Raw genomic sequence first — 56,421 nt, 5'->3', positions numbered from 1 at the left:
GCATCAGGTTGCGCATATTTTTCAGGGCCGCTTTGCTGTCAAGAACGAAACGCGTGGTGGCTTCCAGTGAACCCCAGCCGCCCGCAGCCGCGCGATAGGGTTTGATTTGGCGTTTAAATTTCATAGTGAGTGCAGGCTTTTTTATAGTAGGAAGTATTGTAGATAGTTTGTTATCAGGTTATGGCCTGATGGTGAAGTGGAGTGTGCAATTATCATCAAACCTTGTCTAATTGATTGACTTAATGGTGCGATAGCTGCCGTTTATCATGCATCGGCCAGAATTGTGATGCTGCTCAAATTTTACCCGCCTGTAACCTGCCGATAACGGGAGTTCTCACCACAACGGGCTAATACTTGCTGTTCATACCAGAAGAGGGCGCGACTCGATGAAACAGCTGACCAGCCAGATCCATGCGTTCGGCAAAGCGTTAATGATGCCAATCTCGGTGATCGCCGCGGCGGGGATCTTTCTCGGGCTGGCGGCAGCCATGCAAAACCCGGCAGTGACTGGCGATGCTTTTGCCCAGATGCAGGTGCCGCAGTTGATTATTGGTTTTATTCGCAAGGTTGCTGGCGCGCTGTTTGCTAACCTGCCGGTGTTCTTTGCGGTTGCCAGCGCCATCGGGCTGGCAAAAGCGGAAAAACCCACCGCTGCCTTTGCCGCCGTGATCGGTTATATCGCCATGAACGTCGGCATCAACGCCACGCTGGCGGCGAAAGGGATTACCGCGGCAACCACAACACCGGAGGCGTTACAGCAGGCCGGGCTGGACCAGACCACCGCGATGATGCGGTCGGCGGAATATATCGAGATGCTGGGCGTCTTCACCTACAACATGAGCGTGCTGGGCGGGGTCATCGCCGGGCTGGTAACGGTGGCGCTGCATAATCGCTTCTATACCCAACAGCTCCCGACGGCGATCAGTTTTTTCGGTGGCCGCCGCTTTGTGCCGATCGTGACCGTGGTCTGCCTGCCGCTGATTGGCGTGCTGCTGGCGATGATCTGGCCGACCATCGGCAACGGCATCGCCTGGATTGGCCAGATGATCGGCAAAAGCGGGCAGTATGGCGCTTTTCTGCTTGGGGCGTTTGAACGCATCCTGATCCCAACCGGCCTGCACCATATTCTTAATGAAACCGTCCGCTTCACCCCGATTGGCGGGATGGCGATAGTGGACGGGCAGACGATTGTCGGCGCGCTGAACATCTTTAATACCTCGCTGACCCATCCGGGCATGATCCCGGACGACACGCTGCGCACCGCCACTCAGTTTCTGGCACAGGGTAAAATTCCGGTGATGATGTTTGGTCTGCCTGCCGCCGCGCTGGCGATCTATCATACCGCCCGGCCGGAGCACAAGCAGCGGGTGAAAGCGCTGGTACTGGCGGGCGCGCTGACCTCATTTACCACCGGCATCACCGAACCGCTGGAGTTCTGCTTTATCTTCGTTTCACCGGTACTCTATCTGCTGCACGCGTTTCTCACCGGTCTCTCGTTTATGCTGATGTCGATGCTGCATCTGATGATCGGTAACGTGCAGGGCGGGATTATCGATCTGGTGGTATTTGGCATCTTAGGCGGTGCAAAAACCCACTGGTGGTGGACGCTGGCGCTGGGCGTGGTTTACGCCCCAATCTACTACTACGCTTTCCGCCTGGTCATCACCCGCATGAACGTTGAAACGCCGGGCAGAGAGTCGGATGAAGAGAAACCCCAGCAGGTGAGCGGGGATGAGCGCACTCAGGTGATCATCAGCGGGCTGGGCGGTCAGGCCAATATTGAGGATGTCGATTGCTGCTTTACCCGACTGCGGGTGCGGGTCAAAGACATGAAAGAGGTGGTCGATCAGACTCTGATGAGCACCGGGGCCAACGGGGTGAACCGGGTCAGTGATAACGATGTGCAGGTCATTTACGGACCGCAGGTGGAAAAGATCGCCAATCAGGTGAAAATGGCGCTCGGCGTGGCGTAACCGCAGCCGTGTTCGGAACCCGCTGACAGCCCAAGGCCATCGGGCTGTCAGGCGCAGATTTTTTATCTCTTTATCCGGCTGCCGTCTGGCTTAAAGTAACTAAAAAAAGCCGTACCCTAATGGGGGACAATTTCTGGCCGATATAACAGCATTCGTTCATTTTCCGGAAGTTGTTATGTCACTCAAAAAATCCTCTCTGCTGATTTTCTCTTTCCTGCTGGCGCTGTTTCTGACCAGCGTAGCCATCAGCACCTGGCTGCTGGTGCAGAGTAATCAGTCGTTAAACGCCGTCAATAAAGAGATCCGCGTGGTGCTGTCGGTCATCGACCCGATTAACCACAGTCGAACGCTGCGCGTGCGCCTGATGGAGTACATGAAAGCCATCGAAGAGAGCAACGGTCAAAACGCGGCCTCTCTGGAGGGCGTCAGAACGGTAGCGGCGAAGGCCGATGCTGCGTTTGAAGCCTACATGGCAGCCCCGCGTCTGCCGGGTGAAGAGGCGGAAGCCGATGCCTATCGTCAGGCCTATCTGGCTTACCGTCAGCAGGGGCTTCAGCCGTTGATTGATGCAGCCGAAGCGCATGATCAGGTGCGGTTTAAAAATCAGATCGCCAGCGTGGTGCGCCTTGATCGGCAGTACGAAATCATCCTTGATCGGGTGCTGGCCCAGCATGAAGCCTACGCCAAAAAGCTCAACACCGACGCGCAGAGCCATTTCACCTCTGGTATCACGCTGCTGGCTGTTTTTGGCATCCTGTTCTTTGCCATCATTATTGCCATCTACCTGTTTATGCAACGCTATGTCCTTTCACCACTCAATCAGGCCCAGGCGCACTGTAAACTGATTGCCGCCGGCGTACTGGATAGCAGCGTGCCGGTCAAAGCCGGTTCACGCAGCGAGATCCAGCAGCTGATGGCGTCGCTGGAGCAGATGCGCAGCGCCCTGACGGACATTATCCTGCAGGTGCGTGATTCGACCCGTTCGGTCTCGACTGCGTCACAGGAGATTGCGGCGGGTAATATCGACCTTGCCTCGCGCACCGAACAGCAGGCCGCGGCGCTGACCCAGACTGCCGCCAGCATGGAGCAGCTGGGCGCTACCGTTAAACAGAATACCGGCAATGTGTTTGAGGCCTGTCGCCTGACCAGTGAAGCGGTGCAGAATGCCGAAAGCGGTGCCAAAGTGTCGCAGGAGGTGGTGGTTTCGATGGCGATGATTAATGCCAGCTCGAAAAAAATTGAAGAGATCACCACCGTGATCGACAGCATCGCTTTCCAGACCAATATTCTGGCGCTGAATGCCGCCGTGGAAGCGGCGAGAGCCGGTGAGCAGGGCCGTGGCTTTGCGGTGGTGGCGGGTGAGGTGCGTAATCTGGCGCAGCGCAGCGCCGTCGCGGCAAAAGAAATTGAGAGCCTGATTGCTGAATCGGTGGCGATTATTCACGCCGGTTCTGACCAGGTCAGCCGCACCGGTGATGCCATGAGCGCCATCATCTCTTCGGTCAGCCAGGTTAATCAGCTGATGGAGCAGATCTCCACCGCTTCGGACGAACAGAGTCGCGGAATTGGACAGATTGAGCAGGCGGTGACCGAGATGGACAGCGTGACGCAGCAGAACGCCGCGCTGGTGCAGGAGTCCGCCGCTGCCTCGGCTTCGCTGGAAGAGCAGGTGCACTATCTGACGAAATCGGTCTCCACCTTCCGGCTGTCAGCCCGCTAACCGGCACTCCCGCGCTCTCTCGCCGCGCGGGAACTGCATGGCGAGAGAGCTTTCTGAACCGGGTCTGACCGTGCGCAAGGAGAGGGAGTTTAGCCGGCGTCGCCCGCTTGTTTGCGACGAAAAATCAGCGGATTATATCGGCCATGTTTGCCAGGATGCGTAGGTTCCATGCTGATCACCACTGAAGATGCGCGCAGTATCGGCGCGGATAGTCGTCTGGCCTGTACGCTGGCCGCGGCTGCAGGCGCGCTGAACACTGCGGCGTTTGAGATTGTCGGCTTTTTCTCCGCCAATATGACCGGAAACGTCTCTTCGCTCTCCGATCATCTGGCAAAAGCCAATTTAGGGGCAGGCCTGTTTTTTCTGTCGATCGTCTGCCTGTTTATTGCCGGTTCGATGATCTCAACGCTGATCATTAATTCAGGACGTCGCCGTAATATCCGCACGATTTATGCCGTGGTGATCCTGGCCGAAGGCGCGGCGCTGCTGGCACTGGGCGTGGCTGAAACCCTTTTTTCACCGGATGCGCCTGGCGTGCTGCTGATCATGAGCCTGAGTTTCCTGATGGGCTTACAAAATGCAGTGGTTACCCGGATCTCAAATGCGCGGGTTCGCACTACGCACGTCTCCGGCACCGCGACTGATATCGGCATTGAGCTGGCGATGCTGTATGAGGTGTTACGGCGCAAAGTCTCTCCCAAAGAGGCGCCGCTCTATCTGGATCGCCTGCGGCTGCACGGCCTGACGCTGTTATCCTTTCTCACAGGCGGCGTGGCAGGAATCTGGCTCTACAGCGTGCTGGGATATGGTTTTTTGCTGCCGGTCGGCTTCGCACTCATTGCGCTGGCGCTGAAAACCATCATCAGGCGTGCAAGGACAGGCTGAATGATCCTTGCTGTTAAGACGTATGCGCGCGTAACCGCTAAAATTGAAATGAATCATCGGGTAAACGCCCGAAATAAAATAAGACATCGTGGATTCACCTAACCTGCTGACGGGTCATTAACATCGACATAAAACAATTAATTTACCTGTGTAATCTCGAACGCGAACGCCATTTTGGCCGGGCCGCCGAAGCCAGTTTTGTCACCCAGCCGACGCTTTCGATGCGCCTGAAAAATCTGGAGCGCGAGCTGGGCCTGTCGCTGATTAATCGCAGTAACAACTTTGCCGGTTTCACCCCGGAAGGCGATCGCGTGCTGGCGTGGGCGCGCGAGATCGTGTCGGTTTATCAGGGGCTGAAGCTGGAAGTGGAGTCGCTGAAGCATGGGGTCAACGGCACATTGCGGCTCGGCGTGGTGCCACAATGCAGCGTGGCATTGCCGCTGCTGTTAAAGGCGGTGCAGGCGCGTTATCCGCAGCTCGATTACCGGATTGCGGTGCTGAGTGCCGATCAACTGCTGGAGGCGCTCAACAGCCACACCGTGGATGTCGGCATTGGCTTCTTTGAAATGGCCACGCTGCGTGAACTCCATTTTCAGACGGCGATGCTGGCCGATCGGGGCGTTGAGGCGATCTTCCATCCCGACCATTTTCCTCAGCTGGTGGCGAGCGCTCCGCTCACGCTGAAAGAACTGGCGCAGCAACCGCTCTGCCTGGCGGAGCCGACCCGTTATTTCCGGCGTTATCTGGATATGGCATTTCGCGAGGCGGCGCTGGTGCCGCGGGTGGTGGTCGAAAGCGCCTCAGTGATGCAACTGATGCAGTGCGCCCAGGTCGGGCTGGGATTGCTGGTCTCCCCGGTGGGTCACCTGTTGCCCGGTTCGCTGCAGGGATTGCATCAGCGGCCCATCCAGCTGCAACCGATGGCGCGCGAAGCGGCGCTGGTGATAGCTGAACCCGGACGCGCCACGCCGCTGGCTCAGCACTTTTTTGATGAAGCGCGCGGGCAGCTACCGGTCTGACGGTTTTACCTGACTTCCCCCAGCGCATAAAACAGCCGGCTATTCCAGTTACCGATCGCCACTGACTGAATCACACCAAAGAGGGCGTCTGCGGTCCAGCCTGCCTCCGCCAGCGGTTGCAGATGTGCCGCGCTGAAGCGTTCCGGCGCACGGGTGAGCTGGGCGGCCAGCGCGACAATCTGCCGCTGCGGCTCACTGATGCCAGCCTCATCGACGCCCTCAATCAAATCCTCGATGCCGGACAGGTGCTGAAAGGCCCGGCGGCTGCCGAGTATCCGTGCCGCGGTCGCTTCAGCCAGCGGCTGACCGGCCGCTAATTGCTGACGCAACTGCACCCAGCCATACAGCGCTGACGCATCATGCGCCAGTAGCCACACCGCATCCTGCATTCCCGGCAGCGCCTGGCTGCGGGTGATCGCCGCCAGCTGTTCGGCACTGGCGTAGCGTAACTCCAGCGGTTTCAGCGCCGGGCGCCACTCAGCCGGCTGACCGAAGCCGCTGCGGTCAGCATCCGGCGGGGGAGTGGAGCCAGGCAGCCAGCGCACCGGCTGGGCCTGCAGCGCCTGTAGTCCGGCGACCACGCGCGCCTGATAGCTGACAAAACCGATCAGCTGGTTGAGCGTAACGATATCCGGCTCGGTCAGGCCTACGGCATCCAGCGCGGAAATGGCGCTGGCGGTGATCAGCTCGGGCTGCATCGCCAGCTGACGGGCGTACTGGGTGATTTGGGTCAGACGATTGTTGCTCTCACGGGATGAATCGGGTCCGGGCAGCGGGTTAAGACGTGCCGAGTAGTGATTGCACAAGCGCTGGACGCCAGCCACCTGGGCGACGGTCAGGGCGGTGCTGAGGCGATCGTACAGCGTCAGGGTATGGGTCAGCGAGGTCGTGACGCGGTCGGGGAACAGCAGCTGCGCCAGATCGCGCGCCGCCAGCAAAGCGGGCTGGTTCGCGCGCAGCACTGCCGCGATCTGCGCATCATCGGTCAGGCAGCCCAGCAGGAAACGGTCATCAATGTGAGCGGCTTCAGGCACCAGCGGAGCGGCCTGCGTGATGCGTGGACTGGTCTGGCTCTCGTAAAACCAGTGGTTATGGCCCGGATAGCGGCGTTGTTCCATGATCAATCCTTTTGCAAAATTCTGGTTCGGCAGGCAGGCGGCAGAATCTGAAAAATTGCCTGACCGAAGGGCAGAGGTATCCTCGCCGAAGGCCAGGCCAGGGCAAAAGAATGATCGGTGATAATTAATAGCGTTACGGTATAACGACAGGAAAATCAGGTCTGAAGGGGATGGGGCGAGAAGAAGAAAGAGAAGGGCGAGCCAGGCTCGCCCTCAGAAACTTATTTCAGTTCCAGTTCGTTCATTGCAGCGATGCTGAAGCCGCCGTCAACGTGAACGATTTCACCGGTGATGCCGCCTGCCAGATCAGAGCAGAGGAATGCCGCTGAGTTGCCGACATCTTCGATGGTCACGGTACGACGAATCGGGGTGACCGCTTCGCAGTGAGCCAGCATCTTACGGAAATCTTTAATGCCTGAAGCGGCCAGCGTACGGATTGGACCGGCAGAAACGGCGTTAACACGAACGCCTTCCGGACCCATTGCATTCGCCATATAGCGGACGTTGGCTTCCAGTGACGCTTTCGCCAGACCCATCACGTTGTAGTTCGGGATGGCGCGCTCAGCACCCAGGTAAGAAAGGGTCAGCAGCGCAGACTGTGGGTTCAGCATCGCGCGGCACTCTTTGGCCATCGCAACGAAGCTGTATGCACTGATGTCATGCGCGATTTTGAAGCCTTCGCGGGTTACGGCATTCACATAGTCACCATCCAGCTGGTCGCCTGGGGCGAAACCGATGGAGTGAACGAAACCGTCAAATTTCGGCCAGGTTTTTGCCAGTTCAGTGAACAGGGATTTGATGCTCTCATCTTCGGCAACGTCACACGGCAGAACGATGTCTGAGCCCAAATCTTTAGCAAACTCTTCCACACGACCTTTTAATTTGTCGTTCTGGTAGGTGAAAGCCAGTTCTGCGCCCTGTTTGTGCATCGCCTGTGCAATACCGTAGGCGATGGAAAGTTTACTGGCAACGCCAGTAATCAGAATGCGCTTACCGGAAAGAAAACCCATAGCTGTAATCCTTATGGTCATTGTAGTTGGCGGCCGCATTGTTTAAAAAGTAGGCGACCGACGTTAATCGACGTGCGGATTCTAGCACGTCTGTCTGAAATCAGGTAAATCAGCCCGCAAATTGCGGGAGAGGCAGCAATTATCAGTGTTCTCGCCGCCAGGCTTCGGCGGTCAGCGCTTCGCCAAAATGGCTGCTGATCAGCCGACGGGTCAAATCGTGCAACGGGGAGGCCAGCACATCGGCGGTTCCGCCACGCTCCACCACTTCGCCCTGATGCATCACCAGCACCTGATCGCTGATGTGCTTCATCATGCCGAGATGCTGGGTAACATAAATGTAGGCGATGCCGTGTTTCTCCTGCAGTTCCAGCATCAGATTGACCAGCTGCGAACGCATGGTCATATCCAGCGAGGCCAGCGCTTCATCCGCCACGATCACTTTCGGTTGCAGGATCAGCGCGCGCGCCAGGCCCAGACGCTGTTTCTGGCCGGGCGCCAGCATATGCGGATAGTAACCGGCGTGATCGCGCAGCAATCCCACCTGGCGCAGCGTAGCGATAATGCGTTTCTCCCGCTGTTCGGCGGTCAGCTCGGTATTGAGCCGCAGCGGAAAATCGAGGATCTGGCTGACCCGCTGACGCGGATTCAGTGAGGTTGACGGGTCCTGAAAAATCATCCTGATACGCTGGCTGCGGTAGCCGTAATCGCCAAAGCTGAGCGGATGATCGTCAATCAGGATTTCGCCCTCGGTCGGTGCGACCATCCCGCTGAGCATTTTTGCCAGCGTCGATTTGCCGGAGCCGTTTTCGCCGATAATCGCCAGCGTTTGCTTTTCGCGCAGGGTAAAGCTGACCGATTTCACCGCTTCGACATGCTGCCGACGAAACAACCCGGTGCGATAGCGAAAGGTTTTGCTCAGGTTGCGCACTTCCAGCAGGGTTTCCATGTTACTGGCTCTCCATGTTCAGCGGGAAATGACAGGCGTAAAGATGCGATTTACTGCCCGCCAGGCGCGGCGTTTCAACGCATTTTCGCTGCGCATAGGGGCAGCGCGGTCCCAGCCGGCAGCCTATCGGCAGGCTCTCCAGCGATGGAATAGCCCCCGACAGCGTATTCAGCCGGCTTTTATGCGGCAGAGCGCGACCAAAGTCAGGCATGGCGCGAATCAGCGCCTGGGTGTAAGGATGGTGCGGCGTGGTCATCAGATCGTCGCTCTGGGCGGTTTCCACCGTCTGACCACAATACATCACGTTTATCCGATCGGCCCATTGACTCATGGTGCGCAGATCATGACTGATCAGCAAAATCGTGGTGTTGTTATTCTGGTTGAGGCGACTCAGCAGGCGGAAAATCTGTGCCTGGGTAGTCGGCTCCATGGCGTTGGTCGGCTCATCGGCGATCAGCAGGCGCGGCTGGTTCGCCAGCGCGATGGCGATCATCACTTTCTGACACTCACCTTCAGTCAGCTCGTAAGGAAAGCTGCGCATGATATCTTTGTGATCCTTGATGCCGACGCGATGCAGCAGTTCGATGGCACGGGTTTTGCGCCAGAACCAGAAGCGCTTCAGCCACGGACCTTTATAGGTCCAGCGCGGAATCGCCTGCATCAGCTGGCGGCCAATGCTTTCGGAGGGATCGAGACAGGATTGCGGCTCCTGAAAAATCATGGAAACGTTATGGCCGACAATACGACGGCGATCGCGGGGTGACAGCCGCAGCAGATCCACATCATCAAACACCATGCGATCGGCGGTGACGCGCCAGTTATCTTTGGTCACGCCGCATATCGCTTTGGCAACCAGGCTCTTGCCCGATCCTGACTCACCCACCAGTCCGCGAATTTCACCTTCGCTCAGGGTCAGGTTGACGCGATCGACCGCCTTGACCGGCCCGTCGGCAGTCATAAATTCAATGGTGAGATTTCGAATATCGAGTAACGGCATTTATTCCACTCCCGCTTCGACGGCGCGACGAATGCCGTCACCGAGCAGGTTAACAATTAATACGCTGACCATTAGCGCCACGCCAGGCAGCATGACAGTCCAGGGCGCGACATAGATCAGTTCAAGCGAATCCCCCAGCATGGCACCCCATTCGGGTGAAGGCAGCTGTGCGCCCAGATCAAGAAAGCCCAGTGCCGCAATATCCAGAATCGCCATCGACAGGGCGCGGGTAATCTCACTGATCAATAATGGCAGAATGTTAGGCAGGATGGCGTAGCGCAGAATATTACGACTGCTGGCGCCATCGAGGCGGGCTGCTACCACATACTCTTTTTCCAGTTCATCATGAACCGCGCTATAAATCTCCCGCACCAGACGAGGCATCAGGGCCAGCCAGACCGCCAGCATGGCGTGCTCCAGGCGGGGACCGAGAAAGGCCACCACAATAATCGCCAGCAGCAGCGAAGGAATCGACAGCAGCGTATCCAGTACGTGATTCATCACGGCAGACCGCACGCCGTGCGTCATGCCCGCCAGTATGCCTAACACCAGCGCCCAGAAGGTTGCAAACAGAGTGACCAGCATGGCCGACCCGACCGTGGGGCCGGCGCCGCTCAGCAGGCGGCTCAACAGATCGCGGCCTAAATCGTCAGTGCCGAGGAAAAACGACACATCGCCATAGCGTGACCAGGAAGGCGGCAACAGCTGATAACCCAGGAACTGTTGATCAATACCGTAGGGCGCGATCAGTGCGCCAGTTAAACAGAGCAGCAGCAACGCGCCAAAGCCATACAGGCCCACCATCGCCGCGGTATCGCGATAAAAATGGTGCCAGCTCTGACGAAACGCGCTGGGCAGGCGTTTTTCGGCATAGATATTATCGGAGGGCATAGATTATCGCCTGATAATGATGAGACAAGGTTGGAACTGAATTGAAATTTTGATTCATAACAAGGGTTTGCTCTGTTTTGTGCTCAAACGTAGTGTAGCGTGCTTTAGCCCGAATAACTTCTTTTACCGCATGCTTAGGGTTCACAAACGGCCCGGTGAAGGATAACCCGCATGACAACAAGCCTCTCATCAGCAGAAACGGCCACTTCCTGTGGCAGTCAGGCATTATTAATGCGCGGGGCTACTCTCCGGTTGTTCAGGCTGGACAGCATCAGCGACCTACGCTCACTGTGACGATTATCCGTCTAACTCCCATTCGCTGGCAAGGGAACCGCGACACCCATCAGGCCAGAACAGCCGATCAATACTTCAGGCCGGGCATTGTGGGCTGGCAGATGGCGGGGTATCGGGTAGGGCAGAAGCAAATTTTGCTGCACAAAATCAGTCACAGCAGGCTGAGCGACTTATATTCAGGCGGTAGCGGCGTAAATGAAAAAATAGCCATGAAATAATCCGGGGAAATACCCATCAGCTTAAAGCTACTCAGTTTAACCGACGGATCGTCAGCTTAATTTTATCCGCTCACGGCTGTTCAGTGTCGGCACTCGTAATTGACCAGGTGGAGGGTTTATTTTTATCGGGATTTATCTTAGTTTTCGACAGGGCAGCATTCAGGCTATTTTATCTGATATTTCCCTGTGTTAACGGGATAAAAGTAAATATTAAAAATGCCGGGAAATAACAATCATTGTAATGAAATGTGGAGTGAAAGTTAATGTTTTTGTTAAGTTACCCAGCTATAGCATTTTAAGTTTAAGATGGTTCCGAGTATGGATATTTTGCTATTGTGCCCGTTCTGCTAATACAGATAATGAAGCTCCTTTTAGGAAAACAAGGAAAGTAAAAAGATGAGAGAATTATCTATTAATGAATGTCAGTCAATTTCCGGTGCAGGCCTGGCTGAAGGTTTAATGAGCGCAACACTGCTTGGCGTTGCGGGTACCTGGGGCGGCTTAATGCTGGGCACGCGTGTTGGCAGCAACGGCGGCGGCATCTTAGGCATTGGTTCTCTCGGTGCGCTGGTTGGCGGTATTGTCGGCGGTATCGCCGGTGGCGTTGGTGCAGCACTCACTGGTCTGATTACCGGCTGGGACAGCACCGCTGGTGCAGTACAACTGCTGGCTGATTTTGAAGCGAGCCTGTTAAACGGCACCTTCGGCATGATCCCAGACGCAGTATAATCAGCGTCATAAAATTTAAAATCACGCCCTCATGATATTAATTTATATTCCTGCCACGCACGGCAGGAATATTTTTTTTGGTAAATCAATCGCCGCATTGAAGACGTTATTTTTTCATCCCGTGCCGGCTTATTAATATCTGTTTCCCCATGCTGTTAACTTCTGAATTATTGTCCAGATAAAAACCGTCTAAACCTCTGCGCTTTCAATTTAGCAAGGTGGCTATTTTAGCGCCATTAATGTCGATCAGAGTAAAAAGATTACATTGCCCGATTCTGCTTTATTTCTGCGAAAAGCGGCTAACCATGCTGACTCATCATGATGCGTGAATTGAAAAATCCATCAGACACTCAGGAAAGGATCTATTCTGGCTGCAGGCAATCAGATAATCCCAATAACCGACGGCCAGAGAGAGAAAGCTGTTGTTTAAGAAATATCGCATCCGACCTGAACAGCCGAATGCGAATGGGGTTCTAAAATAGTATCCGACAGGCAGCGCAGAACCGCGCTATCGCAGGGCGTACCATTCTTTGTGTTTCAGCGGGTTCATGGCGGCGCCAATCACGTCGGAGATGACGTTAACCAGTATCACCAGCCCACCAATCACCATCACGCCAGCGGAGATCGCCGCGTAATCCTGCTGACGAATCGCATTAATTAACCAGCGGCCCAGGCCCGGCCAGTTGAAAACCATCTCAGTGATCATGGCCAGCGTCAGCATGGTCGAAAATTGCAGGCCAAGACGCGGAATGACCGGCGGTAAGGCGTTGTGCAGCACATGGCGGCGGATCACCGTCAGGCGCGACAGGCCTCGGGTCGCAGCGGCTTTGACATAGTTTTTGTCCATCACTTCGCTGGTGCTGTTACGCAGCAGGCGGATCACTTCGGTAGTCGGGGCCATTGCCAGTACCGTCACCGGCAAAATCAGATGGGTCAGGGCGCTGATAATCATTTCATGGCGCCAGGGTGAGCGGCTGAGCCAGGCATCAATCAGCGCAAAGCCGGACACATTCTGCACCGGATAGAGCAGATCGTGCCGGCCTGATACCGGCAGCCAGCCAAGCGTCAGAGAGAAGAAGAGGGTGAACAGCAGCGCCAGCCAGAAAATAGGCGCTGAAAAGCCGATCAGCGCCAGCGCACTGATGGTTTTATCCGGCCATTTGTTGCGCATCACGCCTGCGCAGATGCCGAGCGGAATGCCGATCAGCAGAGCAAACAGAAAGGCCAGAATGCAAAGCTCCATGGTAGCCGGAAAGACTTCCCGCAGCTGCAGACCAATCTCCTGGCCATTGGTGCTGGAAACGCCAAAGTCAAACTGCAGCATGCCTTTGAACCAGAACCACCAGGCGTCAAACAGCGCAGCGCCTTCCAGCGGTGCATTCGGGGTAAAATAGCTCAGGCTAAAGCTGACCAGCGACAGCAAAAACAGCGTAATCAGCAGCAGCAGCAGGCGGCGCAGAATATAGATGATCACTTACTTTTCCTCACCTTCTTCACGATAAACCCCGGCAAACGAGGCGTTGCCAAACGGACTCAGCACCAGGCCTTTAATGTCATGGCGAAACGCCTGCAGTCGCAGCGACGACGCCAGCGGCAGAACCGGCAGCTCCTGCGCCAGAATCTGCTGCGCTTTGTCATAACTGTCGATGCGTCCCGACAGCTGCTGTGTTAACAGTGCATTCTGCAGAGTTTCATCAAATGCGGGCGAGCACCAGTGCGCATAGTTGGTCTGGGAGCGAATCGCCGCGCAGCTGAGCAGCGGACGGAAGAAACTGTCCGGATCGTTGCTGTCGGTTGCCCAGCCTGAAAGGGTGAGATCGTGATTCATCGACATCAGTTGGGCTTCCTGGAAACGGCCCTCAACCGGCACGATGGTCAGCCGGACGCCGACCTGCGCCAGATCGGCCTGCAATAACTCCGCGGTTTTAAGCGGGCTGGGATTCCATGATTGCGAGGATGACGGCACCACCAGTCGAAGATGCAGGTCAGTCAGGCCCAGCGCTTCCAGCTCCTGACGGGACTTCTGCGGATCGTATTCCGTGATACGGGCGTCACTGTCATAGGCCCATGAGGCACGCGGTAAAATAGAGGCTGCCGTCTCGGCGGTACCGTAGTAAATCGACTCCATCAGCCGTTCATTATTGATCGCCAGTGCCAGCGCGTGGCGCACTTCAGGGCGGTCCAGCGGTGGCTTGCGGGTGTTAAAGGCCAGATAGGCAATATTCATACCGGGCCGCAGCGTCATACGCAGGCGCGGATCGTCGCGTAAAATGCTGAGCTGACTGGCCGCCGGATAGGCCAGCACGTCACATTCACCGGTCAGCAGCTTAGATAAACGACCGGTACCACCGGCGCCCAGATCGATCACCGCCTGCTGCAGACGCGGCACGCCTTTCCAGTAGTGCGGATTACGCGCCAGACGAATGTATTGTCCGGTGCGGTATTCGCTGAGTTGATAAGGACCGGTGCCTACCGGCTGGCGGTCCATCTCTTCCTGACGACCTTGCGCCGTCAGCTGGTCAGCATACTCTTTTGACAGCACCGGTGCGTAGTGGGTCGCCATATGCCAGAGGAAGGAGGCATCAGGACTGTTCAGCCGGAACTCTACCGTATTGTTATCCAGTTTCTTCACGCTCTGCACTGAATCAGCAAACTGCAGGCTATCGAAGTAGGGGTAGTTACCGCCGTTGACGTTGTGCCACGGATGATGACGATCGAACATGCGGGCAAAACTGAATACCACATCGTCGGCGTTCATCGGCCGGGTCGGTTTAAACTGGTTGGTCTGCTGGAACTGAACGCCGCTGCGCAGATGAAAACGATAGGTCGCACCATTGTCCCGGACTTCCCAACTGGCCGCCAGATCGGGCTTCAGACGATAAGTGTAGGGATCAACATCCAGCAGGCGATCGTAAAGCTGGGCCGCCAGGGTATCGACGGTTAATCCGCTGCTGACCATTTGAGGATTGAAGGTATTAAGCGTGCCGCTGACGCAATAGACAAAGCCGCTCTGGCGGATATCGCCGGCGGGGGCCGACCATGCAGGCGCACTCAACACGCCGAGGCTAAACAACAGCGAACATATTAGTTTTGACATAGAACTCAACGATTTTGAGGCATTGAACAGAGTGTATCGCAAAGCCGGCAATGTCCCAAAATCTCAAAGGGTGCGCAGGCGGGTTTTCATTAATACAGCGGCAGAAAAAACGCACAGAGAGTGTGGTAATGAGAAATATTCTCAATTAGCGCTTTACAGATGATAATAGGAATGATTATTATTCCCTTGCACTTCGACGGTGGCTCTACCGGAGAAGAGCACGACATTGCTCACATTGCTTCCAGTATTGTTGCCCGCCTTCTGGCGGGCTTTTTTTTGTCATCCGCTTTTTTTTGCGCAGAGTGCGGCATCACACCGCAGCGGCTCCCCTTTCATCCGGAAAGAAGGGGACAGGTCAATGCGATATCGATCGGAAAGGGCTGAGGTCAGTGGGCATCTGCACCGGGTAAAAGGCTTACCGATGTCAGGGGAAAATAGCGGGTAAATGGCACGACAAAGGAGCGTGGATCTGAAGTAAGCAGAGCAGGCCTCTGTGGGTACCTTGATAACGGGATCTTTTGCCAGCGCTGGCGCGCGCTTCACCAACCAAAGAAGGGTTGGGCCGGGCGTTGATGACAAGCCGGCATCATGTGATCCTGTCAGGCGCAGAACCCTGGGTTAATCGACGGGAAGAGGAGAAGGCGGAGAATCAGCAAGCGATTCATGCGAGCGTAATTATTCTGTGAGCGCAAATTTAGCGGCTAATTTATGCAGGGCAACGACAGACATGAAATCCTGACTGCTTTCGAAAAACGCACTCCAGTTTTTTGACAGAAAAAAGGCCAGTGCTTCTTTTTCTTCTTCGGTCAGTTCCATCCTGAATACCCTTTTTTCTCTGTCGCTCTTTAGTTGATTTTGCTAAATCAACGCTCTGTTAGCGTTAATCACGCATCACAGAACAGACGGCGCATAAATTATCGGAATTAACATTTTCTCATCTGATGGCAAAAAAAAAGCGCCCTGATTGCAGGGCGACACCGAATGCCGATGAAAGCCTTTAATTGGTGTTAGCTTACACATTTAATTGATGAGGTCGTACTCACGGAAAACATTATTAACGCCTCAGCGACAACCGCAGTTAAACAGCGAGGTTTTGAACCGGCTATTTTTTGATGCCGATCAATTCTGCCAGCCTTTGGAATCTCATTGTCGATATTAACGTCAGTTATCCGGTGCTGAAAAAGGGTCGTCGCCTCTGTCTCTGGATAAACGGATAATGCGAACTCTTCTGCTGACCAGCCTGAGCCATAGCCATCAGAAGTGGCAGGCATTACGGCAGCAGATGATCTTTAAGATAGAGACGCCAGTGTTCGATCTGCGTTCCGTCAGGTAAAAGACAGTATTCGGTTTTACCGAAAAGGCTTTTTTCAGCCTTCAGTTCTCCGCCTTTCTGATGACAATAGTGTTCTGCTGAATTTTCACGCTGTGATGCGCCAGAACTGCAGGCTGAAACAATAAATAAAGCAATAAAAAGGGATATCGGTTTCATCATTCTTCTCTTAAAACAGAGGACGTTCATCACTGATGTTATTCAGGCGTGGTACTCAGGGCTTTGCAAAAAAAGCCTGAGCAGGTGTGTAATGCGGAAGCCGATAAGCTGTGGCCGATTAACAATTCTGCCATCGCAAACGGCTGCAAGTTATTGCCTGAAACCGGCTTACTCTGGTGGTTAATTAATAACGGGCTGGCGGCGGGACCACAACGGGCTATGTTAATCCTTGCCGGGGAAACAAACCCTCAACGCTGTGTTGAGTTAGCAATGAAAATAACCTGAGCCAGCGAATGTGCCGCAGCGGCTGTAGCGCATTCCGATCGGGAAGCGCTACAGCCGCCTGACCGATCGGAATACGGGCTTCCAGCGATGCAGCAATTAACCTGGTATTCACCACATCGTTTTGCCGGTTGCAGAAAAGAGCGCCACGGTGCCACAAACTTTGATCTCGACTTCTCTGAAGTGAGTCTCCAGAATTTGGTGTAACGCGTCCGCCGAATCCTGCCTGTTTGAAAATATTCCTTTTTTGTTATAAAGGTTCATCAACGCGGTGCCGAACTGATTGTGGCTGACGCCGGAGCCCAGAATTGTCGCGCCATAGAGTGTACCGTCAGCTTTCAACGCCTTCGCGGCATTGGCTATCACCGCCGCTTTCGACGTCATATTTCCGGGTAAGCAGTGAAGCAGATAGAACATTGAGACCGAGTCATAAGCGTTATGCATCGGATCAGGAAGCGGCAACAATATATCGTGCTGTAAACACTGGGTTTCGAATTGAGACGCAATGCGCGCACGAGCAGCATTCAGGCTGTTAAGATTGAGATCGACAAGGGTGATACTGCGCGGTTTTACCCGACTCCTGGCGAGGTAATAGCCGGTGCCGACGCCGATATCCATATGCTTTTCGCCGGAAAAGCGTTGAAAGTGTTTAAGCAGCACCGACTCCGTATCGCACCGCCAGGCATAGCTGTTTGAGATATTAAGCACCCACCAGTCGTAGGCTTTTAATGAGAGCGGTGTATAAACCTGCGAACCTTTTTGGCTTTCACTCTTCATTTTATCAACGTCCTTTTATCACTTTATCTTCCGGGAATGGGCTCAGGGGGTTATGAGTGAAGAGCGCTCTGATCGCATCCTGAATACAGAGCACTCTTCAGCAGGGTGAGGATTATTTTCAGGCAGCGATCACCGGCTGCTGTCTGAACTCTCAGCTCTCTGTGTGACGCTGCTGCATCTCGCGCTGATATTTATGATAATCCACGCCACACTCTGCTGAGCAGAATGCGGTGCTGGCGACCACAGGCTGGTCCTCGCACCAGATACAGAGCCCGTCGGGGCTGGTCAATGACGGCTGGCGGTTAACCAGAGCCGCCGTAATAATTGCCTGTTCAAGTTGTTGCGCTAAATCCGCGTCATCCATAACTCTTCTCTCATGGTCTGTTAAAGGAAACGTGTCGTACCACTTCGCATCCGCAGGCTGAGATCATAACCCAGCCGTTAGGCCTGCTGTTAGTGTGGATTTATACAGAATAAACCGGTCATTCTGTCTGATAAGTAAACAAGCATTAAGTGAAAGAAAGAGCGCCTTTCGGTTTCACTGTGATTAAGGAATAAAGGTGCAGAGCGGCCTGGCGGTGATTAACGGCCAGGCCGATGATGACCGACAGGCTTTATGGCGAAGAGGAGTGACGCTGGACGATGGCTGACGGAAAACAGGGCGTGCTGCTTACCGTCTTAACCTCATAATTTATCGTTGGAAATGCCGTGTTTTTTCATCATGGCGCGCAATTGATGGTAGGTGACGCCTAACAGACCGGCGGCGCGGCGCTGGTTATATCGCGCCTGTTGCAGGCTGGTTTCTACCAGATCGCGCTCCTGCTGATTCTGCCACTGACGCAGATCCAGCGGCAGCGAAGGCAGTTCGCCATCGTGATCCGGGCGGCTTACCGGCAGGGCATCAACCGGTTCAGGACGTGAAGCGAACGGATTAATAATCACATTATCCAGCGGCTGCTCGCTGCTGTTATGGCGATACACCGAACGCTCAACCACATTCTTCAGTTCACGCACGTTGCCGGGCCAGTGATAACTCAGCAGCGTCTGCTGTGCCTGAGGCGTAAATCCGGGGAACAGCAACAGGCCGAGTTCGCGGCACATCTGAATAGCAAAATGTTCAGCCATCACCAGGATATCGCTGCGCCGCTCACGCAGCGGCGGCAGTTGCACGACGTCAAAGGCCAGACGATCCAGCAGGTCGGCGCGGAATTTTCCGGCCGCCGCCAGCGCGGGCAGGTCTTCATTAGTGGCGCAAACCAGGCGCACATTCACCTGCAAAGAGTGGTTACCCCCGACGCGCTCCAGCTGACCATATTCGATCACCCGCAGCAGTTTTTCCTGTACCAGCATCGGTGCCGTCGCCAGCTCATCCAGAAACAACGTCCCGCCGTCCGCCCGTTCAAAACGGCCCAGATGGCGCTTCTGAGCACCGGTAAACGCGCCAGCCTCATGACCGAACAGTTCAGAGTCGAGCAGGTTTTCATTCAGCGCCGCGCAGTTAAGCGAGATAAACGGTCCCTGCCAGCGATCGGAAAGATAGTGTAAACGACTGGCGATCAGCTCTTTGCCGGTACCGCGCTCACCAATCACCAGCACCGGTTTTTCCAGTGGTGCCAGCTTCGACACCTGTTCCAGGACCTCAAGAAAATTATTGGACTCACCGAGAAGGTTATCGTTAGTTCCTGCCATGATGAATTTCGCCACCCCTTAATCATTTTGACTATATTAGAACAAGCTTAAAGGGCTGTAAAATTTAAAAATTGCTATAAATCAAATAATTATAAAATTGGCACGCATCTTGTATTAGCTATGTAGCGCAACACGCCATGACACATTAAAAGAGGAACATCATTATGGGTATTTTTTCTCGTTTCGCCGACATCGTTAATGCCAACATCAATTCGCTGCTGGAGCGTGCGGAAGATCCGCAGAAACTGGTCCGCCTGATGATTCAGGAAATGGAAGACACCTTAGTCGAAGTCCGCTCAACCTCAGCGCGTGCGCTGGCTGAAAAGAAACAGCTGTCACGCCGGATTGAACAGGCGGAGATCCAGCAGGCGGAATGGCAGGAAAAAGCTGAGCTGGCACTGCGTAAAGATAAAGATGATTTAGCCCGTTCAGCGCTGATCGAAAAACAGAAACTCACTGACCTGATCGCCACACTGAAACAGGAAGTCAGCCAGGTTGAAGAGACGCTGGAGCGGATGAAAGGTGAAATCAGCGAGCTGGAGAAGAAACTGAGCGAAACGCGGGCGCGTCAGCAGGCGTTAACGCTGCGTCATCAGGCGGCATCCTCTTCTCGTGACGTTCGTCGTCAGCTGGACAGCGGTAAAATTGATGAAGCGATGGCGCGGTTTGAGTCGTTTGAACGTCGCATCGATCACATGGAAGCCGAAGCGGAAAGCCACGGTTTCGGTAAACCGAAAACCCTGGATCAGCAGTTTACTGACCTGAAAGCGGATGATGAAATCAGCCAGCAGCTGAACGCGCTGAAAGCCAAAATGAACCGCACTGAATAATTATCGACGTTGCGATGAGTGATTAAGGAGAGTCAATGAGCGCACTTTTTCTCGCCATACCGCTAACGATCTTCGTGTTGTTCGTGGCACCGATCTGGTTATGGCTGCATTACAGCAACAAACGCAACGGCGGTTCGGAACTGTCGCAAAGCGAAATCCAGCGCCTGCAGCGCGTTGCTCAGGACGCGCAGCGGATGCGCGAACGCATCGATGCGCTGGAGGCGATTCTGGACGCAGAGCATCCTAACTGGAGGCAACCATGATGAAAGGCCGCAAGTTATGGCGTAAGCCTGACGAAGGTAAACTGATGGGCGTCTGTGCGGGCCTGGCGGAGTATCTCGACATTCCGGTGCGCTTACTGCGCGTTATCATGGTGCTATCTCTGTTTTTCGGCCTGTTTATGTTTACCGTGGTCGCTTATTTCGTGCTGGGCTTTGTGCTGGATGTTAAACCGGCCAATGCCGCTGATAACCCACGTCAGCCCAGCGCCAGCGAACTGCTCGACCAGTTAGAAAGCGCACTGCAGCGCGACGAACGCAGCGTGCGCGATGTGGAACGCTACGTGACGTCTGAAACCTTCAGCGTGCGTAGCCGCTTCCGCCAGCTTTGATTCTTCTTACTCCGGGCCTGTCGCAGGCCCTTTCGCTGACCCTCTGGAGGTGTCGATGACTTTTTCGCGATCCACTGCTTTTCGCCACCGCGCGGCACCCGCGTTGAAGTCGGCGGCTAAATTCATCATTATCAATGCTGTCACCTACGGGCCTGCGGGTGTGACGGGCTGGGCAGTGAAATCGGTCGCCCGTCGACCGTTACGCCTGTTACTGGCGCTGGCGCTTGAGCCACTACTGAAACGCGTCATGAACCGCGCGGCGTCGCGCTTCATCAGGGAGAAAGATGAAAAGACTGCAAACTGAATTTATCGCATTAATGAACCGCGGCGTGGACCGTCATCTGCGCCTGGCGGTCACCGGCCTGAGCCGAAGTGGCAAAACGGCCTTTATCACCTCGCTGGTTAATCAGCTTCTGACGGTCCACAGCGGCGCACGTTTGCCGCTGTTTTCCGTGGTGCGGGATGAGCGCCTGCTCGGGGTAAAGCGGGTACCCCAGCGCGATATGGGCACGGCGCGCTTTACCTACGATGAAGGACTGGCGCAGCTCTATAGCACGCCGCCCGCCTGGCCAACCCCTACGCGCGGCGTCAGCGAAATGCGACTGGCACTGCGCTACCGGCCTAATGATTCGCTGCTGCGCCATCTGAAAGAAACCGCCACGCTCTATCTTGAAATCGTGGACTATCCTGGTGAATGGCTGCTCGACCTGCCGATGCTGGCCCAGGATTATCTCGCCTGGTCGCGGCAGATGAACGGTCTGCTGACTGGCGATCGTGCTGAATGGGCGAAGCCGTGGCGCACGCTCTGCCAGCAACTCGATCCGTTCGCCCCCGCGGATGAAAACCGGCTGGCGGAGATCGCCGCCGCCTGGACCGATTATCTGCACCGCTGTAAAACAGAAGGATTGCACTTCATCCAGCCGGGCCGCTTTGTCCTGCCCGGCGATATGGCTGGCGCACCGGCGCTGCAATTTTTCCCCTGGCCGGCCATCGACGAATCACAGCTCAGCAAACTGGCCCAGGCGGACAAGGGCAGTAACTTCAGCATGCTGCAGCAGCGCTTTAACTACTACTGTCAGCACGTAGTGAAAGGCTTCTATAAAAATCATTTCCTGCGTTTTGATCGCCAGATTGTGCTGGTCGATTGCCTGCAACCGCTCAACAGCGGGCCGCAGGCCTTCAATGATATGCGGCTGGCGCTGACGCAGCTGATGCAGAGTTTTCATTATGGTCAGCGCACCCTGTTCCGGCGGCTGTTTTCGCCGGTGATCGATAAATTGCTGTTTGCCGCCACCAAAGCGGACCATATCACCAGCGATCAGCACGGCAATATGGTGTCACTGTTGCAGCAGCTGGTGCAGGATGCGTGGCAGAACGCCGCGTTTGAAGGCATCAGTATGGACTGCATCGGGCTGGCCTCGGTGCAGGCGACGCAGAGCGGGCTGGTGGATCACCGGGGTGAGAAGATCCCGGCGCTGCGCGGTAATCGGCTGAGCGATGGTGAACCGCTGACTGTCTATCCGGGCGACGTCCCGCCGCGGCTGCCGGGCAATGCCTTCTGGCAGCAGCAGGGTTTCCGGTTTGAACAATTCCGCCCACAGCAGCTGGATGTTGACCGGCCGCTGCCGCATATCCGCATGGATGCTGCGCTGGAATTTTTGTTAGGAGATAAATTGCGATGAGCGATCCGCTGAAGCCCCGTATTGATTTTGCCCGCCCGCTGGATGAGGCGACAGAGGTGCCGTTGCGGCCTGCGCAGACCTTTGATCCGCAGGCGCAGGCGGCATTTCTGGCGGTGCAGGATGACGAGGCCGCCGTTGAAGAAGAGGGCGCCGGTGAACGTGCAGTAGAAGCGGCGCTGAAACCGAAGCGCAGTTTGTGGCGCAAACTGGTGATGACCGGCGTGGCCCTGTTCGGTGTCAGCGTCGTCGCGCAGGGCGTGCAGTGGACCCATGACGCCTGGCTGGCGCGCGACTGGTTTTCGCTGGGCAGCGGCGTGGCGGGCGGGCTGATCGTGCTGGCGGGCGTCGGCGCGCTGACCGGTGAATGGCGTCGTCTCTACCAGCTCCGTCAGCGGGCGGAAGAGCGCGATATCGGCCGCGAATTGCTGCACAGCCACGGTATCGGCAAAGGCCGGGCTTTTTGTGAGAAGCTGGCGCAGCAGGCGGAGCTGGATCAGGCGCATCCGGCATTACAGCGCTGGCAGGCCTCGCTGCATGAAACCCATAACGACAGCGAAGTAGTACGGTTATATGCCCAGCTGGTGCAGCCGGTGCTGGATCGACAGGCGCGACGTGAAATCAGCCGCCACGCGGCAGAAGCGACGCTGATGATCGCCGTTAGTCCGCTGGCGCTGGTTGATATGGCCTTTATCGCCTGGCGTAACCTGCGGCTGGTCAATCGTATCGCCGCGATTTACGGCATTGAGCTGGGTTACTTCAGTCGCATCCGCCTGTTCCGGCTGGTGCTGCTGAATATGGCGTTTGCCGGTGCGTCGGAACTGGTGCGTGAAGTGGGTATGGACTGGATGTCGCAGGATATCGCTGCCCGACTCTCGACGCGGGCCGCGCAGGGCATTGGTGCCGGTCTGCTGACTGCACGACTGGGCATTAAGGCGATGGAACTCTGTCGTCCGCTGCCGTGGCTGGAGCAGGATAAGCCGCGGCTGGGCGATTTCCGTCGCGAGCTGCTGAGTCAGATGAAAGAGGCGTTGCAGAAGGGCGGGAACAAGCCCGCGTAGCTGGTGTGGTGACGGAATAACACAAGGCGGCCTGCTAATGCTCGTCAGTTAAGCAGCAGGTGATAACGCAGTCTGGTGCCGCGCCGGGGCTGGCGGTCCTCGCGCCGCTGCGCGGTACCTTCACGTCATTCGCCTGCCTGACGGACCGCCGGGGATGGCACATCCTGTACCGCCCCGCCTTTCGCCCGCGTCCTGCGGGCTCTGCTGGCTAATGTTCAGCGCTGCGGATTGCCTGCCCCGGAGCGGCACGCGCGCCCAAAAAAAGCGGCCACGTCTGACCGTGACAGCCTTTGCAAATTTAACCTTAACTGACCAACATCAGGCCTGGCGCCTTGTTTTTTGCCTCAGTGTGGCTGTAGCAGCACTTCTTGTGCGTCGATCACCCGGCAGTTGCCCGGACAGGCTGATTCATCAGTGATGACCGGATTAGCCGGCAGGGTAAATGCCATCCCGTTTTGCAGCCTGACAAAATGCGCCATGCCCGCAAAGGTCCATGACATGCTGAGCCCCAGCCCGCCGAAATCATCATACTTCCGCAACGTGGCCACTTTCGGCAGATATTCCCCGGTCAGACGATAGTAGAGCGCGCCGTCAAAATCTTTTGGTACCTGAGTGGTGATAGCCTGATTAAGCAGAGCAAACTCTTTACCTGCCGGTCTGGAATAGCCATTAATCAGATGGCTCATTGCCAGTGACGCGGCAATCACCACTAATACGGCATAAAAGCGCTTTTTCCATTTTAACCGACGGCTGATTTCAAACAGACCGACAATAAACAGGCTGGCAGCGATCAGCGCCCCCGCAATCAGAGTGCGGTAAGCGGCCATGCTCTCACTGACGATCAGGTTTGGCAGCGCGGCGATGAGCAGCAAAATAAAGACCAGGTAAAACTTATCGTTGCCGGCCGCTTTGATTTTCTTCAATCCGAAACCAATGACGATTAACGAGACGATAACGGAAACGGTTTTCGCCCCCAGATCAAAATGACAGATAACGTTCTTCAGGTACTCGGTAATGAACCATTTTAGCTTGACCAGAATATCGTAGCTGAATGCAGAACGCGGTAGCGTATGTCCATACAACTGCACGGGCAGCACCTTCGAAGCAATCAACGCGGCAAACATGCCTGCACCCAACACCAGCAGGGAAATCAGGGCGCGTTTTTTATCGATTCTGCGATCCGAGAGAGATAAATCCAGTAAGGCAAAAAAGGTGAAGGTCATGGCGGCAGGTTGATAAATACAGAAGGCAACCGTCAGCAGGCAAATCGCCAGCAGCCGTCCTGCCACGCCCGGTTTCACCGACAAAGTGTAGCTCGCACCCGCCAGCAGAATAGCGGCGATATAGGGAAAGCAGGAGGCCCAGGCGACGTAAACCTGGAAAGAGGGCAGCAGGCAAAGCAACAGCGAAAAGGTGATGCGTTGCGCCTGACTCTCAAACAGGTGATATTGCTGGCACAGCCGGTAGAAATAATAGCCGGTAAAAATAAGCAGAATAATGGCAACGGCGCGCAGCAGCGCCAGTTTTTCAACGCTATCCACAATAAAAGAGGCGGCATACTGGATAATGCCGTACACCGGCCGCCCTGATAACGTATCCCAGTTTAAAATACTGCGCGGGTCAAAATTAGCCCAGTAGAGGTTAGTCCAGTCATCGGTATAGGCATAGTGGCTTAAATAAGCCGGGCTGTACGCAAAAAGGAAAACAAGCACAAATAACGCAACTATTTTGCCGCGGCTTAATCCCTGTTGGCTGTTTATCATTTTCTATCCTTTTTATCATCAGACTGCAGGTGGTTGCCGCCCTGTGGCACCCCAACTTTGTGGTTAATCGTGGCGCTTTCCTGGCTCACTATTTTTTCGCAAAATGTAGCGCGGGCGGTTCTTCGTTTCCATATAGATGCGGCCGATATATTCGCCGAGCACGCCAATGCCGATAAGCTGAACGCCGCCCAGAAACAGCACTGAAACCAGAATCGACGGATAGCCAGGCACCGGATTGCCAAACAGCAGCTTGTCAATAATCAGCCACAGGCCATAAAGGAAGGCCAGCGTAGCGACCAGAAAACCGAGGTAAGACCAGACCCGAAGTGGCAGGGTTGAAAACGAGGTCAGCCCTTCCAGGGCCAGATTCCACAGTTTCCAGCCGCTGAATTTACTGTTGCCCGCGACCCGTTCCGTTCGGACATATTCAACAATTTCTGTCTCTCCACCCACCCAGCTAAGAATGCCTTTCATAAATAAATTTTTTTCAGGCAATAGCTTAATGTTCTCCACCACTTCCCGGGACATCAGCCGGAAATCGCCGACGTTTTCTTCCAGTTTGGGATGACTGATGCAGTTATGCAGTTTATAAAACCAATGGGCAGTTTTACGCTTCAGGTGACCATCGGCGCTTCTGTCGATACGTTTGGCTAACACAATATCGGCTCCCGCCTGCCACTTGGCGATCATTTGCGGAATCAGCGTAATCGGGTCCTGTAGATCGACATCAATCGGAATGATGGCCTCACCCGTAGCGGCTTCCAGCCCGGCGAAAAGCGCCGGTTCTTTACCGAAGTTGCGAATAAAAGAGAGGGAGCGGACCAGCGGATCCTGCTGGCTAAGCTGGGTGATCAGGGTGCGTGTCGCATCCGTACTGCCATCATCAACAAAGACAATCTCAACCTGCCATGCTGCAAAGTCGGCATATTTCCTGACGGCGTCGTAAAAAAGAGGAATCATCTGCTCTTCATTGAATACCGGCACCACCAGAGAGATCTTCATTAATTTCCTTTAAACACGATGAAGCGGGAAAAGATAAAGCCACAGGCCAGGCTCAATGCGGAAGAGACGACCAGCGTAATCAGCGGGTAAAGGCCGATCCGGTCCGCAAGATAGCCAACACCAAACGCCATTGCGCCCATAAATAGCACATACAGAATATAGCGGAACGGGGTAGCCTGTTGCTTAAAGGTCCAGCGGGCATTGACGAAGAACGAGAAGGTGACCGCCAGACAAAAGGCAATGACATTGGCGGTGGATTGTAATAACCCCTGGCTGAGACAGATAAAAAATGTCATCCAGTGTATCAGGGTATTAAACACGCCAACGGTCAGGTATTTTGCAAAAAAAGTCAGCATTTTTTAATCATTATTAAGGGGTTGTGAGAAATATACAGCAAGTTGGCGGCAATCAACAGTTTATCACTGACGTAACCTGACAATGCCGCTCACTACCGAAACCGATAGCGGGCAGTACAAAAGCCAGCCAAACGGTTTCCGGCTGTCAACTTTTCCTGACAGAGCCCTTTCTGACGGCGCATCTCTTAGCGTATCATCGCCTCATCTGAACCTGATTAAGGCCATCGCAATGCGTCTGGAAGTGTTCTGTCAGGACCGAATCGGTCTGACGCGTGAGCTGCTCGACCTGTTGGTTGCGCGTAACATCGATCTGCGCGGTATCGAAATCGCGGCGTTAGGCCGTATCTATCTCAATTTCTCCGCGCTGGAATTTGATGCCTTCAGTAATCTGATGGCGGAGATCCGGCGTACACCGGGCGTAACAGATGTGCGCACCGTGGCGTACATGCCGTCTGAGCGTGAGCACCGTGCGCTGAGTGCGCTGCTGGTGGCGATGCCGGAACCGGTCTTTTCGATCGATCTGAAAAGCAAAGTTGAACTGGCGAATCCGGCGGCGCAGAACCTGTTCAATCTTGACGAACAGAAGATGCGTAACTTCAGTGCCGGTAACCTGATTAACGGCTTTAACTTTATGCGCTGGCTGGAGAGCGAGCGGGTTGAAGCACAGGCGCAACATGTGGTGATTGAGGGACGAGACTTCCTGATGGAAGCGCGGCCTATCTATCTGGCAGGTGAGGCGGACCAGAACGACCAGCCGGTCGGGGCAATGGTCATGCTTAAATCCACGGCCCGCATGGGGCAGCAGTTGCAGAACCTGGTGGTGACGGACGAATCGGAGTTCGACCACATCGTCGCGGTGACGCCAAAAATGCGTCAGGTGGTGGACCAGGCGCGCAAGCTGGCGATGCACGATGCGCCGCTGCTGATCATTGGTGACACCGGCACCGGCAAAGATATGCTGGCCCGGGCCTGCCATCTGCGTAGCGCTCGGGGTAAAAAGCCGTTCCTGGCGCTGAACTGCGCCTCGCTGCCCGATGACGTCGCCGAAAGTGAGCTGTTTGGTCATGCGGCGGGCGCCTATCCGAATGCGCTGGAGGGCAAAAAAGGGTTCTTTGAGCAGGCCAACGGCGGATCGGTGCTGCTGGATGAGATCGGGGAGATGTCGCCGAGAATGCAGACCAAACTGCTGCGTTTTCTCAATGACGGCACTTTCCGCCGGGTCGGTGAAGAGCATGAGGTCCATGTTAATGTTCGCGTCATCTGCGCCACCCAGAAGAACCTGATTGAACTGGTGCAGCGCGGCGAATTTCGTGAAGATCTCTTTTACCGGCTGAACGTGCTGACCCTGCATCTGCCGCCGCTGCGCGATCGTCCGCAGGATATTCTGCCGCTGACCGAAATGTTTGTTGCCCGGTTCGCCGACGAACAGGGAATGCCGCGTCCGCGTCTGTCACCACAGCTCAATGCGTTTCTGACCCGCTACGCCTGGCCGGGTAACGTGCGCCAGCTGAAAAATGCGCTCTACCGCGCGTTAACGCAGCTGGAGGGCTATGAACTGCGTCCTCAGGATATTGTGTTACCGGAGCAGGCACTGGATGTGTCGCTGGGGGATGAAGCGCTGGAAGGAACGCTGGATCAGATCACCAGCCGGTTTGAACGTTCGATTCTGACGCGGCTCTATCTCTCCTATCCCAGCACCCGCAAACTGGCAAAACGGCTCGGCGTATCCCATACCGCCATTGCCAATAAGTTACGGGAATATGGTCTGGGGCAGAAGCGTAGCGAAAGCGAATAGGCTGCCTGCTGAGGCGAACATGAAGCGGATAACCGGGTTATCCGCTTTTTTTATTGCTGTGTTACTTCAGTGCCGCCAGCGCTGCTTCATAATCAGGCTCGGTGGTAATCTCATCCACCAGCTGGCTGTAAATCACCTTATCTTCCTCATCCAGCACAATCACGGCGCGTGCCGTCAGGCCTTCCAGCGCACCATCGGCAATTTCCACACCGTAGTCGTACTTAAATTCTGAACCGCGCAGCGTAGAGAGCGTGACCACGTTGCTGAGGTTCTCCGCACCACAAAAGCGCGACTGGGCAAACGGCAGGTCAGCAGAGATGCACAGCACCACGGTGTTATTCAGTTCGCCCGCCGCCTGATTAAATTTACGCACCGAGGAGGCGCAGACGCCGGTATCAATGCTCGGGAAAATGTTCAGAATTTTGCGTTTTCCTGCATACTCAGAGAGCGCAACGTTGACCAGGTTTTTTGCTACCAGCGTGAATGCTTTGGCTTTATCGCCAGCCTGAGGAAACTGACCCGCAACCGGTACTGCGTTACCCTGAAAATGAACGGTCTGAGACATACTGATTCCTTTTGATGGTGAAGAGTTGGGACATTAAAACGGTTAACCCACAGCTATAACCGTTGTTTATGACATAAATGTTAAGGGTTTACGAGTTCAATTGTTGAGTTTAGCGTGGCAGCCTGCCACCGCGTCGTACATTGTGGAGAATCAATGAGAACGGTAAAAAGTTATCCTGAAGCCTGGCCATTGCATACGCCGTTTGTCATTGCCCGTGGAACCCGCACTGAAGTCAAAGTGGTGGTGGTTGAAATTGAAGAGGCGGGCGTAAAAGGTGTCGGGGAAGCGACGCCTTACGCACGTTATGGCGAAACCGAAGCCTCGGTGCTGGCGCAAATCGCCAGCCAGCTGACCGCATTACAGCAGGGTATGACGCGTGACGCGCTGCAACAGGCATTGCCAGCGGGCGCGGCGCGTAACGCCATTGACAGCGCATTGTGGGATCTGGCTGCCCGACAGCAGCAGCGTACGCTGTGGCAGCTCAGCGGCGTGGTGGCGCCCCGTGAAGTGGTCACCGCCCAGACGGTCAGCATCGATACCCCGGAAGCGATGGCCAGCAGCGCCCAGGCGCTGTGGCAACACGGTGCGACGCTGCTGAAGATCAAACTGGACGATAATTTTATCACCGAGCGGTTAATGGCGATCCGCGCCGCAGTGCCGCAGGCGACGCTGATCGTCGACGCCAACGAGTCGTGGCATGCGGAAGGGCTGGCGGCACGCTGCCAGCTTCTGGCCGATATCGGCGTGGCGATGCTGGAGCAGCCGTTACCGGCGGGCGACGATGCCGCGCTGGAGAACTTTATCCATCCGCTGCCGATCTGCGCAGATGAAAGCTGCCATACGCGTGACAGCCTGCCTGCGTTGCGCGGGCGTTATGAGATGGTCAACATCAAGCTGGATAAAGCCGGTGGTCTGACGGAGGCGCTGGCGCTGGCTGACGTCGCTCAGCAGCAGGGATTTGCCGTGATGCTGGGCTGTATGCTCTGCACCTCACGCGCCATTCGCGCCGCGTTGCCGCTGGTACCGCAAACCCGCTTCGCCGATTTGGACGGTCCGACCTGGCTGGCGGTGGATGCGGAACCGGCGATAAAAGTGCAGAACGGTCAGCTGATTATTGCTGCCAGCGCAGCAGATTAACCATCATCTTAAGATAAGTTTCGGTGGCTTCATCGACTGAAATCACCGGCATTTCTGCCGTCACGCACGGCAGACTGAGATCCTTGCACCAGCTGCCGAACGAGCCGGGCGTGTCATAACCGACGCTGCTGACGCGCGGCAGGCCGGTCCGGTCCGCCAGCCAGCCGCCAATCTCAGCCTGATGCGGATCGTCAATGCAGCCCAGCGGCTCATGCCACGAAACAATCCAGCGCGGCTTGAGCTGATGAATCAGGGCGCACAGTGCCTGGGTTTCCGGTTCTGACGCCGGATGACTGCCGGTGGATAATGCCACGTCGCGCGCCTCTGCCATGCTGTTCCAGCGATAGACCGTCTCACCCGACTGCCAGTTTGCCGCCGGAAAGTTGCGGTTCAGATCGACGCCATTGGCGTTGGCACGCAATCCCAGCTGGCAGCCATCCGGATTCACCGCAAGCACCACATGATGCCGACGCAGCGCGTCGGGCAGCGTGCGTAGTGCGCCGGAGAGCGTGGCGATCGCCGCATTCTCATCGCCGTGGGTGCCCGCGAGGATCAGGCCGCTGTCGGCATCGCCCAGCGGGGCCGGGAACCACAGCAGCGGTGCGCCCAGCACTGACCGGCCATATTGCTGATACGGAACGTCCAGTTTGCCGCGCAGCGGTCGGGGATGTAGTGACGACATGGTGATTTCCTTTGAAAGGGTTTTCCTAAAAGTAGCGGAAAAGCCGCGCGCGGAAAATAGCTATTTATCAATCAGCAATTTGCGATAAAGTGCCAAAAGACAAGCTGCGTCGGCATCGGACCGCGGCAGCGCCTCTTTGGGGTAAAGGAGTGATGATGGTAAAGACCTTTCGCATGACGCTGGTGGCGATCAGCCTGAGCAGCGTCATCACACCCGCGCTGGCGGCAAATGTGCCGGCCGGCGCCCAGCTCGCCGACCAGCAGCAGATCGTCCGCCATATCAAAGATGAGCCTGCCTCGCTTGACCCACTCAAAGCGGTCGGGCTGCCGGAAATTCAGGTCATTCGCGATCTGTTTGAAGGGCTGACCAATCAGGATGCGCAGGGCAAAATCGTGCCGGGCGTGGCGCAGAGCTGGAGCAGCAGCGATAACAAAACCTGGATTTTCACCCTGCGCAACAATGCCCGCTGGTCCAACGGCGAGCCGGTCACCGCGCAGGATTTTGTCTACAGCTGGCAGCGACTGGTGAATCCGAACAACAGTTCGGCCTTTGCCTGGTTTGCAGCGTTAAGCGGCATTGAGAATGCGGCCGCCATCACCAAAGGCGAGATGACGCCCGACAAGCTGGGAGTAGTGGCGCAGGATAAAAGCCGGCTGAAGGTCACGCTTGATCGGCCGGTGCCGTGGTTCCCGGCGCTGGTCGCCAACGTCGCCCTGTTCCCGGTGCCGCAGAAGGTGATTGAACAGCAGGGCGATAGCTGGACCGCGCCAGGTAAACTGGTGGGTAACGGCGCCTATCAGCTGAGCGAAAGGGTGGTGAACGAGAAAATCGTGCTGACCCGTAACCCGCACTACTGGGATGATGCGCATTCGGTGCTGACCAAAGTCACCTTCGTGCCGATTAATGAGGAGTCGAGCGCCACCAAACGTTATCGCTCTAACGACATTGATATCACCGAATCCTTCCCGAAAAATATGTATGCGCTGTTGAAGAAAACCTTGCCCGGTCAGGTTTATACTCCGGACCAGCTCGGCACTTACTACTACGCATTTAATACCCAAAAAGGGCCTACCGCCGATGTGCGGGTGCGCAGAGCGCTGACATGGTCGATCGATCGACAGATTATTGCGGATAAAGTGCTGGGAACCGGTGAAAAACCGGCGTGGCATTTTACACCGGACGTCACCGCGGGCTTCAGGCCGCTGCCGTCATTTATGCAACAGCACGATCAAAACAGTCTGAACGCGCAGGCCAAAGCGCTGCTGGCGGCAGCCGGATACGGACCGGATAAACCGCTGCACCTGAAATTGCTCTACAACACCTCTGAGAGCCATCAGAAAATCGCGATTGCGGTGGCCTCAATGTGGAAAAAGAATCTCGGGGTTGATGTCACGCTGGAGAATCAGGAGTGGAAAACCTATATCGACAGCCGCAACAGCGGTAATTTCGATGTGATCCGGGCGTCCTGGGTCGGAGATTACAATGAACCCTCTACCTTCCTCAATCTGCTGACCTCAGGCAATAGCAGCAATATTGCGCGCTTCAGCAACGCCGACTACGATGCGGCGCTGGCGAAAGCCAGTAAAGAGTCCAGCGATCAGGCCCGTAACAGCGATTACAATCGCGCCGAACAGATACTGGCTCAGCAGGCACCGATTGCGCCCATCTACCAGTACACCAATGGCCGCCTGATCAAACCCTGGGTCAAAGGCTATCCGATCACCAACCCGGAAGATGTGGCCTATAGCCGCGAACTGTGGATTGAAAAACATTAAGCCTTATGCGGCCTGGCATCAGGCCGCTGTCTGACATCTTTCTACACAGCCCAATGATTGCAACTCAACGCCGCCACGCTAGACTGTATCGTATTGATTTTGATAGCGAGGCACGGTTGTGGATGTCATAGACGGAAAAGCATTACAGGTATCGGACGCCATCATTTCCTGCCAGCTGGACGGAAAGGGCGGTCTGATCCCGATTGCAGAAGATGAAGTGATTCACTGCGAGCGTCCCTGCTGGCTGCACCTGAACTATACCCATCGGCAGAGTGCCGAATGGCTGCAATCGACAGCGCAGATCCCCGATGCCGTGCGAGACGCCTTAGCGGGTGACAGCATGCGTCCGCGCGTCAGCCGGCTGGGTGATGGTTTTATGATCGTGCTGCGCAGCGTCAACCACAACAGCGATGCGCGTCCCGACCAGCTGGTGGCGATGCGGGTGTTTATCAACGACAAACTGATTGTCTCAACCCGGCGGCGTAAAGTGTTCGCGGTGGATGAGGTGCTGACCGATCTGCAGAACGGCAATGGCCCCATCGATTGTGGCAGCTGGCTGGTGGATGTCTGCGATGCGCTGACCGATCACACCAGTGAGTTTATCGAAGAGCTGCATGACAAAATCATCGAAATGGAAGATGCGCTGCTCGATCAGCGGATGCCGGCGCGTGGCGAACTGGGCCTGCTGCGTAAACAGCTGATTGTGATGCGGCGTTATATGGCACCGCAGCGTGACGTCTATGCCCGGCTGGCCAGTGAGAAGCTGGGCTGGATGGACGACAGCGAGCGTCGAAGGATGCAGGAAATTGCCGATCGCCTCGGGCGCGGGCTGGATGACCTCGATGCTGGCGTGGCGCGCACCGCCATTCTGGCGGATGAAGTGGCTTCGCAGATGGCGGAGTCGATGAACCGCCGCACCTATACCATGTCGCTGATGGCGATGATCTTTCTGCCTGCCACTTTTCTGACCGGCCTGTTTGGCGTCAATCTCGGCGGCATTCCGGGTGGCGAATGGCATTATGGCTTCACCATTTTCTGTCTGCTGCTGGTGATACTGGCGCTCAGCGTGGCAGGCTACCTGCGTAAACGGCGCTGGCTGTAGCGGGCTGGCAGCAGCATCCGGTGCAAAAGTGGCACTAAGCCGACAAAAGCTGATCGACATCAATAACCCTTAACCGCGACTGACGCAAAATCTCTCTCGCAGGTGAATGCAACGTCAAGCGATGGGCGTTGCGCTCCATATTGTCTTACTTCCTGATTTAGAATTAATGCATAGCACATTTAATTCGAAACACGCCGGCCATTGTGCCGGCTTTTTTTTTGCCGCCTGGCTGTAAGGCGTTTCCTTTCCTATGCTTAAAGTCCATTCGCAAGAAAAGGAGCACGGCATGAACGCGATTCTTAACAGCGAGCCTATCCCCACGGATCCGACCCCGATTCCTGACCCGATTCCTCAGCCGCAACCGCAGCCCGATCCGCCACCGGACCCGGAATTTCCACCCGTCATGGACCCGCCACCGCATCGGAACATATAAAAAAAGGGCGTGCTGTTAACAGCACGCCCTTAATCGTGGCAAAAGGCTTACTTAATCTGCACCACATCCAGACGCGCACTGATCTCCGGCACGTCTTCGTCTTCCGCGCGCCAGCCAGCAGGCTGTAGCGGCAATGTTTCACGATCAAAGGCGAGATCGCCGCCGTCGACGACCGCATCGCCGTGCTTAATGCCTTTGAAATCGAACAGGTTGATATCGGCCATGTGTGAAGGCACCAGATTCTGCATCGCACTGAACATGGTCTCGATGCGGCCAGGATAACGCTTATCCCAGTCACGCAGCATATCGGCCACCACCTGACGCTGCAGGTTCGGCTGAGAGCCACACAGGTTGCACGGGATGATCGGGAACTGGCGCGCTTCAGAGAAGCGGATAATATCTTTTTCGCGGCAGTAGGCCAGCGGGCGAATCACAATGTGCTTGCCGTCATCGCTCATCAGCTTCGGTGGCATGCCTTTCATTTTGCCGCCGTAAAACATGTTCAGGAACAGGGTCTGCAAAATGTCATCGCGATGGTGGCCCAGGGCAATCTTAGTGCAGCCGAGCTCGCTGGCAGTGCGGTAAAGAATACCGCGACGCAAGCGCGAGCAGAGCGAGCAGGTGGTTTTGCCTTCCGGGATCTTATCTTTAACGATCGAGTAGGTATCTTCTTCGATAATCCGGTATTCAACCCCCTGCGATTCAAGATACTCGGGCAGAATGTGCTGCGGGAATCCCGGCTGCTTCTGATCGAGGTTAACCGCGATCAGGCTGAAATTGACCGGCGCGCTTTTTTGCAGGCTGCGCAAAATTTCCAGCATGGTATAGCTGTCTTTACCACCGGACAGGCAAACCATAATGCGGTCGCCTTCTTCAATCATATTAAAATCAGCGATCGCTTCGCCGACATGGCGACGCAGGCGTTTTTGCAGCTTATTAAGGTTGTACTGTTCTTTCTTGTCAACCGTTTGATTATCTAGCATTTTTACCTATCTCTAAAACCAGAGATCGCACCTGGTCAGCCTGCATGGGCTCGCGTTCAGGTGATCAACTCTCTGCGGTGTCACGAATATGCAGCGTATGGTACGGATTGTTGCCGCGCTTGTCAGCGCTGGCGTGAACTAATCAGCAGATAAACGTGCACCGCCCGCCAGGTAAGAGAGGTTAGCCGTCGCGGTGACACCAGCCGCTCAGCGCAGCTGAAGGATAAGCGCGGTTCTCGGGTCAGGTGCGCGGTTAACCATCGCGATCCGGCACATTATTCCACTGACAATCGATCTCGCTGCTGTGTGCTGAGCAGGAGGGCATCGATGCCTGCCAGGCTGCGCTCACGGCATCTGTTTTTTTTGCGGCACATCCCGCATTAATAAAAACAATTAACAGAACGAACAGGTATTTCATGGCGGTTACCGCGTTAATAAAAGCGAACAGGGTGCGCCAGATTCATTCAATAAGGTCTCAACAAAAAATAATCTGCAGCTGGCTGGATTGATTTAAATCAAAAACAGATATTTTTACTATAAAGAGCATGCTTTCGGTAAAGTCAGTATCTCTATAACTTCCGGCTGGCTGATATATCCGGGCAGCGGTAAGGTTGAATATAACAGCGCTGTTGAAACGCTGTTTATTAGCCTGAATTATAATTATGACCATGACGTTTAAATTGGGTTTCTGGCCGCGTGCTCGATAATGCTGCGATTAAACAGCGTTCAGGTGGCGTCACTGCTGGGCGCAAGGGAAGGGCTGCCCGCTCCCGCAGAGCGGATACATTATTGCAATAGCGTATGTAATATTGTCCGTTACGGGTCACTTAATCATCAGGCGCAGGAAAAATCTGTAAACACGCCACGGCGCACGTTTTGTGAATACAGAATTTTAACGAAAACGTTAAATAACCAGCAAAGTAATCTATACTCTGCTTTGCTGTATAAAGAATATGACTCATTCAGGGAAGGCAAAAAAAATCAAAAAATACAAATTCAGCGTTACGCTGATTGTTTTTCTATTATGCTATGTTGCAATTATGTATGTTGGCGTGTTGCTATTGATAAACCATCACGGCTTAATTCATTTTTTACTGCATTAATTTCTATTACCCACAGGCTTTAAAAATCCAGCGATAGGCCTGGTGCAGGAACAGCTTGAGTGAGGCAAAAAATTCGTGAATACCGTCCTCAACCAGACAGTTGCCGGTATCTAACGCATTGTTCACAGAATCCCGATGGTTAACGATCAGCATGATGCCGACCGCTACGGCGATGGCAACCGGGACGATCAGTTTAAGCATCATGCCGTAATTTCTATGCCTGCCATCGGACAGGGCATCGTCAACATTATCCGGATTAAAAGCCATTAGTCTCCAGCCAGAATTATCACGTAGATCAATTAAGGCGAATTATGGCATCAATTTACCCCCGGCTCCATGTTTCAGGTCATTGAAAAAGGGTGACGAGAAGGTGAATTTTGCGTAACCGCAGGCGCTTTACCGCCGGTTCGCGACCCTGATGCGCGGTGATTTTTGCCCATCACTTTTGACATCTCTACTCGCATCAACCCCGGTCAGGCGCAGCTACATCATCTCCAGCGACTGCACCCCTTTGATCTCCATCACCTTATCGTAAAGGTGCGCATCGTTGGATTTGCGTGACAGTGTCACCTGAATGCTGAGTTCGCACAGGCCGCTCTCTTCATCGCGATTGACCACCGTCACGTTACCGTATCGAATCCCTTCGCGTTGCATCACCAGTAACACCAGCGGCACGCTTTTGGGTTTGAGAAACACCAGCAGCGTATGATGCTTGCCGATCAAAAAATGGCTGAGACGGCGAAAGACTTCCAGCACTACCAACGCCAGCACCGTGCCGTAGATGCCGATCTCATACATCCCGCTACCGATCACCAGGCCAATCGCCGCCGTCACCCACAGGCCTGCGGCGGTGGTTAAACCTCTCACCACCTGTTTCTGAACCATGATGGTGCCTGCGCCCAGGAAACCCATACCGCTGACCACCTGAGCCGCCACGCGACTCGGGTCCAGCGCGACATGCTCATTGGTCAGCATGTCGGCAAACCCATATTTCGACACCAGCATAAACATCGCGCTGCCGATGCCGACCAGAATGTGAGTGCGCAGCCCCGCCTCTTTGGCGCGCATCTGGCGCTCCATTCCGATCAGGCCACCAAGGATGCCTGCCAGGGCGATGCGAATTAACATGTCCATTAACATGGCATTACTCCGATTTAAGAATGGCAGAGGAAGTCTGACGATTCGCTGATAGCAGGTAAACAAGATAATTCTGCTTGCAAATGACGCGGGAGAATTTTGTAAAAAGCTGTTTCACCTCTCGACCCCTTGTGCTGCCTGACATATGCTGACCAGGCCTTTAACCACAACTCCCGGAGTCCGATTGATGAAAGCAGCCACCTTATTGCTGGCCGGTGCCGCTCTGTTACTCTCTGCCTGCAGCAGCAACAGTGATGACAACGAGCCACCGCAACAGGCGACAGCCGCCCATATCCAGCCACGGGTGATGATGTCCTCGCTGGCAGAAAGTACCTGTTCCAATGCAGGCGGCACGCTGGCTTTCTCACATCAGCTGGACGGCTCCCGGGTCGGGATGTGCCAGTTGGTGAATGGTCGTCGCTGCGACGAGCAGGCGTTGATCGGCGGACGCTGCGCCCGTTAAGTGACAGGCCGGAGGTTTCCGGCCCGCCTGTTCAGGCTGAGAGTTGATTCGGGCAATTTTCGCCACGATCGAGCTGGCTGAGATTACTCAGGGTTGTTTCAGAGATGGCGGTCAGCGCTTCGGCGGTTAAAAACGCCTGATGGCCGGTAAACAGTACGTTGTGGCAGGCAGAGAGACGGCGGAAAACATCGTCCTGAATCACATCATTCGACTTATCTTCAAAGAACAGATCGCGTTCATTCTCATACACATCCATGCCAAGCGACCCAATCTTCTGTTGTTTCAGCGCATCAATTGCCGCCTGGGAATCGATCAGGCTACCGCGGCTGGTGTTGATGATCATCACGCCATCACGCATCTGGCTGAACGCCTCGGCATTAAGCAGGTGATAATTTTCTGACGTCAATGGACAGTGCAGCGTAATCACATGCGATTCGGCAAACAGCCTTTTCAGATCGACATATTCGGCACCCAAAGCCAGTGCTTCATCGCTGGGATAGGGATCAAAGGCCAGCAAGTGCATACCCAATCCCTTCAGGATCCGCATCGTCGCGATACCAATTTTACCGGTACCGATGACGCCAGCGGTTTTACCGTGCATATTAAATCCGGTCAGCCCGTCGAGTGAGAAGTTGGCGTCACGGGTGCGTTGATAGGCGCGATGGATTCGACGATTCAGCGTGAGCATCATACCCACGGTATGTTCCGCCACCGCTTCCGGGGAATAGGCCGGGACCCTGACGACTGGCAGGCCAAACTCCGCCGCGGCGGCCAGATCGACGTTATTAAAACCGGCACAGCGCAGGGCAATGTACTTCACGCCCAGCGACGCCAGCTCTTCCAGTACCGGGCGGCTGCCATCATCGTTGACAAAGATACAGACGGCATCACAGCCGACGGCATTTTTTGCCGTGCTCTCGGTAAGCAAAAAGTCAAAAAAGACCAGTTCGAAACCGAATTGCTGATTAACCTGTTCGAAGTACTTCTGATCGTAATGTTTGGTGCTGTAAACCGCGATCTTCATCGTTGTGCTCCTGCGTACGGGTGTGAAACAAGGATAACGTTTTCTGACTGACTTTGCTCTAACCGCTGATTTGCGCGCGGGCGGGACCTTCACCTTCGGGACGTTACATGCCATCATCATTGTCAGGATACTGTAAGGAAAAGGATTATGGCTGTGATGCCACGGATTTTCCGGCGACGGCTGGCGGCCATTCTGGCGCTGATTCTGCTGCTGCTGGGCTTACTGCTGACGATCACCCAATGGCTGCCACGGTTAGTCGGCATCTGGCTGCCGCCAGATACCCGGATTGCGCTTTCCGGCTCGCCGCGCTGGCGGGACGGCGGCCTGTGGTTTCCGGCTATTCGCTATCTGGCACAGGATTGTCCGCTGGCGGAAGTGAATGACGTGTCACTCGGCTGGCAAAATTCCCGCTGGAAGCTGAATGCCGCACAGCTGACGCTGAACAGCGACTGCCTGCAAAAATTACCTGCCGCTGACGGCCCCTCGGCGGCACCCAAAACCCTGGCCGAGTGGCAGGCGATGCTGCCGGGCGCCGACGTTCACCTGGCGAAACTGGTTGTTACGCCGTGGCAGGCTTACGCCGGCGCCCTGGATCTGACCTTAGAGAAAAATCAGCAGCAACTCCATTATCAGGGTGAAAATCTGCAACTGGCGGCGACGCTGACCGGACAGCAGCTCGCCATCAATCGCCTGACGCTGAATCATCCCGCATTGCCTGAGCCGGTCACACTCAGCGGCCATCTGGAGCTGCCGACCTTCGCCAGCGGCCTGCCGGTGAGCGGCGAAGTCGCCGGGCAACTGGCGCTGACCGCGCTGCCGCATCCGCTGCAGCTGACCCTTAACTGGCAGCAGCAACAGGGCGTGCTCAGTGTGGCGATGCCGGATAACGTCCGGCCGCTGCTGCAACTGCCGTGGCAGATCGGCGACGATCAGATCCGCATCGAGCAGGGCCAGTACTTCTGGCCGCTGGCTGGTCAGCCGCTCTCCGGATTTATCAATCTGACGCTGGCTAACTGGCAGTCGGGCCTTGAAACCAGCCAGATCAGCGGCCGGATTAACCTGTTAACCCAGGGACGCGGCGGTAAAGGCAACGTGGTGCTGGGTCTCGGTCCGGGGCATCTGAGTCTGACCGACAGCCATTTGCCCTTTCAGCTGACCGGCGAAAGCAAGCTGGCCGAGCTGCAGCTGTACGGATCGATCCCGGGTCTGCTCAGCGGCTCACTGCTCGATCCGCAACTGGTGTTACAACCCAAATCACTGCTGCGCCTGCGGGGTCGTCTGCTCTCTACGCTGGAGGTGGATGAGGCGCGCTGGCCGCTGGCTGGCGTCCGGATCTCCGCACAGGGTATTGATGGGCGGTTACAGGCGATCCTGAATGCGCACGACCCCAGCTTTGGTCATTTCCGGCTGCATCTGGATGGCCGCGCCACCGATTTCTGGCCGGATAAAGGCGAATGGAACTGGCGTTACTGGGGCGGAGGTGAAATGCTGCCGCTTCAGGCGCGCTGGGATGTTAAAGGCACCGGCGGCTGGCGGGACACGCTGATTCATCTGGATACGCTCTCCACCGGCTTCAACCACCTCGCTTATGGCAGCGTTCAGGTGGAAAAGCCGCGGCTGACGCTGACTGCGCCGGTCAACTGGCAGCGCGCGGCGCAGAATCCCTCTTTCAACGGCAGCTTCCGGCTACAGGCGGGCGCCACCCGATTCAGTTATGGCGGCAGGCTGGCGGATTCGACGCTCGACTTCGAAGCGAAAGGTCGCGATCCCGGTAACTTTACCTGGCGAGGATCACTCAACGCTGGCAGGGTGGGTCCGGTGCGGGTCAACGGTCGCTGGGATGGCGAACGGCTGCGTGGTGAAGCCTGGTGGCCGCAGCAATCGCTGACCGTGTTCCAGACCTTACTCAGTCCGGATCTGAAAATGCAGATTCGCGGCGGTGAGCTGCGGGCCCAGGTGGCGTTCTCGGCGGCGCGCGATCAGGGTTTCCAGGCGGGTGGTCACTGGATAGTCAAAGCGGGCAGTCTCTGGACTCCGGACAGTGAAATTAACGGCGTCGATTTCTCGCTGCCGTTCCGCCTGAAAGATCAGCAGTGGCAGTTTGGACAGCATGGCCCGGTATCGCTGCGTATCGCCGAGATAAAAAATCAGTTTGCGATGCAGAATATACGCGCCGATCTGCAGGGCGCCTGGCCGTGGAGCGAACAGGCGCCGCTGACCTTACAGGAGGTGAGTCTCGATCTGCTGGGCGGCCAGATTAGCTTACCGGCATTACGGATGCCGCAGCATCAGCCGGCGCGCGTGTCGCTGCGCAATATCAGCCTGAGTGAGCTGGTTACGGCGATTAAACCGAAACAGTTTGCCATGTCGGGCCGGATCAACGGCGAACTGCCGCTGTGGCTGAACCATCCGCGCTGGCTGATCGAGAAAGGGTGGATAGCCAACAGTGGCCCGCTGACCTTCCGGCTGGATAAAGATATGGCGGATGCGATCACCCGCAATAATGTCGCCACCGGCGCGGCGCTGGACTGGCTGCGCTACATGGAAATCTCCCGTTCCTGGGCCACGCTGAATCTGAATACGGTGGGCGATCTCACCATGGAGGCCCAGGTGCAGGGCGTCAGCCAGTTCAGTAATCGTCGGCAGACCGTGAATCTCAACTATCGTCATCAGGAAAATCTGTTTCAGCTGTGGCGCAGTCTGCGCTTTGGCGATAATTTGCAATCCTGGGTGGAGCAACATGCCGCCCTGCCATCGAACAAGGACACCACACCATGAGCCTCAGGGCATTACTGGTTCTGGCAGCCGGGCTGCCGCTGATCGGCTGCGTGCCGCGCATTGAAGTGACGGCACCGAAAGATCCAATCACCATCAACATGAACGTGAAAATCGAGCATGAGATTCACATCAAGGTGGATAAAGACGTGGAAGCGTTATTGAAAAACCAGAGCGATCTGTTCTGAGGAGAGCGAGTATGAAACGCATCAGCGTAGCCCTGTTACTTGCCCTGATGATCGCCCAGCCTGCCTGGGCGCTGACGCTGGATGAGGCGCGTCAGTCGGGACGGGTCGGCGAAACCCTTTCCGGCTATCTGGCCGCGCGTGCGCAGGACAGCGAAACCCTGGCGCTGACGGAGAAAATCAATGCGGGGCGACAGCAGCAGTATCAGCGGGTAGCAGAGCAGAACCATTTAACCACCGCCGAGGTGGCCGCGATTGCCGGTCAGAAGCTGGTGAGCCGGGCCGCCGCAGGAGAATATGTGCGCGGCGTTAATGGTCAGTGGCTGAAAAAAGAGCAATAGCAGGCATAAAAAAGCCGGGCACAGGGCCCGGCAAGTACAACGGCATCAAATGATTAGGCAGTAACGATCTGCTGGATGGCGTCTTTAGCTTCTGCGGTGGCTTTGTTGGCCACTTCCGGACCGTAAGCGATACCTTCAGCGAACACGAACTCAACGTCGGTGATGCCGATGAAGCCCAGGAACAGTTTCACGTAGGGGGTCAGCAGATCGGACGCGGTATCTTTGTGAATGCCGCCGCGGCTGGAGATCACCACCGCACGCTTGCCTTTCACCAGACCTTCCGGGCCTGCTTCGGTGTAGCGGAAGGTCACGCCAGCACGGGCAATCAGGTCGAAATAGTTCTTCAGCTGAGTCGGAATGTTGAAGTTGTACATAGGTGCCGCAATCACGATTTCATCATGGGCCTGCAGTTCTGCAATCAGCTCATCAGACAGCGCCAGCGCCTCCTGCTGACGTGGCGACAGGGGAGCGTCAGACGGACGCAGCGCGCCGACCAGCTCACCATCCAGTACCGGAATCGGGTTAGCCGCCAGATCGCGGACGGTCACTTCTTTGCCCTGAGATTTTGCCTGTTCGACATAGAAGTCAGCCAGTTGGCTGGATTGTGAGTAGCCTGCGAGGATGCTTGATTTCAGAACTAAAACTTTGCTCATGGTGATTTCCTGTCTGTAACGCGGAAGGCTTTCCGCTCAATGGTTTACACTCTACGGTTATCAATGGCGCGGTGAAAGCGCAATATTTCGAGGTCAATGTTCGAATTTATTGAATAAGCGTAACGTGCGCCGCGCGCCGGCGCAGGTCGAAATGTGCTATGATGCGCCTAATTATTTTATTGAATCAGCCGGTTATCCCGGCTTGCAGCGCGCTGCGACAGCAGCGACAGCGTCTGAGTAAGGTACGTCATTATTATGTCATCTCCCGATACCTCCCCACTGGCTTCACTCTGGTCACGGCTTGACGGGTTAATGCTGCGCGATCGCCAGCGCCTGCAGCGCCGCTTACAGGGCGCCAGGAAAGTGAAAAATCCCGCCGCTCAGCAGGGCATCGCCAGCGAGCTGGAACAGGATTTTGCCGCTGCCGAACAGCGGGTGGCCCAGCGCCGCGCGGCTACGCCGGCCATCACCTTCCCGGAAAATCTGCCGGTCAGCCAGAAGCAGCAGGATATTGCTGTAGCGATACGCGATCATCAGGTGGTGATTGTGGCGGGCGAAACCGGCTCCGGTAAAACCACCCAGTTACCAAAAATCTGTCTGGCGCTGGGACGCGGCGTGACCGGGCTGATTGGACATACTCAGCCACGCCGCCTGGCGGCCCGTACCGTGGCCAACCGTATCGCCGACGAACTGGATACCTCGCCTGGCGGCTGCGTCGGCTATAAAGTGCGTTTTAACGATCAGGTCAGCGATCTGACCCAGATTAAATTAATGACCGACGGAATTTTGCTGGCGGAAATACAGCAGGACCGTCTGCTGATGCAGTACGACACCATCATTATTGATGAAGCGCATGAGCGCAGCCTGAATATCGACTTCCTGCTGGGTTACCTGCGCGAACTGCTGCCGCGCCGGCCCGATCTCAAGGTGATCATTACCTCGGCCACCATCGATCCGCAGCGCTTTTCACGGCATTTCAATAATGCGCCGGTGATTGAAGTTTCCGGCCGTACCTATCCGGTGGAAGTGCGTTACCGGCCGGTGGTGGAAGAGGCGGATGATGGCGATCGCGATCAGCTGCAGGCGATCTTTGATGCAGTGGATGAACTGGACCATGAGAGTCGCGGCGATATCCTGATTTTCATGAGCGGTGAGCGCGAGATCCGTGATACCGCAGACGCACTGATTAAACGCGATCTGCCGCATACCGAGATTCTGCCGCTCTACGCCCGCCTGTCGAATGCCGAGCAAAACCGGGTATTTCAGTCGCACAGCGGCCGGCGAATCGTACTGGCTACCAACGTGGCGGAAACCTCGCTGACGGTGCCGGGCATCAAATATGTTATCGATCCGGGAACGGCGCGCATCAGCCGCTACAGCTTCCGCACCAAAGTGCAGCGGCTGCCGATTGAGCCGATTTCACAGGCGTCGGCCAATCAGCGTAAAGGACGCTGTGGACGCGTGTCAGAGGGGATCTGTATCCGCCTTTACTCTGAGGATGATTTTCTCAGTCGCCCGGCGTTTACCGATCCGGAAATTCTTCGCACTAACCTGGCATCGGTGATTCTGCAGATGACCGCGCTGGGGCTGGGTGATATCGCCGCGTTCCCATTTGTGGAAGCGCCCGATAAGCGCAACATTCAGGATGGCGTACGCCTGCTGGAAGAGCTGGGCGCACTGACCCTGAATGAAGACGATGGCCATTACCGGCTGACCGGTTCAGGCCGCCAGCTGGCGCAGTTGCCGGTCGATCCTCGTCTGGCGCGAATGGTGCTGGAAGCGCAGAAATTTGGCTGCGTCCGCGAAGTGATGATCATTACTGCGGGCTTATCGATTCAGGACCCGCGTGAGCGGCCCGCCGAGAAAAAGCAGGCGTCAGATGAAAAACACCGTCGATTCGCCGATAAAGATTCCGACTTCCTGGCCTTCGTCAATTTATGGAATTACCTGGCGGAGCAGCAGAAAGCGCTGTCGGGTAACCTGTTCCGCCGCCAGTGCAAAAGTGACTTCCTTAACTATTTGCGGGTGCGCGAATGGCAGGATATCTACACCCAACTGCGGCAGGTGGTGCGCGAACTGGGCATTCCGGTCAACAGCGAGCCGGCAGGCATGCGCGAGATCCACTGCGCGCTGTTAAGCGGGCTACTGTCGCATATCGGCCAGAAGGATGCGGATAAGCAGGAGTTCACCGGCGCGCGCAATACCCGCTTCGCCATCTTCCCCGGCTCCGGGTTGTTTAAAAAGCCGCCAAAATGGACCATGGTGGCGGAACTGGTCGAGACCAGCCGGCTGTGGGGCCGGACCGCCGGCCGCATCGAGCCGGAATGGATTGAGCCGCTGGCGCAGCATCTGATCAAGCGCAGCTACAGCGAACCGCACTGGGAGAAATCACAGGGCGCGGTGATGGCAACCGAAAAAGTGACGCTGTATGGCCTGCCGATTGTGGCGGCGCGCAAGGTTAACTATGGCGCTATCGATCCGACTCTGAGCCGCGAGCTGTTTATTCGCCATGCGCTGGTGGAAGGTGACTGGCAGACGCGTCACGCCTTCTTCCGCACCAACCAGAAGCTGCGCAGCGAAGTCGAAGATCTGGAGCATAAATCGCGCCGTCGCGACATCCTGGTCGATGACGAAACCCTGTTTGCCTTTTACGATCAGCGTATCGGTAAAGAGGTGGTCTCAGCGAAGCACTTTGATAGCTGGTGGAAGCAGGCCAGCCGTGACAATGCGGAATTGCTGAACTTTGATAAGCAGATGCTGATTAAAGAGGGCGCGGATAAGGTCAGCCAGCTCGACTATCCCAACTTCTGGCATCAGGGCAATCTCAGGCTGAAGCTGAGCTACCAGTTTGAACCGGGTGCCGATGCCGATGGCGTGACGGTGCATATTCCGCTGCCGCTGCTTAATCAGGTGGATGACAGCGGCTTTGAGTGGCAGATCCCGGGCGTGCGACGTGAACTGATTATCGCGCTGATTAAGTCGCTGCCTAAACCGCTGCGTCGCAATCTGGTGCCGGCGCCTAACTATGCCGAAGCGTTTCTCGGCCGGGTTACCGCAATGGAGATGCCGCTGCTGGATGCGCTGTCGCGTGAGTTTCGCCGCATGACCGGCGTCACGCTGGAGCGGGACAACTGGCAGTGGGAACAGGTGCCCGATCATCTGAAAATGACCTTCAGGGTGGTGGATGAACACAACCGCAAACTGCTGGAAGGCAAAGATCTGACCGCCCTCAAGGCGCAGCTGAAAGGCAAAGTGCAGGAAACGTTGTCGAAAGTGGCGGATGACGGGCTGGAACAGAGCGGGCTGCATATCTGGAGCTTTGGTGATTTGCCGCGCAGCTATGAGCAGAAGCGCGGCAGTTATCAGGTGAAAGCCTGGCCGGCGCTGGTCGATGAGAAAGAGAGCGTTGCCATTCGGCTGTTCGACAGCGAACAGGAGCAGCAAAAAATGATGTGGCGCGGTCAGCGCCGTCTGTTGCTGCTGAACGTGCCGTCGCCGGTGAAATATCTGCACGAAAAGCTACCGAACAAGGCCAAACTCGGTCTCTACTTTAATCCGTATGGCAAAGTGATGGAGCTGATCGACGACTGTATCGCCTGTGGCATCGATAAGCTGATCGCCGACGCGGGCGGACCTGCCTGGGATCAGGCCGGCTTTGAGGCGTTGCGGGATAAAGTGCGCGGTGAACTGAATGAAACCGTGGTGACCATAGCTAAGCAGGTCGAGCAGATCCTGACGGCGGTATTCAATATCAATAAGCGGCTGAAAGGGCGGGTCGACATGACGATGGCGCTGGCGCTATCCGACATCAAGGCGCAGCTCAGTGGTCTGGTCTATCGCGGTTTTGTCACCGGCAATGGCTGGCAGCGCCTCGGCGACAGCCTGCGCTACCTGCACGGCATCGAACGGCGTCTGGAAAAATTGCCCGCCGATCCGCACAGCGATCGGGCGCGGATGTTGAAAGTGCAGGCGGTGGAGCAGGCATACCAGGCGTGGCGCAATAAATTGCCACCGCAGCGCCAGGATGATGAAGAGGTGAAGGCGATCCGCTGGATGATTGAAGAGTTGCGGATCAGCTATTTTGCCCAGCAGCTCGGCACGCCTTATCCGATCTCTGACAAGCGCATTCTGCAGACCATGGAGCAGATTGCGGGCTGATAAAAAACGGGGGCGCGTCAGTGATGACGCGCCCCCGGCTTCTGTTGCCCGTGAAGAGACTGTTACTGCGCTAAGGCTTCCAGTTCATCTCTGAATGAGGTGACGGCAATCGCCCGGTTGTCGGCCAGATAGCGATCTTTGGCGGCCGGTGCCGAGCTCTGTACCGCAATTAACTGCCAGCCATTATCCCCTTTCAGCAGCAGCGGCGAGCCACTGTCGCCGGGCAGCGTATCACACTGATGCGACAGCACGGCGCGCTGCGCCCAGCCGGTAATCAGGCAGTCACTGTGCGAATAGAGCGTATCGAGATGATCGGCCGGATAACCCGCCTGAGTCACTTTGCGGCCGGTCTGCTTCAGCGCCGCGGTTAAATCACTGCGTGAGCCGTCAAACAGCGGAATCGGCGTAATAGCGGAGGGCGGATTGCGCAAAATCACGATGCCATAATCAAAGGGGGCAGCATTACTCGGCACGATCCAGCCTTCACCATCCGCTTTCAGCTTCGAAGCCAGCGACGGTTCGACGCGGGCATCGATATCGTGAATTTCATAACGCCAGCCTTTATCACTGGCCATAAAGCGCAACGCAACCGGCTTGTCGAAATTGCCCGGTGGCGCGAGTAAGCAGTGTCCGGCGGTCAGGGCCAGATGCGGTGAAATCAGCGTGGCGGTGCAGAGGTTACCGCTTTCGGTTTCCAGCTGACCAATGGCATCCCAGGGCGCCGCGGTAATATCGGTGATGGCTTGTCGATGATCTTTGCCGAAAAACAGCATTTTGATTTCAGCCGCGGTTGGCGTGTCGTCGTCGTCATCGGCATGAGCAAAGGAGGTAAAGCTGAAAAGTCCAACCATTAACAAGATAGCCAGGCGCATAGAACTCTCAATGGCGAGAAAAAAGTAACGTTATTGTTATCAGGCAACTGCGATAACTATAGTCGTTAGGCGCTAAAAAAGGGAGTTTTATTGGTTAATCAGTACGCTACAACCGTTAAATAAAAAAGCTCGCTGCCACAATGCCACAGAGGATCATAATCAGCAGAATAATTTCGAAGCGATAGCGACGCACCATTTCATCCACTCCAGTAAAGAAACACCCGGCATAACCGGGTGTTTTTAATCATTAACGCGTGGCCGGGCGCGCTACGGCGACCTTAGTTCTTAGCCGCTGGTTTAACGACTTTTTTGTGATGAACTTTTTTAGCTGCCTGCGCTTTCTGTGCAGGTTTTACCACTTTCTTGTGGTGCACTTTTTTAGCCGCCTGGGCTTTCTGTGCAGCAGGCTTAGTCACTTTTTTGTGGTGAACTTTCTTAGCGGCCTGCGCTTTCTGGGCAGCAGGCTTGGTGGCTTTTTTGTGGTGCACTTTCTTAGCAGCCTGCGCTTTCTGCGCAGCCGGTTTTACTGCTTTTTTGTGGTGAACTTTTTTAGCCGCCTGCGCTTTCTGTGCTGCGTCTTTTTTCACCGCTTTTTTGTGTTTCTTGTGTTCAGTTTTGTGTGCAGTTTTTGCTGGTGCAGCTGCGGTCGTTGTGGTCGCAGGTGCAGCGGCAGGCGCAGCCGTTGTTTCAGCAGCGAAGGCAACAGAAGACATACCCATAGCAGCGGCGACAACCAGTGCAAATAATTTTTTCATTGCAAATTCCTCGGACTTTTTTTTCATGTGTAGCCCACTGCGGGGCCGGTGAAGAGACTATAGGGAAATCGATGCAGGGTGTCCGTGGGTGTTTGGTATCGGCGTGTAACCGATTGTACAAGGCGGGAAAAGGGCGGTCAGATGACCGCCGCGAAGTTTAGTTATTCAGGTAGCGTTGTTCAAGGTGCTGACGGAAAAAGAGCGGATTGAGGGGCTCGCCGGTGGCGTTAATCAGTAACTGATCGGTTGAGAAGCGGCTGCCATGCTGCCAGATGTTCTGTTGCAGCCAGTGGAAGACCGGCTGCAGTTCGCCGTGCTGGATCAGCTCGCTGAGCTGTGGAATCGCTTTTTTCACCGCCTGGAACAGCTGGGCGGCGTACATCGCGCCCAGGGTGTAGGTCGGGAAGTAGCCGAAGGCACCGTCGGTCCAGTGAATATCCTGCATACAGCCATCACGGTAGTTGCCACGAGTATCCAGGCCCAGCGACTGCTGCATCTTCTCATCCCACAGCGCCGGAATATCTTCAACCTCAATCTCGCCTTCAATCAGCGCCTGCTCAATCTCATAACGCAGAATCACATGCGCCGGGTAGCTGAGCTCGTCGGCATCGACCCGAATCAGCCCCGGTTTCACCTGCTGCGCCAGCCGGATGAAGTTGTCCGCCTGCAGCGCGGGCTGATCGCCAAAGGTGGTGATGATTTGCGGCAGTATGCGCTGCAGAAACTCGCGGCTGCGGCCCAGCTGCATCTCCATAAACAGGCTCTGCGATTCGTGAATCGCAGTTGAACGGGCCAGCGCCACCGGCTGACCGCGCCACTGCTGCGGCAGATTTTGCTCATAGCGTGCGTGACCGGTTTCATGGATCACACCCATCATGGCGCTGAGAAACTCCTGCTCATTGTAACGGGTGGTGATGCGAACATCTTCCGGTACGCCGCCACAGAAGGGATGTGCGCTGACATCCAGCCGCCCGTGGTTAAAGTCGAAACCCAGCGTTTCCATGATGCTCAGGCCAAGCTGGCGCTGCGCGGGCAGGTCAAACGGTCCCTGCGGCAGCGCAACGGGCTGTTGCGCCTGTTTCTCTACCACCTGCTGTAACAGCTGCGGCAGCCAGCGTTTGAGTTCGCCAAAGGTCTCATCCAGTCTGGCGCGGGTCATGTCGGGCTCATACAGATCCAGCAATGCGTCATAGCGCGAACAGCCGTTAGCTTCTGCGCGCAACTGCGCTTCCTCACGGCTCAGGCGAACGACTTCTTTCAGGTTGGCAGCAAAACCCTGCCAGTCATTGGCCGGACGCTGGGTGCGCCAGGCATGTTCACAGACAGAACCAGCCAGCGACTTCGCCTCGACAAAGGCATCCGGTAACAGGCTGGCTTGCTGATAAGCGCGCTTCATTTCATTGAGGTTGGCACGCTCCACATCATTCAGGGATTGCTGCTCTGCCTGTTGCAGCAGGTCACCGATTTGCGGGGCGGTGAGAATCTGGTGCTGCAACACGCTCATCTCAGCCAGCGCTTCACCGCGCGCCCGGCTGCCACCCGGTGGCATGGTGGTTTGCATATCGCAGCCGGCGATGGCGGTGACGTGATTAAACCGCGACAGGCGCTGAAACGTCGCGCTAAGTTGTTGATACGCTGAGGCCATGTAAGACTCCTTGTAATAGTTTAACGCAGCGGAATTTCCCGCAAGGGTAGATCAACCGGCCAGCAAAAGCGAACGCTGGCCCCGCCGAGCGGGCTGGACTCAATCGTCACCTGGCCACTCAGCGCCTGCGCAATAGAGTGCACTATCGCCAGTCCGAGTCCGCATCCGCCGGTTGCCCGATCGCGGCTGGGATCGAGCCGGACAAAAGGTTCGAATACCCGCTGGCGTTCTTCAGCCGGAATGCCAGGCCCATCATCTTCCACCTGCAGGCAGCCCATTGGCCCGTCAAACCACAGGCTGATTCGCAGCCGCTGACTGGCATAGCGCAGCGCGTTGTTGACCAGATTATCCAGTACCCGCTCCATCAGCCGGGTATCGGAGACGCCGGTGTTTTCCCGCTGTGGCAGATCAAGATCCATCTGAACCTGCGGATTGATGGCGCGAAAGTCATCGAGCCGCTCGCGCAGCCAGTTCGCCAGATCCAGCGAACGCAGGTTGAGGTCGACGCGAGGCCGGTCGAGCCGGGCATAGGTCAGCAGCTCTTCAATCAGGCTCTCCAGTTGGCCAATATCGCGGTTGAGCGCCACCCGCTCGCCATCCGTCAGGTTATCGCTCATCTCCAGCCGGTAGCGCAGGCGAACCAGCGGCGTTCGTAGCTCATGCGCAATGCCATCAATCAGCTGCTTTTTACTGGCAACCAGCGTATTGATGTTCTCCGCCATCTGGTTAAAGGCGATGCCGAGCCGGAACAGGCTGGAGGTGCTGTCAAAATGGGTGCGCACATCCAGTTCACCGCGGCCAAAGCGCTGAGCAGCTTTTTCCAGCCGCTGCATCTCTTTCCAGTGCGGTCGCATCCAGATAAAGACGGGCAGCGCCAGCGACATGCCGATAAACACCAGCAGCGCAATATCCAGCAGCCGCATCTGGTGCAGGTAGAACAGATAGGGGATCGGTCCGACCGACAGCACGTAGTGGCTGCGCGGGATATGCTGCAAAAAGGTGTATTGATCGTCGAGCGCGACAATTTCACCGGCGCGCAACCGACGCATATTGCCGTCATCGAGCTGATATTTGCTCATAGGCTCAATGTGCAGATCGAACGAGAGCCCGAGATCGAGACTCTTGATGGTTTTATTCCAGTCGCGCGGCGGAATCTCCCGCAGTTCACTGCGAATCAGATAGAGTGAACTGGCCATCAGGTCGTTCATCGACTGGCGGCCCGCCCGCTCTGCGGTGAATTTATAGACCAGACCGACCAGCAGCGTCATCACCAGAAAGCAGACAAACAGCAGCAAGTAGAACTGTATAAAAAGCTTTCTCATAGCACGCGAGTGTCCCAGGCCTGTGGCGCAAACAGATAGCCTTTGTTGCGAATCGTTTTGATACGGAACGGCTCGGTGGCGCTGTCGTGCAGTTTTTTGCGCAGGCGCGAAATGGCAACGTCAATGCTGCGGTCAAGACCGTCATAGCTGACGCCACGCAGCGTTTTGAGCAGCGCATCGCGATTCAGGATCTGTCCGGCGTGGCTGGCGAGGACCCATAACAGGTCGAAATCAGCGGTGGAAAGGGCGATCTGCTCGTCAAACAGGGTCACCTGACGATTCAGGGCATCGATAGTCAGCGAGCCGAAACGCAGCATCCGATTGGCGGCCGGGGCAGGCGGCGTATCTTCCGGCTGTCCCTGCAGTGACTGGCGCAGATGCAGACGCAGGCGCGCCAGCAGCACAGCGGGCGGAGTGGTTTTCAGGATGTAATCCTGCGCGCCCATCTCCAGAGCCAGAATATGATTCATGTCGCTGTCGAGCGAGGTCAGCAACACAATCGGTCCCTGCCAGTTGGCTCGCAGGTCGCGGCAAATGGTCATGCCATCTTTGCCTGGCAGCATGATATCCAGCATCACCAGGTCCGGCTGTTGTTCCGCGATCACCGCTTCGGCACGATCGCCACGCGTCTCGACAATGACGTCAATATCATGACGTCCCAGGTAAGCGGCAATCAGCTCGCCCACTTCGGGTTCATCTTCTACATAAACGATTTTGTTCATAGTTCACTGCGCGGAATAAGGATGAACGAAAGCATATCTTTTCCTGGTCCTGAGCTCTACGCTATCGCACGAAATATCCTTATCTCACTGGTATATAACCGGCAAAATGTGCCATCATAACCGCGGCCTTTCTGCGCCAGGTTCGGAACCGTAATGATTAATATGAGGAGCGTGAGTGTGTCTGATAAAGAGCTGGCATCAGCCATATACAGTGACCGCATCTGCTTCAATTACAGTGATTTTCTTTCCGCTTCCTGCAAAAAACGCTGGAGCTTCGTCGATGCGATCTATGGTGTGATGCCGATTTTCGGCATGGTAACCCGTAAATCTGCGCACAGCTTACAGGCGAGTGATGACCAGCTTAAAGAATTAGCATTACAAATCATTTCCACTCAGGTCAGCGACGAAATTAACATTGCCCGTTTAATTACGCTGGCTGAACAGCAACAGATTAGCCGCTTTGATATTCAGCTGCCTTATCCGCTTTCTGCAGAGCAGCTGGATGCCATTCATCAGGAATACCGCAAGCCGCTGAATCTGACACAGCAGGATGACCTGCTGTGCGTCGCCATTCCGTTACAGTCACATTAAGTCGTCAGCTGCCACACCGCAGGCAGCGTTGCCGCCATCAACAGCCCCATCGCAATCCGTTCCAGTGAGGTCAGCGCAATATCCGCGCGGCCGCCGCGTCGTGCAAACAGAAACAGTAATAAGCCTGGCGCATAGAGAATGACTGAGGCCATCAGATGAAGCGGGCCGGATGCGTAAAGCAGCCAGATGCCGTAGAGGCTGGCACCAATGCCCACCGCCATTGCCAGCGGCTTATGCTGGCCACGAACCACTTTGATCAGGTAGAGACCGACCAGCAGATAGGGTACCAGGATCATTTCTGAGGCGATGGTCAGCAGGTTGTTGTAATTGGCACCGGTCACCGCGATCAGGATCAGACAGAGCTGAATGCTGCCGTTGGTCAGCCAGAGTGAGGCGGCTGGCGCATTGTGTCTGTTCTGCCGGGCAATGCTGCGCGGGAAGGCACCTTGCTGCGCAGCAATTAACGGCACTTCGGCCGCCATAATGGTCCAGCTCAGATAAGCGCCACAGACCGAAATGATCAAACCGATGGCAATCACCGCATCGCCCCAGTTCCCCATCAGGCGGGTCATTAATCCGGCCATCGACGGATTGCGCATCTCCGCCAGCTCAGCACGCGGCACCACGCCCAGTGACAATAACGTCACCAGCAGGTAGACCAGCAGCGCTGCCAGTACCGCCAGCAGCGTTGCCCGACCAACATCCTTTTTCTGCCGGGCTCGCGCTGACACCACCACCGCACCTTCGACCCCGATAAACACCCACAGGGTGATCAGCATAGTCTGCTTAATCTGCTCCCACAGCGGCTGTCCCAGCGTGACACCGGAGAAATCGAAGCGGAACCGATCGTAGTTAAACGCCAGCACCGCCAGCACAATAAACAGCAGCAGCGGCACCAGTTTGCCCAGCGTCGCCATCAGGTTAATGCTGGCGGCTGTTTGCACGCCGCGCAGCACCAGCCAGTGCACCAGCCACAGCAGGACGGATGCGCCGAGCATCGCCTGCCAGGTATTGCCGTCACCAAAAACGACATGGCCTGGGCTGTCCGTGAAGAAGCTGAGCGCGGAAAAGACGATCACCAGATAGGATACGTTAGCGATGACCGCGCACAGCCAGTAACCCCAGGCGGAACAGAAGCCCATCAGCTCGCCAAAGCCGGCGCGCGCGTAGGTAAAGATGCCACCATCCAGATCGGGTTTAAGACGGGTCAGCAGCAGCATCGCCAGCGACAGGAAAATAATGCCGACGCCGGTAATCAGCCAGCCAATCAGCAGTGCGGCCGGGCCAGCCACCGCGGCCATATTTTGCGGCAGACTGAACACGCCTGCGCCGAGCATTGAACTCAGCACCAGCGCAGTCAGGGCACCGAGACCTAATTTTTTCTCCAAAACAACCTTCCCGCTAGCATATATGGCTGGGTAAACCAGTATTCATCTCAGGTATATCGTCGCCGTCAGGCAAATAACAATGAGAATATCCGGTCAAACAGGCGGCAGATTTTACGGAGTGCGGCAGGGGATGGCAATGCGTGAATATGCAAAACAGCACAGGAATTATGCAAACAGCAGGGCGGCGGGCGCCGCCCTGGCAGGATTACTTAAAGATGTCCGCGGTCACGGTCAGGTTACCGCCACTCTGGTTCTGCCACTGACGGGTGACGTGGTAGTACTTGGCGCCTTTATCCGCGGCGCGCTTCGCCACTTCTTCCGAGATCTCGGTTGGTGTGCCAAAGTGTCCGGTAAAGGTAACGGTGTCAAACGGCTGCATCTGGGCGGCAGTGATGGCGTTAACTTCCTGCACTGATTTGCCGTTTGGCAGATTGACGGTATAGCGTTTGCCGGTTGAGGATTGAGTCTCAAAGAAACGACCCACGCCTTTGCTTGGGGTTTCTGACGAGGCAACGCCCGGAATTTCAACGTTAGCTGCCGCGGCACCGCCGGCGGCCAATGCGGCTTTACCCGCTTCTGAATCGGCCGGAATGGCGTTTGGCGTCTGCACCTTACGCTCTTTGGCATCTGCCTTGTAGACGTAGGCGGTGACGTACTGGTTGCCGCCGTTGTTGGCGTCAATCTGGCGGACAATAAAGAAGGAGGCCGCGCCTTTCTCTTTGGCTGCTTTGGAGACCGCATCATTGACGTCAGGCTGGCTGGCGAAGAAACCGCTCACCGACACCGTATCAAAAGGTTCGAGTTTGTAGGCTTCGGCTTTCGGCAACTCGTTGATGCCGTTGAAACGACGGTAGCTGGTTGACACCGTCGCGTCAGGTGCATCGGCTTTATACAGGTCGGCGGTGACGCGCCAGTTGCCGCTGTTGCCGTTTGTGTCGTTAATGCCCTGAATATAGTAAGAGGCCGCGCCCATTTCATCAGCACGCTTAGAGACCGCATCGGCAGCATCGCCAATCGCGTTGAACCGGCCGGTGATATTAATACGTTCGAATGGCTTCAACGCGGCCGCTTTTTCTGGCGTTAACTCCTGCGCGGCAAATGCGTTAGCTGCCAGCAGCGATAACAGGGTGGACGCCAGAATAGTGTTCTTCAGCTTCATAAAAATAATCCTTCGCCTTACGCAAAAATGAGTACGAAAACGTGCTGGACTCTTGATGTATAACAGATTAGCCGCTGATTATTGCATGTTATAAACAGACTGTCGCAGCGATTTTTTGTGTCAGATCGCGTTATTCAACCGGGCTTTATTCATCTGATTGTCACGAATGACGTTTACGGCCCGATTAAGGGGCGGCTTATCGCTAAATCCGGTAAGTGATAGTGCTATAACAGTTAATGCATTGTTAAATAAAGGTTTTTATTAACCGGATCTGCGCCCTGACACGATTATGCATAGCAGATTATCTGCTGATGACGCACTTTAGTAGTGGGATAACACGGGTTTTTATCTTTAACACTGAATAATTGGGTGAATGTCTCTACTCTGCCAGGCCGAACTGGATCGGTTGTCACATTTTCAGTAGGTTATAAATACTTTGAAATAAGTGCATTTCATTCATAAGCAGCTGAAACAGCGTTTCAGTTGCGCTGATGACGTGCGGGCTTCAGGCCATCATCCTTTAACCGATGAAAGGAAACACTATGTTAATTGGAATACCCAAAGAACGATTGCTCAACGAGTCACGCGTAGCCGCTACGCCGCAGACCGTCGGGCAACTGATCAAGCTGGGTTTTAGCGTCACTGTAGAGCATGACGCTGGCCTGGGCGCCAGTTTCGATGACGACAGCTACGTCGCAGCGGGCGCAACCCTCAGCGACAGCCAGCAGGTCTGGCAATCCGATATCGTGTTCAAAGTGAACGCGCCGGACGATGAGGAAATTGCGCTCACGCGGGAAGGCAGTACGCTGGTGAGCTTTATCTGGCCGGCACAGAATCCGGCATTGCTGGAAAAACTGGCGGCACGCCGCGTCACGGTGATGGCGATGGACTCCGTGCCACGTATCTCACGCGCGCAGTCACTGGATGCCCTGAGCTCGATGGCCAACATTGCCGGTTATCGCGCGATCGTTGAGGCGGCACACCAGTTTGGCCGCTTCTTTACCGGTCAGATCACGGCGGCAGGGAAAGTGCCACCGGCGAAAGTGATGGTGATTGGTGCGGGTGTTGCCGGCCTGGCTGCAATCGGCGCGGCGGGCAGCCTCGGCGCAATTGTCCGGGCGTTTGATACCCGACCGGAAGTTAAGGAGCAGGTGCAAAGCATGGGCGCCGAATTCCTCGAACTCGATTTCGAAGAGGAAGCAGGCAGCGGCGATGGTTACG

General features: G+C 55.8%; 55 protein-coding genes and 1 pseudogene (2 of these 56 only partly in view). 24 read left to right on the top strand and 32 right to left on the bottom strand.

Annotated features, from left to right (window positions below):
* Window positions 1-124, bottom strand: partial view of an FdhF/YdeP family oxidoreductase gene (locus ACX3P5_RS09470; protein ID WP_458968623.1) — the beginning only. The gene continues 2,180 nt to the left of window position 1, outside the view; 124 of the gene's 2,304 nt are visible here — the first part of the coding sequence; its start codon is at window positions 122-124; its stop codon lies beyond the left edge, outside the window.
* Between the two features lie 262 nt (window positions 125-386).
* On the opposite strand from ACX3P5_RS09470, the gene ACX3P5_RS09465 reads away from it, so the two are divergent.
* From ACX3P5_RS09465 to ACX3P5_RS09450, 4 genes are all read left to right on the top strand, one after another.
* Window positions 387-1,973, top strand: coding sequence for a PTS transporter subunit EIIC (locus ACX3P5_RS09465; RefSeq protein WP_336755303.1), 1,587 nt, complete (start codon window positions 387-389; stop codon window positions 1,971-1,973).
* A 175-nt stretch (window positions 1,974-2,148) separates the two neighbouring features.
* On the top strand, window positions 2,149-3,693 hold the full coding sequence (locus ACX3P5_RS09460; RefSeq protein ID WP_233988077.1) for a methyl-accepting chemotaxis protein: 1,545 nt from the start codon (window positions 2,149-2,151) through the stop codon (window positions 3,691-3,693).
* A gap of 168 nt (window positions 3,694-3,861) precedes the next feature.
* Complete coding sequence (locus ACX3P5_RS09455) at window positions 3,862-4,578, top strand: YoaK family protein (RefSeq protein WP_458968622.1); 717 nt, start codon at window positions 3,862-3,864, stop codon at window positions 4,576-4,578.
* 122 nt (window positions 4,579-4,700) lie between these two features.
* Complete coding sequence (locus ACX3P5_RS09450; protein ID WP_233988170.1) at window positions 4,701-5,597, top strand: LysR family transcriptional regulator; 897 nt, start codon at window positions 4,701-4,703, stop codon at window positions 5,595-5,597.
* A gap of 5 nt (window positions 5,598-5,602) precedes the next feature.
* Here the strand turns inward: ACX3P5_RS09450 and ACX3P5_RS09445 are convergent, their stop codons facing one another.
* From ACX3P5_RS09445 to sapC, 5 genes are all read right to left on the bottom strand, one after another.
* Window positions 5,603-6,715: a CMD domain-containing protein gene (locus ACX3P5_RS09445; protein WP_458968621.1), complete on the bottom strand. Its 1,113-nt coding sequence runs from the start codon at window positions 6,713-6,715 to the stop codon at window positions 5,603-5,605.
* Between the two features lie 221 nt (window positions 6,716-6,936).
* A complete protein-coding gene (fabI, locus tag ACX3P5_RS09440; RefSeq protein ID WP_094119473.1) occupies window positions 6,937-7,725 on the bottom strand; it encodes an enoyl-ACP reductase FabI in 789 nt (262 codons plus the stop codon).
* Window positions 7,726-7,867: 142 nt separating this feature from the next.
* A complete protein-coding gene (sapF, locus tag ACX3P5_RS09435) occupies window positions 7,868-8,671 on the bottom strand; it encodes a putrescine export ABC transporter ATP-binding protein SapF (protein ID WP_233988082.1) in 804 nt (267 codons plus the stop codon).
* A gap of 1 nt (window position 8,672) precedes the next feature.
* Window positions 8,673-9,668: a putrescine export ABC transporter ATP-binding protein SapD gene (sapD, locus tag ACX3P5_RS09430; protein ID WP_233988083.1), complete on the bottom strand. Its 996-nt coding sequence runs from the start codon at window positions 9,666-9,668 to the stop codon at window positions 8,673-8,675.
* Window positions 9,669-10,559: a putrescine export ABC transporter permease SapC gene (gene sapC / locus ACX3P5_RS09425; RefSeq protein ID WP_233988085.1), complete on the bottom strand. Its 891-nt coding sequence runs from the start codon at window positions 10,557-10,559 to the stop codon at window positions 9,669-9,671.
* A 155-nt stretch (window positions 10,560-10,714) separates the two neighbouring features.
* Here sapC and ACX3P5_RS09420 point away from each other — a divergent pair, with 155 nt between their 5' ends.
* Both ACX3P5_RS09420 and ACX3P5_RS09415 read left to right on the top strand, forming a co-directional pair.
* Window positions 10,715-11,071 carry a hypothetical protein gene (locus tag ACX3P5_RS09420; protein WP_336755296.1) on the top strand — a complete coding sequence of 119 codons (357 nt, stop codon included), beginning with the start codon at window positions 10,715-10,717 and terminating at the stop codon, window positions 11,069-11,071.
* A gap of 396 nt (window positions 11,072-11,467) precedes the next feature.
* Window positions 11,468-11,800, top strand: a complete 333-nt coding sequence (locus ACX3P5_RS09415; protein ID WP_262287681.1) for a colicin V synthesis protein — start codon at window positions 11,468-11,470, stop codon at window positions 11,798-11,800.
* Between the two features lie 508 nt (window positions 11,801-12,308).
* Here ACX3P5_RS09415 and sapB read toward each other — a convergent pair.
* Entirely contained in the window at window positions 12,309-13,274 is a 966-nt protein-coding gene (gene sapB / locus ACX3P5_RS09410) for a putrescine export ABC transporter permease SapB (RefSeq protein ID WP_233988088.1), read from the bottom strand.
* Window positions 13,275-14,897 carry an ABC transporter substrate-binding protein SapA gene (gene sapA, locus ACX3P5_RS09405; RefSeq protein ID WP_233988090.1) on the bottom strand — a complete coding sequence of 541 codons (1,623 nt, stop codon included), beginning with the start codon at window positions 14,895-14,897 and terminating at the stop codon, window positions 13,275-13,277. It abuts the gene before it with no gap.
* Between the two features lie 171 nt (window positions 14,898-15,068).
* Between sapA and ACX3P5_RS09400 the strand changes: the two genes are divergently transcribed.
* Complete coding sequence (locus tag ACX3P5_RS09400) at window positions 15,069-15,281, top strand: hypothetical protein (RefSeq protein WP_458968620.1); 213 nt, start codon at window positions 15,069-15,071, stop codon at window positions 15,279-15,281.
* A gap of 291 nt (window positions 15,282-15,572) precedes the next feature.
* Here the strand turns inward: ACX3P5_RS09400 and ACX3P5_RS09395 are convergent, their stop codons facing one another.
* The 5 genes and pseudogenes from ACX3P5_RS09395 to pspF all read right to left on the bottom strand — a co-directional run bounded on the left by ACX3P5_RS09395 (window position 15,573) and on the right by pspF (window position 19,134).
* On the bottom strand, window positions 15,573-15,713 hold the full coding sequence (locus ACX3P5_RS09395) for a hypothetical protein (protein ID WP_233988094.1): 141 nt from the start codon (window positions 15,711-15,713) through the stop codon (window positions 15,573-15,575).
* A 532-nt stretch (window positions 15,714-16,245) separates the two neighbouring features.
* A pseudogene (locus ACX3P5_RS09390) lies at window positions 16,246-16,386 on the bottom strand (hypothetical protein); the annotation flags it as partial.
* 393 nt (window positions 16,387-16,779) lie between these two features.
* The gene (locus ACX3P5_RS09385) at window positions 16,780-17,445 is read right to left on the bottom strand and encodes a class I SAM-dependent methyltransferase (RefSeq protein ID WP_233988095.1); all 666 of its coding nucleotides are present in this window, start codon (window positions 17,443-17,445) and stop codon (window positions 16,780-16,782) included.
* A gap of 151 nt (window positions 17,446-17,596) precedes the next feature.
* Complete coding sequence (locus ACX3P5_RS09380) at window positions 17,597-17,809, bottom strand: hypothetical protein (protein WP_233988096.1); 213 nt, start codon at window positions 17,807-17,809, stop codon at window positions 17,597-17,599.
* Window positions 17,810-18,129: 320 nt separating this feature from the next.
* Window positions 18,130-19,134 (bottom strand): phage shock protein operon transcriptional activator, encoded by a 1,005-nt coding sequence (pspF, locus tag ACX3P5_RS09375; RefSeq protein WP_233988097.1) that lies wholly within the window; start codon window positions 19,132-19,134, stop codon window positions 18,130-18,132.
* A 164-nt stretch (window positions 19,135-19,298) separates the two neighbouring features.
* Here pspF and pspA point away from each other — a divergent pair, with 164 nt between their 5' ends.
* From pspA to ACX3P5_RS09345, 6 genes are read left to right on the top strand one after another with little or no spacing between them, the layout of a single operon-like run.
* Complete coding sequence (gene pspA, locus ACX3P5_RS09370) at window positions 19,299-19,964, top strand: phage shock protein PspA (RefSeq protein ID WP_233988098.1); 666 nt, start codon at window positions 19,299-19,301, stop codon at window positions 19,962-19,964.
* Window positions 19,965-19,999: 35 nt separating this feature from the next.
* Window positions 20,000-20,227 (top strand): envelope stress response membrane protein PspB, encoded by a 228-nt coding sequence (pspB, locus tag ACX3P5_RS09365; RefSeq protein ID WP_031377770.1) that lies wholly within the window; start codon window positions 20,000-20,002, stop codon window positions 20,225-20,227.
* Window positions 20,224-20,574, top strand: a complete 351-nt coding sequence (pspC, locus tag ACX3P5_RS09360) for an envelope stress response membrane protein PspC (protein ID WP_094119483.1) — start codon at window positions 20,224-20,226, stop codon at window positions 20,572-20,574. The genes pspB and pspC overlap by 4 nt, the downstream gene beginning before the upstream one ends.
* A 55-nt stretch (window positions 20,575-20,629) precedes the next feature.
* Window positions 20,630-20,878 (top strand): phage shock protein PspD, encoded by a 249-nt coding sequence (pspD, locus tag ACX3P5_RS09355; protein WP_233988099.1) that lies wholly within the window; start codon window positions 20,630-20,632, stop codon window positions 20,876-20,878.
* Window positions 20,859-22,256 (top strand): YcjX family GTP-binding protein, encoded by a 1,398-nt coding sequence (locus tag ACX3P5_RS09350; protein WP_293001945.1) that lies wholly within the window; start codon window positions 20,859-20,861, stop codon window positions 22,254-22,256. Before pspD ends, ACX3P5_RS09350 begins: the two co-directional genes overlap by 20 nt.
* The gene (locus ACX3P5_RS09345; protein ID WP_458968619.1) at window positions 22,253-23,314 is read left to right on the top strand and encodes a YcjF family protein; all 1,062 of its coding nucleotides are present in this window, start codon (window positions 22,253-22,255) and stop codon (window positions 23,312-23,314) included. Before ACX3P5_RS09350 ends, ACX3P5_RS09345 begins: the two co-directional genes overlap by 4 nt.
* A gap of 344 nt (window positions 23,315-23,658) precedes the next feature.
* Here ACX3P5_RS09345 and ACX3P5_RS09340 read toward each other — a convergent pair whose 3' ends face one another.
* From ACX3P5_RS09340 to ACX3P5_RS09330, 3 genes are all read right to left on the bottom strand, one after another.
* The gene (locus tag ACX3P5_RS09340) at window positions 23,659-25,077 is read right to left on the bottom strand and encodes a hypothetical protein (protein ID WP_458968618.1); all 1,419 of its coding nucleotides are present in this window, start codon (window positions 25,075-25,077) and stop codon (window positions 23,659-23,661) included.
* 63 nt (window positions 25,078-25,140) lie between these two features.
* Entirely contained in the window at window positions 25,141-26,079 is a 939-nt protein-coding gene (locus ACX3P5_RS09335) for a glycosyltransferase family 2 protein (protein ID WP_233988103.1), read from the bottom strand.
* Window positions 26,079-26,435, bottom strand: a complete 357-nt coding sequence (locus tag ACX3P5_RS09330) for a GtrA family protein (RefSeq protein WP_233988104.1) — start codon at window positions 26,433-26,435, stop codon at window positions 26,079-26,081. Before ACX3P5_RS09330 ends, ACX3P5_RS09335 begins: the two co-directional genes overlap by 1 nt.
* A 229-nt stretch (window positions 26,436-26,664) precedes the next feature.
* On the opposite strand from ACX3P5_RS09330, the gene tyrR reads away from it, so the two are divergent.
* A complete protein-coding gene (gene tyrR, locus ACX3P5_RS09325) occupies window positions 26,665-28,230 on the top strand; it encodes a transcriptional regulator TyrR (RefSeq protein ID WP_458968617.1) in 1,566 nt (521 codons plus the stop codon).
* 61 nt (window positions 28,231-28,291) lie between these two features.
* On the opposite strand, the gene tpx is transcribed toward tyrR, so the two are convergent.
* Window positions 28,292-28,795, bottom strand: a complete 504-nt coding sequence (gene tpx, locus ACX3P5_RS09320; protein ID WP_094119490.1) for a thiol peroxidase — start codon at window positions 28,793-28,795, stop codon at window positions 28,292-28,294.
* A 153-nt stretch (window positions 28,796-28,948) separates the two neighbouring features.
* On the opposite strand from tpx, the gene ycjG reads away from it, so the two are divergent.
* Complete coding sequence (ycjG, locus tag ACX3P5_RS09315) at window positions 28,949-29,932, top strand: L-Ala-D/L-Glu epimerase (protein ID WP_458968616.1); 984 nt, start codon at window positions 28,949-28,951, stop codon at window positions 29,930-29,932.
* Here ycjG and mpaA read toward each other — a convergent pair.
* A complete protein-coding gene (gene mpaA / locus ACX3P5_RS09310) occupies window positions 29,907-30,614 on the bottom strand; it encodes a murein tripeptide amidase MpaA (RefSeq protein ID WP_458968615.1) in 708 nt (235 codons plus the stop codon). The two genes, ycjG and mpaA, sit on opposite strands and share 26 nt — an antisense overlap.
* A 155-nt stretch (window positions 30,615-30,769) precedes the next feature.
* On the opposite strand from mpaA, the gene ACX3P5_RS09305 reads away from it, so the two are divergent.
* On the top strand, window positions 30,770-32,389 hold the full coding sequence (locus ACX3P5_RS09305) for a peptide ABC transporter substrate-binding protein (RefSeq protein ID WP_233988171.1): 1,620 nt from the start codon (window positions 30,770-30,772) through the stop codon (window positions 32,387-32,389).
* A 118-nt stretch (window positions 32,390-32,507) separates the two neighbouring features.
* Window positions 32,508-33,491, top strand: coding sequence for a zinc transporter ZntB (gene zntB, locus ACX3P5_RS09300; RefSeq protein WP_233984206.1), 984 nt, complete (start codon window positions 32,508-32,510; stop codon window positions 33,489-33,491).
* A gap of 480 nt (window positions 33,492-33,971) precedes the next feature.
* On the opposite strand, the gene ttcA is transcribed toward zntB, so the two are convergent.
* The 4 genes from ttcA to ACX3P5_RS09280 form a co-directional block, all read right to left on the bottom strand.
* Window positions 33,972-34,907 (bottom strand): tRNA 2-thiocytidine(32) synthetase TtcA, encoded by a 936-nt coding sequence (ttcA, locus tag ACX3P5_RS09295; protein ID WP_458968614.1) that lies wholly within the window; start codon window positions 34,905-34,907, stop codon window positions 33,972-33,974.
* Between the two features lie 253 nt (window positions 34,908-35,160).
* Window positions 35,161-35,325, bottom strand: coding sequence for a hypothetical protein (locus ACX3P5_RS09290; RefSeq protein ID WP_233984208.1), 165 nt, complete (start codon window positions 35,323-35,325; stop codon window positions 35,161-35,163).
* A gap of 691 nt (window positions 35,326-36,016) precedes the next feature.
* Window positions 36,017-36,277 carry a hypothetical protein gene (locus ACX3P5_RS09285; protein ID WP_336755287.1) on the bottom strand — a complete coding sequence of 87 codons (261 nt, stop codon included), beginning with the start codon at window positions 36,275-36,277 and terminating at the stop codon, window positions 36,017-36,019.
* Between the two features lie 216 nt (window positions 36,278-36,493).
* The gene (locus ACX3P5_RS09280; protein WP_336755286.1) at window positions 36,494-37,150 is read right to left on the bottom strand and encodes an MgtC/SapB family protein; all 657 of its coding nucleotides are present in this window, start codon (window positions 37,148-37,150) and stop codon (window positions 36,494-36,496) included.
* A gap of 184 nt (window positions 37,151-37,334) precedes the next feature.
* Here ACX3P5_RS09280 and ACX3P5_RS09275 point away from each other — a divergent pair, with 184 nt between their 5' ends.
* Window positions 37,335-37,610 carry a putative hemolysin gene (locus ACX3P5_RS09275; RefSeq protein ID WP_233984211.1) on the top strand — a complete coding sequence of 92 codons (276 nt, stop codon included), beginning with the start codon at window positions 37,335-37,337 and terminating at the stop codon, window positions 37,608-37,610.
* 31 nt (window positions 37,611-37,641) lie between these two features.
* On the opposite strand, the gene ACX3P5_RS09270 is transcribed toward ACX3P5_RS09275, so the two are convergent.
* Window positions 37,642-38,634, bottom strand: coding sequence for a 2-hydroxyacid dehydrogenase (locus tag ACX3P5_RS09270; RefSeq protein ID WP_336755284.1), 993 nt, complete (start codon window positions 38,632-38,634; stop codon window positions 37,642-37,644).
* Between the two features lie 147 nt (window positions 38,635-38,781).
* Between ACX3P5_RS09270 and ACX3P5_RS09265 the strand changes: the two genes are divergently transcribed.
* The 3 genes from ACX3P5_RS09265 to ACX3P5_RS09255 are packed head-to-tail and all read left to right on the top strand — an operon-like array spanning window position 38,782 to window position 41,935.
* The gene (locus ACX3P5_RS09265) at window positions 38,782-41,412 is read left to right on the top strand and encodes a YdbH family protein (protein ID WP_458968613.1); all 2,631 of its coding nucleotides are present in this window, start codon (window positions 38,782-38,784) and stop codon (window positions 41,410-41,412) included.
* Window positions 41,409-41,597, top strand: a complete 189-nt coding sequence (locus tag ACX3P5_RS09260) for a YnbE family lipoprotein (RefSeq protein WP_031376780.1) — start codon at window positions 41,409-41,411, stop codon at window positions 41,595-41,597. The genes ACX3P5_RS09265 and ACX3P5_RS09260 overlap by 4 nt, the downstream gene beginning before the upstream one ends.
* Before the next feature lie 11 nt (window positions 41,598-41,608).
* Entirely contained in the window at window positions 41,609-41,935 is a 327-nt protein-coding gene (locus tag ACX3P5_RS09255) for a YdbL family probable chaperone protein (RefSeq protein ID WP_458968612.1), read from the top strand.
* A gap of 53 nt (window positions 41,936-41,988) precedes the next feature.
* Here ACX3P5_RS09255 and azoR read toward each other — a convergent pair whose 3' ends face one another.
* Window positions 41,989-42,588 (bottom strand): FMN-dependent NADH-azoreductase, encoded by a 600-nt coding sequence (gene azoR, locus ACX3P5_RS09250; RefSeq protein WP_336755282.1) that lies wholly within the window; start codon window positions 42,586-42,588, stop codon window positions 41,989-41,991.
* A gap of 255 nt (window positions 42,589-42,843) precedes the next feature.
* Between azoR and hrpA the strand changes: the two genes are divergently transcribed.
* A complete protein-coding gene (gene hrpA / locus ACX3P5_RS09245) occupies window positions 42,844-46,746 on the top strand; it encodes an ATP-dependent RNA helicase HrpA (RefSeq protein ID WP_458968611.1) in 3,903 nt (1,300 codons plus the stop codon).
* Window positions 46,747-46,808: 62 nt separating this feature from the next.
* On the opposite strand, the gene ACX3P5_RS09240 is transcribed toward hrpA, so the two are convergent.
* The 6 genes from ACX3P5_RS09240 to rstA form a co-directional block, all read right to left on the bottom strand.
* Complete coding sequence (locus tag ACX3P5_RS09240; RefSeq protein ID WP_233984216.1) at window positions 46,809-47,618, bottom strand: trypsin-like serine peptidase; 810 nt, start codon at window positions 47,616-47,618, stop codon at window positions 46,809-46,811.
* Window positions 47,619-47,733: 115 nt separating this feature from the next.
* Window positions 47,734-47,814, bottom strand: coding sequence for a small membrane protein YdgU (gene ydgU / locus ACX3P5_RS09235; protein WP_456152378.1), 81 nt, complete (start codon window positions 47,812-47,814; stop codon window positions 47,734-47,736).
* 82 nt (window positions 47,815-47,896) lie between these two features.
* Window positions 47,897-48,373: an acid resistance repetitive basic protein Asr gene (gene asr, locus ACX3P5_RS09230; RefSeq protein ID WP_233984217.1), complete on the bottom strand. Its 477-nt coding sequence runs from the start codon at window positions 48,371-48,373 to the stop codon at window positions 47,897-47,899.
* 157 nt (window positions 48,374-48,530) lie between these two features.
* Window positions 48,531-50,018, bottom strand: coding sequence for a carboxypeptidase M32 (locus ACX3P5_RS09225; RefSeq protein ID WP_458968610.1), 1,488 nt, complete (start codon window positions 50,016-50,018; stop codon window positions 48,531-48,533).
* 20 nt (window positions 50,019-50,038) lie between these two features.
* Entirely contained in the window at window positions 50,039-51,340 is a 1,302-nt protein-coding gene (gene rstB, locus ACX3P5_RS09220; RefSeq protein ID WP_233984219.1) for a two-component system sensor histidine kinase RstB, read from the bottom strand.
* Window positions 51,337-52,062, bottom strand: coding sequence for a two-component system response regulator RstA (rstA, locus tag ACX3P5_RS09215; RefSeq protein ID WP_233984220.1), 726 nt, complete (start codon window positions 52,060-52,062; stop codon window positions 51,337-51,339). The genes rstB and rstA overlap by 4 nt, the downstream gene beginning before the upstream one ends.
* A 177-nt stretch (window positions 52,063-52,239) precedes the next feature.
* On the opposite strand from rstA, the gene ACX3P5_RS09210 reads away from it, so the two are divergent.
* Window positions 52,240-52,653: a hypothetical protein gene (locus ACX3P5_RS09210; protein WP_233984221.1), complete on the top strand. Its 414-nt coding sequence runs from the start codon at window positions 52,240-52,242 to the stop codon at window positions 52,651-52,653.
* Here the strand turns inward: ACX3P5_RS09210 and ACX3P5_RS09205 are convergent.
* Together ACX3P5_RS09205 and ydgH are read right to left on the bottom strand one after the other, a co-directional pair.
* Window positions 52,650-54,041 (bottom strand): basic amino acid/polyamine antiporter, encoded by a 1,392-nt coding sequence (locus ACX3P5_RS09205; protein WP_233984222.1) that lies wholly within the window; start codon window positions 54,039-54,041, stop codon window positions 52,650-52,652. The two genes, ACX3P5_RS09210 and ACX3P5_RS09205, sit on opposite strands and share 4 nt — an antisense overlap.
* A gap of 205 nt (window positions 54,042-54,246) precedes the next feature.
* Window positions 54,247-55,200: a DUF1471 family protein YdgH gene (ydgH, locus tag ACX3P5_RS09200; RefSeq protein WP_233984223.1), complete on the bottom strand. Its 954-nt coding sequence runs from the start codon at window positions 55,198-55,200 to the stop codon at window positions 54,247-54,249.
* A 542-nt stretch (window positions 55,201-55,742) separates the two neighbouring features.
* On the opposite strand from ydgH, the gene pntA reads away from it, so the two are divergent.
* On the top strand, window positions 55,743-56,421 hold the 5' end (the start) of the coding sequence (gene pntA, locus ACX3P5_RS09195) for a Re/Si-specific NAD(P)(+) transhydrogenase subunit alpha (RefSeq protein ID WP_336755277.1). It continues 854 nt past the right edge of the window; only the first 679 of its 1,533 coding nucleotides appear in the window; it begins with the start codon at window positions 55,743-55,745; its stop codon lies off the right edge, out of view.

This window comes from Pantoea sp. S-LA4 (assembly GCF_054482835.1).
Note: the sequence above shows the minus strand (reverse complement) of the source record. Positions and strands in the feature narration are given on the sequence as shown.

Bases quoted from the DNA above. Each gene is read 5' to 3' on its own strand.
- ACX3P5_RS09465 (WP_336755303.1), top strand. From the start codon at position 387: ATGAAACAGCTGACCAGCCAGATCCATGCGTTCGGCAAAGCGTTAATG.
- ACX3P5_RS09460 (WP_233988077.1), top strand. From the start codon at position 2,149: ATGTCACTCAAAAAATCCTCTCTGCTGATTTTCTCTTTCCTGCTGGCG.
- ACX3P5_RS09455 (WP_458968622.1), top strand. From the start codon at position 3,862: ATGCTGATCACCACTGAAGATGCGCGCAGTATCGGCGCGGATAGTCGT.
- ACX3P5_RS09445 (WP_458968621.1), bottom strand. From the start codon at position 6,715: ATGGAACAACGCCGCTATCCGGGCCATAACCACTGGTTTTACGAGAGC.
- fabI (WP_094119473.1), bottom strand. From the start codon at position 7,725: ATGGGTTTTCTTTCCGGTAAGCGCATTCTGATTACTGGCGTTGCCAGT.
- sapF (WP_233988082.1), bottom strand. From the start codon at position 8,671: ATGGAAACCCTGCTGGAAGTGCGCAACCTGAGCAAAACCTTTCGCTAT.
- sapD (WP_233988083.1), bottom strand. From the start codon at position 9,668: ATGCCGTTACTCGATATTCGAAATCTCACCATTGAATTTATGACTGCC.
- sapC (WP_233988085.1), bottom strand. From the start codon at position 10,559: ATGCCCTCCGATAATATCTATGCCGAAAAACGCCTGCCCAGCGCGTTT.
- ACX3P5_RS09415 (WP_262287681.1), top strand. From the start codon at position 11,468: ATGAGAGAATTATCTATTAATGAATGTCAGTCAATTTCCGGTGCAGGC.
- sapA (WP_233988090.1), bottom strand. From the start codon at position 14,897: ATGTCAAAACTAATATGTTCGCTGTTGTTTAGCCTCGGCGTGTTGAGT.
- ACX3P5_RS09400 (WP_458968620.1), top strand. From the start codon at position 15,069: ATGATTATTATTCCCTTGCACTTCGACGGTGGCTCTACCGGAGAAGAG.
- ACX3P5_RS09395 (WP_233988094.1), bottom strand. From the start codon at position 15,713: ATGGAACTGACCGAAGAAGAAAAAGAAGCACTGGCCTTTTTTCTGTCA.
- ACX3P5_RS09385 (WP_233988095.1), bottom strand. From the start codon at position 17,445: ATGAAGAGTGAAAGCCAAAAAGGTTCGCAGGTTTATACACCGCTCTCA.
- ACX3P5_RS09380 (WP_233988096.1), bottom strand. From the start codon at position 17,809: ATGGATGACGCGGATTTAGCGCAACAACTTGAACAGGCAATTATTACG.
- pspF (WP_233988097.1), bottom strand. From the start codon at position 19,134: ATGGCAGGAACTAACGATAACCTTCTCGGTGAGTCCAATAATTTTCTT.
- pspA (WP_233988098.1), top strand. From the start codon at position 19,299: ATGGGTATTTTTTCTCGTTTCGCCGACATCGTTAATGCCAACATCAAT.
- pspB (WP_031377770.1), top strand. From the start codon at position 20,000: ATGAGCGCACTTTTTCTCGCCATACCGCTAACGATCTTCGTGTTGTTC.
- pspC (WP_094119483.1), top strand. From the start codon at position 20,224: ATGATGAAAGGCCGCAAGTTATGGCGTAAGCCTGACGAAGGTAAACTG.
- pspD (WP_233988099.1), top strand. From the start codon at position 20,630: ATGACTTTTTCGCGATCCACTGCTTTTCGCCACCGCGCGGCACCCGCG.
- ACX3P5_RS09350 (WP_293001945.1), top strand. From the start codon at position 20,859: ATGAAAAGACTGCAAACTGAATTTATCGCATTAATGAACCGCGGCGTG.
- ACX3P5_RS09345 (WP_458968619.1), top strand. From the start codon at position 22,253: ATGAGCGATCCGCTGAAGCCCCGTATTGATTTTGCCCGCCCGCTGGAT.
- ACX3P5_RS09340 (WP_458968618.1), bottom strand. From the start codon at position 25,077: ATGATAAACAGCCAACAGGGATTAAGCCGCGGCAAAATAGTTGCGTTA.
- ACX3P5_RS09335 (WP_233988103.1), bottom strand. From the start codon at position 26,079: ATGAAGATCTCTCTGGTGGTGCCGGTATTCAATGAAGAGCAGATGATT.
- ACX3P5_RS09330 (WP_233988104.1), bottom strand. From the start codon at position 26,435: ATGCTGACTTTTTTTGCAAAATACCTGACCGTTGGCGTGTTTAATACC.
- tyrR (WP_458968617.1), top strand. From the start codon at position 26,665: ATGCGTCTGGAAGTGTTCTGTCAGGACCGAATCGGTCTGACGCGTGAG.
- tpx (WP_094119490.1), bottom strand. From the start codon at position 28,795: ATGTCTCAGACCGTTCATTTTCAGGGTAACGCAGTACCGGTTGCGGGT.
- ycjG (WP_458968616.1), top strand. From the start codon at position 28,949: ATGAGAACGGTAAAAAGTTATCCTGAAGCCTGGCCATTGCATACGCCG.
- mpaA (WP_458968615.1), bottom strand. From the start codon at position 30,614: ATGTCGTCACTACATCCCCGACCGCTGCGCGGCAAACTGGACGTTCCG.
- ACX3P5_RS09305 (WP_233988171.1), top strand. From the start codon at position 30,770: ATGGTAAAGACCTTTCGCATGACGCTGGTGGCGATCAGCCTGAGCAGC.
- ttcA (WP_458968614.1), bottom strand. From the start codon at position 34,907: ATGCTAGATAATCAAACGGTTGACAAGAAAGAACAGTACAACCTTAAT.
- ACX3P5_RS09290 (WP_233984208.1), bottom strand. From the start codon at position 35,325: ATGAAATACCTGTTCGTTCTGTTAATTGTTTTTATTAATGCGGGATGT.
- ACX3P5_RS09285 (WP_336755287.1), bottom strand. From the start codon at position 36,277: ATGGCTTTTAATCCGGATAATGTTGACGATGCCCTGTCCGATGGCAGG.
- ACX3P5_RS09280 (WP_336755286.1), bottom strand. From the start codon at position 37,150: ATGTTAATGGACATGTTAATTCGCATCGCCCTGGCAGGCATCCTTGGT.
- ACX3P5_RS09275 (WP_233984211.1), top strand. From the start codon at position 37,335: ATGAAAGCAGCCACCTTATTGCTGGCCGGTGCCGCTCTGTTACTCTCT.
- ACX3P5_RS09270 (WP_336755284.1), bottom strand. From the start codon at position 38,634: ATGAAGATCGCGGTTTACAGCACCAAACATTACGATCAGAAGTACTTC.
- ACX3P5_RS09265 (WP_458968613.1), top strand. From the start codon at position 38,782: ATGGCTGTGATGCCACGGATTTTCCGGCGACGGCTGGCGGCCATTCTG.
- ACX3P5_RS09260 (WP_031376780.1), top strand. From the start codon at position 41,409: ATGAGCCTCAGGGCATTACTGGTTCTGGCAGCCGGGCTGCCGCTGATC.
- ACX3P5_RS09255 (WP_458968612.1), top strand. From the start codon at position 41,609: ATGAAACGCATCAGCGTAGCCCTGTTACTTGCCCTGATGATCGCCCAG.
- azoR (WP_336755282.1), bottom strand. From the start codon at position 42,588: ATGAGCAAAGTTTTAGTTCTGAAATCAAGCATCCTCGCAGGCTACTCA.
- hrpA (WP_458968611.1), top strand. From the start codon at position 42,844: ATGTCATCTCCCGATACCTCCCCACTGGCTTCACTCTGGTCACGGCTT.
- ACX3P5_RS09240 (WP_233984216.1), bottom strand. From the start codon at position 47,618: ATGCGCCTGGCTATCTTGTTAATGGTTGGACTTTTCAGCTTTACCTCC.
- ydgU (WP_456152378.1), bottom strand. From the start codon at position 47,814: ATGGTGCGTCGCTATCGCTTCGAAATTATTCTGCTGATTATGATCCTC.
- asr (WP_233984217.1), bottom strand. From the start codon at position 48,373: ATGAAAAAATTATTTGCACTGGTTGTCGCCGCTGCTATGGGTATGTCT.
- ACX3P5_RS09225 (WP_458968610.1), bottom strand. From the start codon at position 50,018: ATGGCCTCAGCGTATCAACAACTTAGCGCGACGTTTCAGCGCCTGTCG.
- rstB (WP_233984219.1), bottom strand. From the start codon at position 51,340: ATGAGAAAGCTTTTTATACAGTTCTACTTGCTGCTGTTTGTCTGCTTT.
- rstA (WP_233984220.1), bottom strand. From the start codon at position 52,062: ATGAACAAAATCGTTTATGTAGAAGATGAACCCGAAGTGGGCGAGCTG.
- ydgH (WP_233984223.1), bottom strand. From the start codon at position 55,200: ATGAAGCTGAAGAACACTATTCTGGCGTCCACCCTGTTATCGCTGCTG.